This window comes from Micromonospora sp. WMMD882 (assembly GCF_027497255.1).
Classification (GTDB): Bacteria; Actinomycetota; Actinomycetes; order Mycobacteriales; family Micromonosporaceae; genus Micromonospora.
Window position 1 is genome coordinate 4,945,985 of sequence record NZ_CP114903.1, and the last position, 56,611, is coordinate 5,002,595.

Sequence of the window (56,611 nt, forward strand, 5' to 3'; positions counted from 1 at the left end):
GGGTCCGGGGCGCCTGGGGCAGCGGCGACGTGGACGCCATCGCGAACGTGTTCACCGACGACGGCAGCATGCTGATCGGTGACCGCCAGTTGCGGGGCCGCGAGGAGATCCGCTCGTACCTCGGTGAGCTGTTCCAGAGCGTCTACAAGGGCAGCCGGCTCGAAGAGGAGCCGGTCGAGATCAAGATGCTCACGCCCGACGTGGCGCTCGCCGTGATGCAGGGCGGCGTCGTCCGCGAGGGCGAGTCGAACTACGCGCCCGAGAACGAGGTCCGCAGCACCTGGGTGGTCACCCGGGCCGACGGCGACTGGCGGCTGGTCTCCTACCAGTCCAGCCCGCTGCGCGGCTGACGCTCCGCCCCCACCCCTGTCCCGTTCCACACCGCTCGTCACCTCACAAGGAGAGAATGCATGCGAGTGATGCTCGCCGTCTGGCCGGCGATCGCCCACCTGTACCCGTCGGTCGCGTTGGGCTGGGCCCTGAAGTCCGCCGGCCACGAGGTGCGCGTGGTCTCCGGCCCAGCGGTCGCGGACGCCGTCACCAGGGCCGGCCTGACGGCGGTGTCGCTCGGCGACGACCTGCCGCCCACCATCGGCGCCGGCAGCGCCGAGATGCGCGGCCTGGCCCAGGAACGGTACGGCGACAGCGCCGAGGCGATGGGGTTGACCGACCCGGACGAGCGGTACCCGTGGGACTTCTTCCGCAACTACATGCTGCCGTGCGTGTGGAACTTCCACCCGGAGGACCCGGAGACGGCCGTCGCCGACTCCGGGGTCGAGCAGTTGGTGAAGCTCGCCGAGGGCTGGCAGCCGGATCTGATCATCTGGGAGCCGTGCTGGCCCTCGGCGGCGGTGGCGGCGAAGGTGGTGGGGGCGGCGCACGCCCGGCTGCTGTGGGGGCACGACATGTTCGCCTGGTCCCACGACCGCTGGGTGGCCAGCCGGGCCCTGCCGGGCTCGCCGCTCGGTGAGGACCCGGTCAGCGCCTACGTGCGCCCGATCGCGGAGCGGTACGGGTTCGACGTCGACGACGAGCTGAAGTTCGGGCAGTGGACGATCGACCCGACGCCGACCCCGATGCGGCTGCCCACCAGGCGTTCGGTGGTCTCGATGCGGTGGGAGCCGTACAACGGCGCGGCGGTGCTGCCCGAGTGGCTGTACGACGCGCCGACCCGGCCCCGGGTGGCGCTCTGCCTCGGCGCGTCCATGCGGGAGTTCGGCAAGGGCGCGGAGGATCTCGCCGCCGCGATCCACTCCCTGATCAGCGACATGTTCGACATGCTGGGCGACCTCGACGTCGAGGTGGTCGCCACCCTCAACGAGGCGCAGTTGAGCGGGGTCCGCCGGGTGCCGGACAACGTGCGGGTCATCGAGTACATCCCGCTCGACGTGCTGCTGCCGACCTGTTCGGCGTTCATCCACCACGGTGGCGTGGGCACCTGGGCCGCGGCGGTGCCGTACCAGGTGCCGCAGGTCATCCCGGTGGAGATCTGGGGCATCGAGTCGCCGGTGACCGGGCCGTACATGGCGTCCCGGGGCGCCGGGATCGCGTTCAACCGGGCCGAGCAGTCGGTGGACGACATGCGCAAGCAGCTCCTCCAGGTGCTCCAGGACCCGTCGTACCGGGAGGGCGCGGCCCGGGTGCACCAGGACTGGCTGAGCATGCCCAGCCCGCACGACCTCGTGCCGATGCTGGAGCGGCTGACCGCGCACCACCGCAGCGGCTCCTGAGGGGCGTCCCGTCCGGTCGACGGCCGACGGGGGCCGGTCGGGGCACCGTCCGCGGCGTCGGGAATTTCCCGACGCCGCGGACTTCGTCGTGTCCGCTCCCGCCGGACGGCGTTTTCCTGGATTGTCGTCGCCGGTGCCCGCCCGCCTGTGCGCGCCCGTGAGCTGCGGCTCGGGCCGGCCGGTACGACTCGCCCGCCATTGCCGGCAATGGGCTGCGCCCCGGGGAAGCTGCGATAGAGTCGGATAACTGAACCGGCGCTTTTCGGAATTGCCGGGAGCGTCCGCGCGCTGATCGCGTGTCTACCCTGGAGGATCGCTGGCAATGGCAACGTACGCTCTTGTTCCGCCCGCAGGCAGTGGACCCTGGTATTGGCACCTGCTGAAAGAGGAGCTGACCGCCCGCGGGCACGAGGTCATCGCGGTGGACCTGCCGGTCGACGACGATTCGGCCGGGCTCGCCGAGTACACCGAGGCCGCCGTCCAGGCGATCGGCCAGGCCCGTGACCTGGTCGTGGTCGGTCAGTCGCTGGGCGCGTACACCGCCCCGCTGGTGTGCGACCGGCTCCCCGCCGACCTGCTGATCCTGCTCACGCCGATGCTGCCGAAGCCCGGCGAGTCGGCGGGCGAGTGGTGGGAGGCGACCGGCCACGCCGAGGCCCGCAAGGCCCAGGCCGAGCGCGAGGGCTGGACGGCCGAGCAGGACCAGGACCCGTCGGTCATCTTCTTCCACGAGCTGTCGCCGGCCCTGGTGGAGGAGGCCGCCAAGAACTCCCGCGACCAGTCCGGCCGCCCGTTCGGCGACCCGTGGCCGCTGTCGAAGTGGCCCGACGTGCCGACCCGGGCGCTGATCTGCACCGGGGACCGCTTCTTCCCGGTCGACTTCTCCCGCCGGCTGGTCCGCGAGCGGCTGGGCATCGAGGCCGACGAGATGGGCGGCAGCCACCCGGTGGCGCTGAGCCGGCCGAAGGAGCTGGCCGACAAGCTGGAGGAGATCCGCCTCGACGTGCTGGGCGCCGACGCCCGCTGACCGTCTCCCCACGGAGTGGACGGAAGGCGTGGCCCCCGGGCGGGGGCCACGCCTTCGTCGTCACCCGGGTCGGCGTCGGGTCAGCCGGCCAGGCCGGGCCCGGTGAACGCGACCGTGTCCACGGTGAACACCCCGGCGGGGCCGTCGAACACCAGGTAGAGCGGCTCGGTGCCGACCGAGGCGGCCAGCGGCGTCGCGGGAAGCTGGACGAACCGGTCCGTCCCGCCGGTGTCCGGCACCTCGATCACCGCCAGGGTCGGCCCGCCGACCTCGTGGTTCTGCACCACCACCCGGCCGCCCGGCCCGCTGGACGACACCCGCAGCGTGATCCCCTCGACCCCGGTCAACTCGGTCGGGTCGATCTTGACGAAGTCGGTCGGGTCCACGTCGCCGATCACCGCGCCGCCGCTGGCCGCCGCGTGCGGCACGACCCGGACGCCGAACGCCTCCCGCACGGACTCCGCCTCCCGCCGCGCCGGCTGGACGACCCGCTGGTCGACGCCGGTCAACCGGGGCGCGCCCGGCGCGCCCGAGTCGGTGTAGGAGGCGCTCACCGTGCCCGCGTCGGTCGCCGAGCCGCCGACCACCAGCGTGCCCGTGCAGCCGGTGGCCCTGGCCTGGGTCTGCCCGTCCGGCGCGGTGTACCGGACGGTCACCCGGGAGCAGTCCACCGTGGCGTCCTCGGGGTCGCTGACGGCCACCTCGAACCGGATCCGGGCGCCGGGCGCGGCGACCCCGCCCTGGGCGGGCGTGACCAGCCGTACGGTCGGCGCGGTGTTGCCGACCGTGACGGTCACCCGGGCGGTGTCGGAGCGCCCGGTCGGGTCGGTGACGGTCAACGTGGCCCGGTACGAGCCGGCCCGCTGGTACCGGTGCGTCACCGCGCCGGACGCCGTCGAGTCCGTCCGGCCGTCGCCGTCGAAGTCCCACGCGTACCGCAGCCGGTCGCCGTCCGGGTCGTACGTGCCGGCGGGGTGGAACGTCACCACCCGCCCGACCGGGCCGGACGGGTCCTCCGCGCGGACCGCCGCCCGGGGCGCGCCCCGGCCGGCGGCGTACTCGACCCGGTACAGCGCCCAGCCGTCGGCGGCGGGACCGTAGTCGTCCCGGTCCAGCACGTACAGCGCGCCGTCCGGGCCGAACTCCAGGTCGACCGGCTGACGCAGGTCGAGGGCCCGGCCGAACGGCCTGGTCTCGCCGTCCCGGATCTCCTTGATCCAGGCCCGGTCCCGCTCGTAGGCGAACGTGCTGCCGTCGTACCGGGCGGGGAACCGGCCCGCCGAACGCGACGCCGGGTCGTACCGGTAGGTGGGGCCGCCCATCGGCGCGGCGCCCCCGTTGCCGAACGGCGGCTGCGACCCGCCGGTGGTGAACGCCGCCTCCGACTCGCCCTGGTACGCGATCCACGCCGGCTGGGCGGGCGGGAGCGCGGTCAGGCCGGTGTTGCGGGGACTGGTGTTGCGCGGCGCGGCGCAGTCGAACGCCGGACCGGACCGGCCGGTGGCGAAGTCGTGGTCCCGGTACGCCTCGTTGCGCCCGACACAGTACGGCCAGCCGTAGTTGCCCGGCCCCTTGACCAGGTTGAACTCGGCCTTCCCGGCCGGCCCCCGCTGCGGGTCGGCCACCGCGGCCCCCGGCGCGTGGTCGCCGAGGTGGACCCAGCCGGTGGCCGGGTCGACGGAGAACCGGCGCGGGTCACGCAGCCCCATCGCGTAGATCTCCGGACGGGTACGGGGGGTGCCGGGGCGGAACAGGTTGCCGGCCGGGATCCGGTAGCCGCCGTTGCCGACCGGCGTGATCCGCAGCAGCTTGCCGCGCAGGTCGGCGGTGTTGGCCGAGGTGCGCTGCGCGTCGTACGTGGGGCTCACGTCGGGGCGCTCGTCCAGCGGCGCGTACCCGCCGGAACGCGACGGGTCGGTGTCGTCGGACGTCGACACCAGCAGGTTGCCCGCCGGGTCGAACCCGAGGTCGCCGCCGGCGTGGCAGCAGTGCCCCCGGTCGGTCGGGACGCGCAGCACCACCTGCTCGCGGGCCAGGTCGAGGGTGCCGTCGCGGCGCAGCGTGAACCGGGAGACCCGGTCGTGGCCCTGGTAGCGGGCCAGGGTGGCCCGGTCGGCGCGGGCCGGCGCGTCCCCGGACGGGGTGCCCAGCCGGGGCGAGTAGTAGACGTAGACCGCCCGGCTGCGCGCGAAGTCGGGGGCGACGGCGAGGGCGTACAACCCGCTGTCGCGGTGGTCGTACACCTTGAGGCGGGCCGCCCGGCTGGTCCGGCCGGCGGGGGTGGTCAGCCGGATCTCGCCGTCCCGGGACGCGTGCAGCACGCCCCGGTCGGGCAGCACGGCGAGCGCGGCCGGCGGACCGCCCGCGTCGGCGCCGTCGGCCAGGGGCACCCGGGCGAACGCGGCGTCCGGGTCGCGCGCGTCACCGGAGCAGTCACCGGCCTCCCAGCCGGCGACGTAGGAGACGCCGCCCAGCAGGTGCGCCCGGAAGTCCTCGTCGGCGTAGCTGCCCACGCTGTGCCCGAGGTTGGTGTACCAGGACCGGCCGCCGTCGACCGCCCGGCACCAGGTGACCGGGTGGTCGCCCATCGGCCCCGCGCCCGGGTCGTAACTGGACTCGTCGAGCGAGGCGAGCACGTGCACGTCGGCGCGCGGGCTGTGGTAGAAGTTCCACCACTCCTCGGCGAAGACCCACTCCCGGGGCAGCGTGCGGGTCGACGGGTGCCGGTCGTCCTCGACCCGGATCACGGCCCGCTGCGTCTCCGGGTGCTCCGGCTGCGCCGGGTGCGAGTGGTAGAAGCTGCCCATCAGGTCGTTGTAGAACCAGGGCCAGTTCGTCTCCATGCCGCCCGGACCGTGCACCCCGGCGTACCCGCCGCCGCCCCGGACGTACCGCTCGAAGGCGGCCTTCTGCGCGTCGTCGAGGACGACGCCGATCGCGTTCAGCCAGACCACCGCGTCGAAGCGGGCCAGGTTGGCGTCGGTGAACGCGTCGGACCGCTGGGTCTCCTCGACCGTGAAGCCGCGCTCCCGGCCCATCTCCTCCAGGGCGGCGATGCCGTACTCGATCGACGCGTGCCGCAGGAACGGCCCGGTCTGGTGGAAGATCAGGATGGACCGGGTGGGCTGGTCGGCCACCGTGGACGTGCCGGTCGGCGTCGGCGCGGCGGGCGCGCCGGCGGCCGGGGGGCCGCCCGCGCCGACGAGCGCCAGGCAGAGCGCTGTCCCGCCGGCCAAGAGTCGCCATCGGGTCCGCCGGCCGGGGCGTGTTCGCGTGGGACCGCTTTCTGCCACGACGTTCTCCTCACTGGACGTGCGATGTGGTCCTTCCTGTCTTAGTCGTGGTGTGGGCGGTTGTCTTATCCGAGAGTGCGGATTTCCGCGGATGGGAATTGCACGGCGGCTGCGCCGGTGGCCGCGGTGGCCGTGACGCCGCGGGCCGCCGGGGTCGGCGGGGCGTCGAGCCGGACCGCGTCCCCGGTCCGCGCGGACGCCAGCATCGCGTCCAGCACCCGCAGGGTGGGCACCTGGTCGGGCAGCCGGCAGGCCGGCTCCAGCGCCGTCCAGCGGCCGTCCAGCACCGCGTCGGCCAGCGCCCCGGCCAGGTGCACGAAGGACGTCTTGAACACCGACACCCGGTTGTGCAGCTCGTCGGGGGAGACCTCCGGCGGACGCACGTCCCGCCGCCCGGCCGACGTGCCGACCCGGAGCTTGCCGTCCAGGCTGAAGTGCGCCTCACCGGCGGTGCCCAGCACGTCCACGTCGAGAATGTTCTCGGTGGCCGCGGCGGCGCTGGCCGACAACGACACGGTCAGCGAGTCGCCGGCCAGCAGGGCGGCGAACGCCGAGTCGGCGGTTACCGTACGGGCCTGGCCGGCCGCGTCCCGCCGGACCGGGACCACCACGTCCTCGCCGCCCAGCACGGACCGCACCGGCACGTCGCCGAGCAGGAAGAACATCAGGTCCACCAGGTGCGAGCCCATCGCCAGCCGCACCCCGCCGCCGCGGTCGGCGTCGAACCGCCAGGAGTGGCCGACGTCGGGGGAGAGCAGCCCGACGCCCTGCTGGTGGATCCGCACCTGGTACGGCCGGCCGAGCTCACCGGAGCGGATCACCTCGCGCAGCGCCCGCAGGTACGGGTTGAACCTGAGCTGGTGGTCCACCAGGACGAGCTGCCCCGGCGCGGTGTCCACCGCGAGCAGCTCGGCCAGCTCCGCCCCGGTGTCCACCGGCGGCTTCTCGATCAGCACGTGCCGCCCGGAGGCGACCGCCGCCAGGTAGTGCTCGCGGTGGAACTCGTTGGGCGAGGCCACGCAGATCACGTCCAGCGTCGGGTCGGCGCACAGCTCCCGGTGGTCGGCGTAGGCCGTCGGGACCCCGGTGGCCGCCGCGACCTCCCGGGCCCGCTCCGGGCCGCTGCCGCTCAGCGCGACCACGGCGGCCCGCCCGGTGGCCGCGAACCCCGGGAGGTACGTCCGGACGCCCACCCCCGTGCCGATCAGACCGACCCGCAGGGTACGGCCGTGCGCGTTGCCCATCTCCCCGCCTCCACTTCGCGGTACGCGACCAGAGAAGCACGGTACGTCAGCGCGGCCCCCGACGCGGCCCCTGCGCCCCGACCTGCCCCGGGACCGGCGTCTCGGTGCGGCCCGGCCCGGGACCGGCGTCTCGGTCCGACCCGCGCCGGGACCGGCGTCAGTACGGGCCGATGAAGCCGGCGGCCAGCTCGTCCTCGTAGACGGCCACCTCGTCGGTCACGCCCAGCACCGCCAGGCAGGCCCGCACGATGTCGCCCGCGTCCGGGTTGAACGCCTGCTCCAACGGCCGGGACACCGGCGACGGGCAGTCCGGCGGGGTGACCCGCCGCACCGGCGCGCGCAGCACCTGCGGCATCCGCTCCGCGACCACCGCGGCGACCTCGGCGCTCACCCCGAACCGGGCCCAGCTCGTGTCGGCGACGACGAGGCGGCCGGTCTTCGCCACCGACGCGCAGATGATCTCCTCGTCGAGGGGGCGGATGGTGCGCAGGTCGACCACCTCGGCGGCGACGCCCCGGGCGGCCAGCGCCTCGGCGGCCCGTTCCGCCTCGCGCACCATCAGCGACGCCGCCACGATCGTCACGTCGTCGCCGGCCCGGACGATCCGGCCCCGACCGATCGGCACCGGCACCGGCTCCTCCGGCACCTCGCCCTCCACCTCGTACAGGCCGCGGTTCTCCAGCACCACCACCGGCGAGTCACCGGTCAACGCGCTGACCATCAGGCCCTTCGCGTCGGCCGGCGACGCCGGGGTGACCACGTGCAGCCCGGGGAAGTGGCCGAAGATCGACTGGAGGCTCTGCGAGTGGGTGGCCCCCTGGCCCCACCCGTGCCCCACGACGCCCCGGAAGACCACCGGCACGCCCTGGTCGCCGCCGTACATGTAACGCCACTTCGCGGCCAGGTTGAAGATCGCGTCCATGGCCAGGAACATGAAGTCGTCGCGGGCGTACACCACGAGCGGGCGCATCCCGCGCGAGGCCGCGCCGACCGCGATGCCGGCGAAGGCGGTCTCGCAGTTCGGCACGTCGATCACGCGGGACGCGCCGAAGCGGCGCATGGTGTCGACGGTGGTGCCGTAGATGCCCTTCCGGTCGTTCACCGCCTGCCCGGCGACGAAGATCCGCGGGTCGGCGGCCATGCACTGGAGGGTCGCCTCGTCGATCGCGCGGTGGTAGGTCAACGTCCGCATGGGACGGCTCCTCTCATCGACCGTGGGGGTCGGGGCGGTCTCATCGGCCGTAGGTGCCGTGGAGCAGGTCCTCGACCCGGGGGAACGGGCTGAGCTTGGCCTTCGCGATCACCTGCCGGATCTCGTCGACGGACTCCTGCGCCCACCGGGCGACGTCCTCGTCGATCGTCGGCAGCTCCGCCCGCAGCGCCGCCGTGGCGCGCTGGATCGGGCAGCGGGCGATCCAGGAGTCCACCTCGGCCTTCGTCCGGTGGTCGACGTCGTAGTCCCAGTGCGGGCCGACGTGCTCCCGCCACCGGTAGGTGCTCAGCTCCAGGAAGGCGGGCCCGTTGCCGGCCCGGGACCAGGCGACCGCCTGCTCGGCGGCGTGGTGCACGGCGGCGACGTCGTTGCCGTCCACCTGCCGGGCGGACACCCCGTACCCGCGCGCCCAGCCGGTGATGGTGGCGCCCTCCGGCTGTCGGGGCCCCATCGGCGAGGACAGCGAGTAGCCGTTGTTCTCGCAGACGAAGACGATCGGGAGGCGCTGCACGGCGGCGAAGTTCATCGCCTCGTGGAAGACGCCCTCCTCGGCGGCGCCGTCACCGAAGAACGTGACCACCACCCGCCGCTCGCCGTTCATCGCGGCGGCCCAGGCCGCGCCGGTGGCCACCGAGATCATCTCGCCGAGGATGGCGGACGAGGCGGCGAAGCCGGCGGCGTTGTCGACCAGGTGCACCGAGCCGCCCCGGCCCCGGCTGCACCCGTCCTCGCGCCCGTACAGCTCGGCCACCATGGCGAACAGGTCGCCGCCCTTGGCGAGGTACTGCGCGTGGCAGCGGTGACTGCTGTAGATCAGGTCCTCGCGTTCCAGCGCCGCGCACACCCCGACGGCGGACGCCTCCTGGCCGATCGAGAAGTGCACCGGGGTGCGCATCTCCTGCTCGTCGCGGTAGACGTCGGCGAGCACCTCCTCGACGTGCCGGATCCGCACCATCTCGCGCAGGAGTTCTCTCGTGTCGACTGTCACGGCTTGACCTCGATTCGGCTCGACCGGGCGGCAGGCAGGGTCGATACGGCGGAACCTGCCGTTCCGCGTTGAACCATATAAATGAAGACCCCTGTCGACAACCCCTACCGGAGCGGGAATCAGGGGCCGGAGGGCACTCCTGCGGTTGACGCCGTACGGGTGCCGAAGAAAGCATTTTTCCGTAGTCCCCGTCCGCTGGCGCAGGCGTACGTTCGGCGTGCGGCACCGACGTCGGAAACCGGGTATGGAAAGGCGCATCATGAAGGTACGGGAACTCGCCGTGGCGGGAGCCTTCGAATTCACCCCCAGTGTCCTGCCCGACAACCGGGGCGTCTTCGCGGAGCTGTCCAGGACCGGCTGGTGGCGCGAGGTGCTGGGCCGGGACATGCCGGTCGCCCAGGTCAACACGACGATCAACCACCGCAACGTGGTACGCGGGGTGCACTTCACCCGGCTCGTCGGCCAGGCGAAATTCGTCTGCTGCGTGTACGGCGCGATGAACGACGTCATCGTCGACACCCGGGTCGGCTCGCCGACCTTCGGCACCTTCGACTGCGTCCGTCTCGATTCGGAGGCGCTGCGTGTCGTGTATCTGCCGGAGGGGGTCGGCCACGGCATCGCCTCGCTCGCAGAGCAGACGACCGCTTTCTATCTCTGTTCGGACACGTACGACCCCGGAAACGAATACGGCATCCATCCTCTCGACCCGGAACTCGGCATCGACTGGCGGGGCATGCTCGACGGCGCCGAGCCGATTCTGTCGGTACGGGACCGGACCGCGCCGACGCTGCGGGCGGTCAGGGAACAGGGCCTGCTGCCGGCGTACGAGGAATGTCTGGAGGTGTACCGGACGGTCGGCGCGGCGGGTCGGCGTCCCGACGCAGCCGGCCCGGCAGGTCGCCCCGCCGCCTGACGCCCAGCTTGCGGTAGACCCGGGTCAGGTGCTGCTCCACGGTGCTCACCGTGACGTGCAGCCGCCGGCTGATCTCCCGGTTGCTGAGCCCTCCGGCGGCCAGCGCCCCCACCCGGCGTTCCGCCGCGCTCAACGCCGCCGCCCGGACCCCCGGCGCGTCCCCCGGCCCGGCGCCCGGCGCGTCCCCCGACCTGCCGCCCGCCCCGCCACCCGGTCCGCCGGTCGGCCCGTCGTCGGGCGCGCCGGGCGGCGTCAGCCCGGCGGCCCGGCGGCGCAGGTCCGCGCGCCCGGCGTGACCGAGATCGTCCAGGATCGCCGCCCGGGCCGCCGGATGCCGGAACCCGCCACCGTGGACCAGCCCCGTCTCGGCGAGCGCCCGCAGGGCGGCGGCCACCGCGTGCCCGTCGAGGCGGGACAGCGCGCCCACCGTCTGCGTCGGCGCGCCGTCCGGTAGGACGGCCAGCGCGCGGGCCACCGCCACCACCTCCGGGTCCGACCGGTGCAGGCAGTGCAGCAGCGCCTGACGGTACGTGGGCAGCGACCCGTCGCCGTCGTCCTGGGCCAGGTCGTCGGCGACGGCGGTGACCAGCGCCGGACTGCCCCCACCGAGCTGGTGGCAGCGGGTGACGAACCGTTCCGCGGTGGGCACGCCCCGGTCGGCGAGCAGCCGCCGCGCCGCGGCCGGTGACAGCGGCGCCAGGCGGAGCTGCGCCAGGTCCGGCCGGCGGCGCAGCTCGGCGTGGAACCGGGGATGCGGGGCGGGGGTGGGGGACCGGTCGGCCAGCACCAGCAGCACGCCGTGCGCGACCGCGCGCCGGGCCAGGAACAGCAGGCACCACGCCGACTCCGGGTCGGTCTCGTGCACGTCGTCCACCAGCACCACCAGGCCGCCCCGTCGGCTCAGGCCGAGCAGCAGCCCACCCAGCTCGTGCAGGACGACCGCGTCGACCCGGGCGTCCGGCGCGACGGAGGCCGCCAGCGCCGCTGCCCGCGCCCGGGCCGGCGCGGGCAGCGGCGCGGCGGCCAGCAGTTGACGGACCACCCCGAGGCGCACCGGGCGCTCCGCCCGGGACGCCGTCGCGGCGAGCAGCACGGCCGGGCCGCCGGGGAGCAACCCGGCCGGGCCGCCGCCGGGGAGCCGCTGACGGGCCGGGTGCGCGGCCGGTCCACCGGCGAGCCGCCGGGCGAACGCGTGCAGCAGGGCGCTCTTGCCGCTGGCCACCGGGCCGCTGACCAGGGCGACGCCGCCGACGCCCCGCCGGACGTCGGCGGCCATCCCGCACAGCCGGGCCAGCTCGCCGTCGCGTTCGAGAAGGTTCACCGCCGGCACCTCCCCGGGACCGGCCCTGGACTAGACGATGTGGACATCCGGGACGTACATGATCCAGCGGCCGCCGTGCTCCCGGAACCCCCGCTCCTTGGCCATGATCTCCTCGGCGTGGTTCCAGGCGAACAGCAGCGCGTAGTCCGGGTACGGCGCGGCGAACTCCTGCGGCGGCCGGACCGGGATGTGCGAGCCCGGCGTCAACCGGCCCTGCTTCTCCGGCGTCGAGTCGTACACCGCGTCGACCAGGTCCGGGCCGATGTCGCAGAAGTTCGCCACGGTCGCGCTCTTGGCGGTCGCGCCGTAGGCGACGATCCGGTGCCCCTTCGACCGCAGGTCACGCAGCAGCGCGGTCAGCTCGTCCCGGGTCCGCAGGATGTGCGAGGCGAACCGTTCGTACGTCACCGCCTCGCCGAGGCCCAGCTCCTGTTCCCGGGCGAGCAGCTCGGCCACCGCGGCGCTGGGCCGGCGGGCCCCGGTGCGCGCGACGGTGAACCGGACCGCGCCGCCGTGCACCGTCAGCCGCTCGGCGTCCACCAGCTCGAACCCGAACCGCTCGGCCATGCTGTGCACCGAGTGGATGGAGAACAGGTAGAAGTGCTCGTCGTAGATCTGGTCGAAGTAGTTGTGCTCGATGATGTCGGCCAGGTAGCGGTCCTCGAACACGAAGATGCCGGTGGGCGCCAGCAGCGCGTCCACGCCCCGGAAGATCGAGTCGATGTACGCGATGTGGCTGATGGTGTTGGCCGAGAAGATCACGTCGGCCGGGCCGTGCGCCGCGCGGATCCGCCGGGCGCTGGCCTCCTCGAAGAACTCCACCTGCACCTGGATGCCCTTGTCCCGGGCGGTCTCCGCGGCGTCCCGGGACGGGTCCACGCCCAGGTGGCGGATCCCCGCGTCGGCGACCGTCTGGAGCATGATGCCGTCGTTGCTGCCGACCTCGACGACGAACGGGTCCGGCCCGGTCAGCTCGCTCTCCAGCAGATGGCGGGCGGTCTGCTCGAAGTGCTTACGCATCAGCGCGGACTCCGACGAGCGGTACGGGTAGTCGACGCGGAACATCGCGTCGCGCGGCACCTCCTCGAGCTGCTGCACCAGCGTGCACGTGGTGCAGAAGCCCACCGCCAGCCGGTAGAACACCTCCGCGCCGCCCCCGTCCGGGTCGACGAACGCGCTGGAGACCGGTTGTCGGCCGAAGTCGAGACACTCTTGCACCTCGCCGTCACAGACGCGGCAACGGTTCACGGTCGGCGGTACACCTTCGCCAGACATGCAGGGCAACCCCTCGTTAACAGTGGCGAGCCGGTGGGCGGCAGGGCCTGACAGCCGCTCGCCGCCCGGTGTCGGAGCACCGGGTCTCGCCGTCGCCGCCCTTCGAGCGAAGCCTGCACGAATTGATGAGGGACTTCATCTCCGAGCGTGCGCGCCCGTTCCGCAATACAGGAGATGCGCAGGTCAGACGCGCGGGCCGACGATGTGGATCGGTCGTCGCCGATGTCGGGGGCGGCCCGAGCCTGCCGGACGCCCGTTTCCACCCCATCCCTGGTAGCGCCGTCGAGCGGAGCCGGAGCCGCGCGACGCCGCCCGTCGAGTCGGAGGACGACGATGATCAACATTTCCCAGCCCGACCTCGGGGCCGAGGAACTCGACGCGGTCCGCGAGGTGTTCGCGAGCAACTGGCTGGGATACGGGCCGCTGACCAGGGCGTTCGAGACGGAGTTCGGCGAGTTCCTGGACGTGCCGGCCGAGCACCTGATCTTCCTCAACTCCGCCACGTCCGGGCTGTTCCTCGCCACCGAGCTGCTCGGCCTCGGGCCGGGCGACGACGTGGTGCTGCCGTCGGTGAGCTTCGTCGCCGCGGCGAACGCCATCGCCGCGACCGGCGCCCGGCCGGTCTTCTGCGACGTCGACCCGCGCACCCTCAACCCGTCCGTGGGCGACGTCGAACGGGCCATCACCCCGCGCACCCGGGCCGTGCTGATCCTGCACTACGGCGGGCAGCCCGGCGACGTCAAGGCCATCGCCGCGCACTGCGCGGCCCGGGGGATCCCGCTGATCGAGGACGTGTCCGTCTCGATCGCCTCGGCGATCGACGACCGGCGGTGCGGCACGTTCGGCGACATCGCCACCTGGAGCTTCGACTCCCGCAAGGTGATCACCACCGGGGACGGCGGCATGCTCTACGTACGCGACGCCGCCCTCAGCCGGCGGGCCAAGCGGATGGCGTACCACGGGGTCGCCGACCGCAGCGCCTTCACCACCGCGTCCCGGGTGGCCCGCCGCTGGTGGGAGCTGGACGTCCAGGAGGTCGGCCGGCGGCTGATCGGCAACGACCTGACCGCCGCGATCGGCCGGGTGCAGCTACGTCGGCTGCCCGCGTTCGTCGAGCGGCGGCGCGTGATCACCGAGATGTACCACAGCCTGCTCGGCGGGATCGAGGGCATCCGGCTGTCCCCGCCGCTGCCGCGCGGCCACGCCACCACCCACTACTTCTACTACGTGCAGCTCGACCCCGGCATCCGCGACCAGGTGGCGGAGGACCTGCTGGCCCGGGGCATCTACACCACCTTCCGGTACGAGCCGCTGCACACCGTGCCGCTGTACCGGGCCGACGGCGTGTTCCCCGGCACGGCCCTGGCCGCCGCCACCACGCTGCTGCTCCCCATCCACCAGGGACTGGACGACACCGACGTGCACACGGTGGCCGAGGAACTGATCAAGGCCGTCGAGCACCGCAGCGCGCCCACACGTCCGTGACCGCCGGAGCCATCCGGCCGTGAGGAGTTCGTTGTCATGAAGGCGCTCGTGCTGTCGGGTGGAACGGGAAGCCGTCTGCGGCCCTTCAGCCACTCGATGCCCAAGCAGTTGATCCCGATCGCCAACAAGCCCGTGCTGGAGCACGTGCTGGGCAACATCCGCGACATCGGCGTCAGCGACATCGGCATCATCGTCGGCGACCGGGCGTCGTCGATCCAGGAGGCCATCGGCGACGGCAGCCGACTCGACGCCCGGATCACCTACCTGCGTCAGGAGACGCCCGGCGGCCTCGGTCACTGTGTCGCGCTGGCCCGGGACTTCCTCGGCGACGACGACTTCGTCATGTACCTCGGCGACAACTTCCTGGCCGACGGGATCGCCCCGGTGGCCCGTACGTTCGTCGAGCGCCGGCCGGCGGCGCACGTCATCGTGCACCGGGTGCCCGACCCGCGCCAGTTCGGCATCGCCGAGCTCGACGACGAGGGCAACGTGCTCCGCCTGGTCGAGAAACCGCGCCAACCCACCAGCGACCTCGCGCTGGTCGGCGTCTACTTCTTCACCCCCGCGATCCACGAGGCGGTGGCCTCGATCCGGCCCAGCGCCCGCGGCGAGCTGGAGATCACCGACGCGATCCAGTGGCTGCACGACGCCGGCGCGCGGGTCACCGCCACCGAGTACGACGGCTACTGGAAGGACGTCGGTCACACCGAGGACGTGCTCGCCTGCAACCGGTACCAGCTCAACGGGTTGCGCCGGACGATCGACGGCTGGGCCGACCCGAGCAGTGAGCTGGTCGGCCAGGTGGAGCTCGGCGTCGGCGCCCGGGTCATCCGGTCCCGCGTCGAGGGGCCGGTCGTCATCGGGCCGGGCACCCTGGTCGAGGACAGCCACGTCGGGCCGAACACCGCCATCGGCGCGGACTGCGTGATCCGGTCGACCCGGCTCGCCGACTCGGTGGTCATGGACCGCGCGGCCATCCTCGACATCCCCGGCCTGCGCGGCTCGCTGATCGGCCGGTCGGCCACCATCCGCCCGCGCGGCACCGAACACCGGCTCGTGGTGGGCGACGACGTCCGCATCGAACTGGCCGCCTGAGCGACCAGGCAGAGAGGGAGAGCGATGTTCGGTGAGGACCTAGCCGAGGTCTACGACATGGTCTACCGGGCGCGCGGCCAGGACTTCGACAAGGAGGCCGCGCTGGTGACGGAGATCGTCCGCAGCCGGCGCCCGGACGCCCGGTCCCTGCTCGACGTGGGCTGCGGCACGGGCGAGCACCTGGTGGCGTTCGCCCGGTCGTTCCCGTCCGTCACGGGCATCGACCTGGCCGCGCCGATGCTCGCCGTGGCGGAACGCAAGCTGCCCCCGGGCACCGTCCGCCGGGCCGACATGCGCGACGTCGACCTCGGCCGGACGTACGACGCGGTCGTCTCGCTGTCGACCGCGGTGGCCTACCTGCCGTCGCTCGCCGACTTCCGGGCCGCCCTGGCGCGGATGGTGGCCCACCTCGCGCCGGCCGGCGTGCTGGTGATCGAGCCGTGGTACTTCCCGGAGAACTACCTCGACGGGTACGTCGCCGGGGACCTCATCCGGCACGACGGGTACACCGTGTCGCGGGTGTCGCACAGCCGGGAGCAGGACGGCGTCACCGTGATCGAGAGCCACTGGGCGGTGGCGAACCGGGACGGGATCCGGCACTTCACCGAGACCCACCTGTTCCAGCTCTGGACCCGGGAGCAGTACGCGTCGGAGTTCGCCCACGCCGGGCTGGCGGCCGAGTATCTGAGCGGCGTCCAGGCCGGCCGTGGCCTGTTTGTCGCCCACCGCCGGGGAGAGCACGCCGCCGCCGGCCCGGTCGGGCACGCCGCCGGGCGGGCGGACGCCGGGACGGGGGAGCGGCGGTGAGCGCCGGCCCGCCGGTCACCGCCGGTCCGTCCGAGGTGCGGTTGCGTCCCCGCGAGGACGCCGACCTGCCCGCCCGGTTCGCCCGTTCCGCGGCCGTCCGCGACACCGGCGCCGGCCTGACCACCGGCCGTTTCCACGACTGGCTCGACGAGCGCCGCCGGGCCGGGCGCTTCTCGGTCACGCCGATCCCGTTCGACCAGCTCGACGGCTGGTCGTTCGCGCCGGACACCGGCAACCTGCGGCACCGCAGCGGCCGGTTCTTCACCGTGGAGGGGCTGCACGTCACGGTGGACAGCGGCCCGTACCGGGACTGGCAGCAACCGATCATCGTGCAACCGGAGGTCGGCATCCTCGGCATCCTCGCCAAGGAGTTCGACGGCGTCCTGCACTTCCTCATGCAGGCGAAGATGGAGCCGGGCAACCCGAACCTGTTGCAGCTCTCCCCGACCGTGCAGGCCACCCGGAGCAACTACACCCGGGTCCACCAGGGCGCCGAGGTGAAGTACCTGGAGTACTTCACCGACCGCAGCCGGGCCCGCGTCCTGGTCGACGTGCTCCAGTCCGAGCACGGCTCGTGGTTCTTCCACAAGGCCAACCGGAACATGATCGTCGAGACCGACCAGCCGGTCCCGCTGGACGACGACTTCTGCTGGCTCACCCTCGGCCAGCTCGGCGAGCTGCTCCGGCTCGACAACGTGGTCAACATGGACTCCCGTACCGTGCTGGCCTGCGCCCCGGCCGGGCATCCCGGGCACGACGGCCTGCTCACCGACACCGAGCTGCTGTCCTGGTTCACCGCCGAGCGGTCCCGGCACGACGTGACCTCCCGCCTGGTGCCGCTCGGCGGCATCCGCGACTGGATCCGCGGCCCGTCCTCCATCGACCACGTCCGCAACTGGTACTTCCGGGTCATGGCGGTGGCGGTGCAGGCCGGCAACCGGGAGGTGCCCGCCTGGACCCAGCCGCTGTTCCAGCCGATCGGCACCGGTGTCGTGGCGCTGGTGCTGCGGCGGTTCGCCGGGGTGCCGCACGTCCTGGTGCACGCCCGGGTCGAGGGCGGCTTCCTCGACACCGTCGAGCTGGGCCCCACCGTGCAGCTCACCCCCGCCCACCACGAACACCTGCGGGGACCGGACCGACCGGCCTTCCTCGACCTCGCCCTGCGCCCCGACCCGACCGCGATCCGGTACGACGCGGTGCACGCCGAGGAGGGCGGCCGGTTCCACCACGCGCAGAGCCGGTACCTGATCGTCGAGGCGGGGCCGGAACAGGCGCCCACCCGACCGCCGGCCGGGTTCGCCTGGGTCACCCCGGCGCAGCTCAACCTCCTCGTCCGCCACGGCCGGTACGTCAACGTGCAGGCCCGAACCCTGCTGTCGATCCTCAACACCCGGGCAGCCGAGCTGCTCTGAAACCCCGTAAGCGTCACACCCCATCCGGAGGCTCAACATGGTTGCGACCCCCCATCCTGACGGGAGGGCGGGACGGCGGGAGTGGCTGGGCCTCGCCGTGCTCGCTCTCCCCACCCTGCTCCTCTCCATCGACCTGAGCGTGCTGTTCCTGGCGTTCCCGGCGTTCAGCGCCGAGCTCGCCGCCACCGGCTCGCAGCAGCTCTGGATCGCCGACATCAGCGGGTTCATGACCGCCGGCTTCCTCATCACCATGGGCAAACTCGGTGACCGGGTCGGCCGGCGCCGACTGCTGCTGACCGGCGCGGGACTCTTCGGCGCGGCCTCGGTGCTCGCCGCGTACTCGACGTCGGCGGGCATGCTCATCGCCGCGCGTACCGGCATGGGCATCGCCGCCGCGACGCTGATGCCGTCGATCCTCGCCCTGATCGGCACCATGTTCCGCGACCCCCGGCAGCGTGGCGTCGCCATCGCCGCCTGGATGAGCTGCTTCATGGCCGGCACGGCGGTGGGCCCGCTGGTCGGCGGCGCGATGCTGGAGTTCTTCTGGTGGGGATCGGTGTTCCTGCTCGGCGTGCCGGTGATGCTCCTGCTGCTCGCCGTGGGGCCGTTCCTGCTGCCCGAGCAGCGGGCCACCGGCGCGCCCGCCCGCCTCGACGTGGTCAGCGTCGCGTTCTCCCTCGCCGCCATCCTGCCCGTCGTGTACGGGGTCACCGAGCTGCCCCGGCACGGACTGCAGATCACCCCGCTGCTGGCCATCGTGGTCGGCGTCGCGTTCGGTGTCGCCTTCGTGCTGCGGCAACGCCGGCTGGCGCACCCGCTGATGAACCTGCGCCTGTTCACCGACCGGACCTTCGCCGGCGCGCTGCTCCTGCTCACCATCGGCCCCGCCGCGATGGGCGGCTTCGGGCTCTACGTCAACCAGTACCTCCAGATGGTCGGGGGACTCTCCCCGATGCAGGCGGGCCTGGCCCTGGTGCCGTCGACGACCGTGACCATCATCGCGGCGATGTCCGCCCCCGGGCTGGCGCAGCGCCTCGGACCGGCGGTCGTCCTGGCCACCGCCGGCGTCAGCATCGCGCTCGGCGGTCTGGTGCTGACCGGGGTGCCGGCGGTCGACGGCCTGCCCGTCCTGGTCGGCGGGTTCATCCTGGTCGGCGCCGGCTTCGGGCCGATCGCCGCGCTCGGCACCGGCCTCGTCGTCGGCGCGGTGCCGCCGCACGAGACCGGCTCGGCGGCGTCGCTGTCGGAGACCGGCAGCCAGTTCGGCATGGCGCTGGGCGTGGCCGTCCTGGGCAGCGTCGGCACCGCCGTCTACCGCGCCCAGGTCGGGGACGCCGTCCCGGCGGCGCTGCCCCCGGCCGCCGCCGACGCCGTCCGCGAATCCTTGGCCGGGGCGCTGGTGGTCGCCGGGCAGCTCCCCGCCGAGATCGTTCCGGCGTTGATCGGGGCCGCCCGGGCCGCGTTCACCAGCGGGATGCACGCGGCCGGCTGGGTCGGCGTCCTGATCGGACTCCTCGCCGCCGTCACGGCCGGGACGACCCTGCGCGCCCGCCGCCGCGCCACCCCCACCCCCGACGGCCCGGAAACCGCCGACGCCAGGGAAACCGCGGACGCCAGGGAAACCGCCGACGCCAGGGAAACCGCGGAGACGAGGGGAACCGCCGGCGGCCCGGAAACCGCCGGCGCCAGGGAGAACACGGGAACCGGCGCGCCCGCGCCGGCCACCCCGGTCGCCCCGGGACAGGGCTGAGGCAGGAGCCCTGCCGGACGCCCCGGGCGTCCGGCAGGGCCCCGTACCGCGACCGCCCCCGACCCTGCCACGGCAGGAACGGGGGCGGTCGCGGTACGGGCAGCAGAGCCGCTCAGGCGGGGAGCATGGTGTTGGCGGCGAGCAGCAGCCGCCAGCGCCCCTGCTCGTAGGTGAACGTCTGCGCGGTGACGAAGTGCTGGTCGAGCCCGATGGCCGGGGCGGTGAACCGGGAGTCCAACACCAGCAGCGCGGTGTCGCAGCCGTCCACGATCCGCTTCTGCTCGGTGAAGACGGACTCGAACTCGAGCTGGAACAGCATGCCCAGGTGCTCGGTGATCGCTTCCCGGTCCTCGTGGTAGGCCCCGCTCGGGTCGATCTCCACGGCGTCCGGCCGGTAGTAGGTCATCAGCTTGTCGAGGTCGCGGGCGTCCCACGCGGCGTCCCGCTGCCGTACCGTGTCGGTGAACCGCTTCGCGCACACCCGGTCGCCGCCGTGACCAGCCGGTTTGCCGTGCGCGGCCACCGGCTCGGAGCGCAGCGGCCCGACCAGCATTCCACCGAGGGCGAGCATCGAAATGGCCGCCGCGACCTTCTTCATGGGGACCTCCCAGTCCTGACCTGACGAACCCGCCCTTGATCGACGGGGCGGGTGCCCCTACTGTGTCACGACGCCCTGATCCACTCTTCTCCGGAAATGCGCTTTCCGGTGCCGGCGACGCCTGCGGAGGAAGAAGGCAATTACGCCGTGGGTGCCGGCCGCCGGGACCCATAGCATGGGAATCATGACGCGGATGCTGGTTACCGGCGGCGCCGGTTTCATCGGGGCGAATTTCGTGCGCAGCACCCTGGCGAGCCGCCCGGAGTACGAGGTGACGGTGCTCGACGCCCTCACCTACGCCGGCGACCGGCGCAGCCTCGACTCGGTCCGGGACGACATCCGCTTCGTGCACGGTGACGTGTGCGACGAGGAGCTGGTGGACCGGCTGGTCCGGGAGAGCGACGTGGTGGTGCACTTCGCCGCCGAATCGCACGTCGACAATTCGTTGCACCACGCCGACCCGTTCATCCGGACCAACATCCTCGGCACGCACAGCATTCTCAAGGCGGTCCGTCGGCACGAGCGCCGACTGCACCACATCTCCACCGACGAGGTCTACGGTGACCTGCCGCTGGACTCCCCGGAGCGGTTCACCGAGGAGACCCCGTACCGGCCGTCCAGCCCGTACGCGGCCAGCAAGGCCAGCTCCGACCTGCTGGTACGCGCCTGGGCCCGCTCGTACGGGGTGGCCGCGACGCTGTCCAACTGCGCCAACAACTACGGGCCGTACCAGCACGTGGAGAAGTTCATCCCCCGGCAGATCGCCGCCGTGCTCAGCGACGAGCGGCCGAAGCTCTACGGCGCCGGGCTGAACGTGCGCGAGTGGACGCACGTCGACGACCACAACACGGCGGTGCACCTGATCGTGGACCGGGGCCGGCTCGGCGAGACGTACCTGATCGGCTCCGGCGACGAGCGCTCCAACCGCGAGGTCGTCGAGCTGCTGCTGCGGAGCATGGGCCTGCCGGCGGACGCGTACGACCTGGTGCCCGACCGCCCCGGCCACGACCTGCGGTACGCGTGCGACTCGACCCGGATCCGGCAGGAGCTGGGCTGGCGTCCGGTCTTCCCGGACCTGACCGCCGGCCTCCCGGCGGTCGTCGACTGGTACCGGGACAACCAGTGGTGGTGGGACGAGCGCCGGCAGCAGAGCGAGGCACGCTACCGGCTGCTCGGCCGCTAGCCCGGCGCCCGGCGGCGCCGGCGGGCCCAGGCGGCCGGACCACGGTCGGGCCCGGCCGTGACGAACGCCGCCGGCCCGGCCGTGACGGGCGGCAGCGACAGGTCGGGCCCGGAAACGACGGACGGCGGCGGGTGGTGCCCGCCGCCGTCCCGTGCCGCCCGCCGCCGTCCCGTGCCGCCCGCCGCCGCGGGCGTCGATCCGGTCAGACCGGTACGCCCACCTCGGCGAGCGCCCGCTTCCACGCCTCCTGGTCGCGCGGGTCCCGGGGCGAGTTCATCTCCGCGAAGCGGACGATGCCGTCCAGGTCGATGACGAAGGTGCCCCGGTTGGCGATACCCATGGCCTCGTTGAACACGCCGTACGACCGGGCCACCTCCCCGTGCGGCCAGAAGTCCGACAGCAGCGGGAAGTCGAAACCCTCCTGCTGCGCCCAGGCCAGGTGGGCCGGCGGCGAGTCCACGCTGACGGTGAGCAGTTGGGCCGCGTCGTTGCGGAACGCGCCCAGGTTGTCCCGCATCCCGCAGAACTCGCCGTGGCACACCCCGGTGAACGACAGCGGGTAGAACACCAGCAGCACCGCCCGCTCGCCCCGGAAGCGCGAGAGCGTGACCTCCTGGTTGTGCTGGTCGCGCAGGGTGAAGTCCGGCGCGGCGACGCCCGTCGCGATTGGCATGTGAGCCTCCTCGAAGTGTCGGCCGGTCGGCCCGGGGACCCTTCCCCACGCCTGGCGTACGGGAAGGGGCCCTTCCCCGCGCTCGTCGATGACGCGGACCGACGCTGGTCCCAACTATCGGCCAGCCCGGCGGGGGCGGGCACCTCTGCACGTGCGCTCCGCCCGCCGTCGCCGGTCACGACGTACCGGGGACGCCCCGGGTCCCGGGTTTACCTGGGCTTCGGGAGGAGAATCGGCCACGAGGGGAGGAACGCCGCAGCACGGACGAACGGAGATCGGTTGATGGGAACGACGCTCCCGGGTGGGCCGGAGACCGGCCCGGCGCCCGCCAGCCTTCGGCTGCCCGGCATCCTGCTGGGAGTGGGGCTGGGCGGGTTCGTCGACGGCATCCTGCTGCACCAGCTCCTCCAGTGGCACCACATGCTCACCAGCACCGACGAGGACAACATCGGCGTCCGGTACTACGACCCGCGCACCGTCGGAGGGCTGGAGATGAACACCCTCTGGGACGGCGTCTTCCACGTGGTGTGCTGGCTCGCCGTGCTGGTCGGCCTGGCGGTGCTGTACTCCCGGGTCACCCACCGCCGCCGCCGGGTGTGGACATCCCGGGTGCTGTGGGGCTGGGTGCTGGTCGGCTGGGGGTCGTTCAACCTGGTCGAAGGCGTGGTCGACCACCATCTGCTCGGCATCCACCACGTCCACGGCGGCCCGTACCAGCTCTGGTGGGACCTCGGCTTCCTCGCCCTGGGCGCGGCGCTGGTCGCCGGTGGCTGGCTGCTCCAGCGCGGCGGCCGGGCCGTCGACCCCGCGAGGCCCGCCGCCGACCAGGCCCGGGAACCCGTCTGATGGACCACCACCATCCGGGGGCGGCGGCCGGCGGTGGCCTGGTGGAGACGCTGCCGCCCGTCCTCGCCCTGCTGGTCTGCGCCGGGCTCTACCTCCACCTGGTCGGCCGGGCCCGACGGCGTAACCCGGCGCAGGGCTGGAACGGTTGGCGGACGGCCAGCTTCGGCCTGGGGCTGCTCCTGCTGGCCGTGGCGTTCCTGCCGCCGCTGGCGTCCCTGGCGCACACCGACTTCCGCGGCCACATGGCGCAACACCTGCTCGTCGGCATGTACGCGCCGCTCGCGCTGGTGCTGGGGGCGCCGGTCACGCTGCTGCTGCGGGCGCTGCCCACCGCCGCGGCCCGGGCGCTGACGGCCGTCCTGCGGGCCCGCGCGGTCCGGCTGGTCACCCATCCGGCGGTCGCGTCGGCGCTCTCCACGGGCAGCCTGGTGGCGCTGTACCTCACCCCGCTCCACCCCGTCGCCACCGGCCACCCGGCCGGGCACTGGCTGCTGCACGGCCACTTCCTGCTGTCGGGTTACCTGTTCGCGTACGTCATCGCCGGCCCGGATCCGGCGCCCGCCCGGCCCGGGGTACGGACCCGGCTGGTGTACCTGGGGCTGGCCATCGTCGGGCACGCGACCGTCTCGCAGCTCATGTACGGCGGCTGGGCGTACGTGCCCGCCCCGGTCGAGCAGGTGCGGGGCGGCGCGGAGCTGATGTACTACGGCGGTGACATCGCCGAGTTGCTCCTCGCCGCCGCCCTGGTGACCACCTGGCGACCGGTGCGCCGCCCTCGCGTCACCCGACTCGTCCCCACCCCGGCCCGGGTCTCGGCCGGGGCGGGGCGAGCCGGTCAGGAGACGAAGACGCAGAACGGGTGACCGGCGGGGTCGGCGTAGACCCGGTACGGCTCGTCGGAGTCGTCCTCGCGGTCGGGCAGCGGCCGGCCGCCGAGCGCCAGCACCCGGGCGTGCTGCCGGCGCAGCTCCTCGACCGACGACACGCTCAGGTCCAGGTGCGCCTGCTGCGGCACCGGGCCGTCCGGCCAGGTCGGCCGGGGCAGCCGCTCGACCCGCTGGAAGGCCAGTTGGGTGACCCCCTCGGGGGTCTGTAGGACCAGCCAGTCCGGCGCGCGTTCGTCGGCCCGGCCGTCCTGCGGTGGCTCGTCGCCGGGCCGGTAGACCAGGCCGAGCAGCGCCCGGTAGAACTCCGCCAGCTCCCTGGCGTCGGTGCAGTCGAGCACCACCTGACACAGCGTCGGCACGTTTTCCCGGTCGACCATGTCGATCACCTCCGGGCCGTCATCCTTCCCGCCGACGCGGGGCGGGAAACGGCCTTCACGCCAGATCGCCGATCCGGGGCTGCCCCGGTCGACCTGACCGCCGTTTCGGCGATACGGCGGCGCGACTGTTCGGATGCCGGGACGGGTGCGCCTAATTCGATGCATATCGATGGTTGGGGGCCTAGGCTGGGTACTGTCCCCAGCGGCCCAGCAGAATCCACCGCGCCCACCACCCGTCCACGCACGGCCGACGACGCGGGGCCGCCCGTCGATTGGAGTCGTCTCATGGCCGGCCTTCCGACCACCGCCGCGCTGACCGCGCTCTCCCTCGCCCTCCTCGCCGCCCCGATCGCGGCGTCGCCCTCGTCCCATGGCCTCGACCGGGACCGGGCCGCCGGCGCCGGGTCGGCCCGACCCGCCGGAGCGCTGGCCGGGGTGCCGGGCGCGCCGCCCGGGGTCTGCCCCACCGGCGCGAGCTATGGGCCGCCGCTGCCGGCGACCTCCGTCACCGCCCCGCGGATCCGGGGCGGATTCGCGTTCCTCGAAGGGCCGGTCTGGGTGGCCGACCGGGGTTACCTGCTCTTCTCCGACATGGCCCCGGGCGTCTGGCCGGACAACGTCCAGCCGTCGACGATCCGCCGGTACACCCCGTCGTCGTCCACCTTCGACACGTTCGTCGCCAGCGGCGGCAGCAACGGGTTGGCGCTCAGCCCCGACGGCCAGCAGGTCATCGCCGCCACCCACGACCAGCGCAGCGTCTCGTCGTACCGGATCAGTGACCTGACCCGTGGCGTGGTCGCCGCGAACTACCAGGGCCGGGCGTTCAACTCGCCGAACGACGTGGCGGTCCGCTCCGACGGCGTCGTCTACTTCACCGACCCGAACTTCCAGCGGGGCAACCGCCCCGACCAGATGAACGGGCGGACCAGCGTCTTCCGCGTCGCGGGCGGCCAGGTCCACCTGGTCGACGACACGCTGCGGCAGCCCAACGGCATCTCGCTCGCCCCGGACGGCGCGACGCTCTACGTGGCCGCCTACTCCGAGAACAGGATCTACAGGTACGTCGTCCAGGCCGACGGCAGCACCGGCGCGCGCAGCGTCTTCGTCAACTACATCGGCGGGCCGGACGGCGGCACGATCGACTGCGCGGGGAACGTGTACTGGACGTCCGGGTTCGACGGGTTGGTCCATGTCTACTCGCCGGCCGGGGTCGAGCTCGGCACGATCCGGTCCGGCGGCACCGGCACCACCAACGTGGCGTTCGGCGGCGCGGACCGGCGGACCCTCTTCGTCACCTCGGGCCCGCGTAACGACTCCGGTCTGTACGGCGTGCGGCTGAACGTGCCGGGCTACCCGTACTGATCGTCCGGGCGGGCCGGCGCGCCGGCCCGCCTACCAATCCATCATGGACTCGACACAGAGCGTAGTGGGGGGAGTTGCCTGTTACCCCCGTTTTCGTCTTCTAAACATTGGATCATTGCTTGATTGTTTCCGCAGGCAGGTGTTAGCGTCGGCGAAGTTAATTGACGTATGGCAATGAATGCTTCGCGCTCGGCAATTTCTGCCCGCCCTGGGGGAGGCGGCTGTGGTCCGGGGGACGCCGGCTTCCGGCACGTCCCCCGCGCCGGAGTGCCCGGTGGCAGGTCATTGCCCGTGGGGGGGCAGAATGGACGCTCGACAGTTCCAGGCATTCCTGACGACAGCGGATTTCGGCAGCTTCACGAGAGCGGCGGCGCGCCTGGGGGTGACCCAGCCGACCATCACCAACCGGATAAAGGCGCTGGAACAGGCGTTCGGCACGATGCTGCTGGAACGGTTGCCGGGCGGGGTCCGCCCGACCCGGAGCGGACAGGCCGTGCTGCCGTACGCCCGCGAGATCGTCCGGCTCACGTCCGAGGCGCAGCAGGTGTTGACCTCGTCCGGCGAGCCATGTGGACAGCTGGACGTGGGGTCGCTGGAGAGCCTGACCAACCACCGTCTGCTGCCGCTGATCGAGTACCTCCACATCCGCTATCCCGGCATCGACCTCTCGCTGCACGCCGCCGACCCCCGGGACGCGGTGCACCAGGTCCGGAGCGGGCAGTTGGACTGCGCCTTCCTGATCGGCGCGGCCCAGCACCACGAGGAGCTGGAGTTCTGCGTGCTGTGCCCGGAGCCGTTGGCGCTGGTGACGGGAACCCGTCCGGCGTCGACCAGGGCCGGCGGGGCCGGGGGCGTCGAGGAGTCCCTCACCACGATCTTCTTCTGCTCCGACGTGGACACGAGCTACTGCGAACAGGTCGCCGGCGCCACCCGGCGCCGCCGCACGCTGAAGTTGAACTCGATCGAAGCCGCCAAGCACAGCGCGGCCAACGGGATCGGCGTCGCGTTGCTGCCCGAGGTCGCGGTGACCCGGGAGCTGGCCGACGGCACCCTGCGAAAACTGGACTGGCAGCCCTCGGTGCCGACGTACACGCAGGCGGTCTGGCGGCGCAGCCGGGTCGCTCGTCCGGCGCTGGACGTGGTGCTGGCGGCGGCGGAGAAGGTCGTCCGGGAGGACTGACCCGCCGATCCCCCGGGACCCCGATCCACCGCCGCCGGCCGAGCCCGCCGGGACGCCACGCGCCGCGCCGGGTGGCTGCCCCTGCTAATCGCTGCCGAGCGCGGCGAGCAGCCGGCGGTGGTCGGTCTTGCCGTTCTGGTTGACCGGCAGCGCGTCCGTCACCCGCATCCGGCTCGGCGCCATGTAGGCCGGCATCGACTTCAGGCAGAACGCCAGGATGGCGCTCTCGTCGACCGGCGGCGCGTCGTCGGCGAGGACCACGAACGCGGCCAGCTCCGGCTCGCGGTCGGGCGGGGCCACCACGACCGCGGCGGCCTCGGCCACGCCCGGGAACTCCAGCAGGCGGCGCTGCACCTCGGCCAGCTCGACCCGGTTGCCCCGGATCTGCACCTGGGAGTCCACCCGCCCGCAGAACCGCAGCTCGCCGTCGGCTCCCCGGTACGCCAGGTCACCGGTGCGCAGCACCCGCTGGCCCGAGCGCGGCTCGACCGGGTCGGGGACCAGCGCGGCGGCGGTCGCCTCCGGGTCGCCCCAGTAGCCGGAGAACAGCGCCGGGCTGCGCAGGTGCATCTCGCCGACCGTGCCGGGCTCCTCGACGGTCCGGCCCCGCTCGTCGACCACCAGCAGCTCCGCGCCGACGTGCCCCCGGCCGATGGACAGCCGGTCCAGCTCCGCCGGCAGCGGGTTCGGCACGTCGGCGAAGCTGGCCGCCATGGACTCGGTCGCGCCGTAGCAGTTGACCAGCCGGGCCTGCGGGCGCAGCCGTTGCAGGTGGCGCAGTTCCGGCAACGGGAAGTCCTCGCCGCAGAACAGCACCCCGCGCAGGTCGGTGAGGGCGGCGACCTGGTCCGGGATGTGCCGCAGCGCCTGCCGCCAGATCGACGGAACCCCGTTGACGTGGGTGGCCCGGGTGGCGCGCAGGACCTTGACGAAGCGGGTCGGCCAGCGCAGCAGCGCCCGGGGCACCGGCGTGACGGCCGCGCCGCTGCCCAGGGCCAGACCGATGTCCAGCAGCGAGAAGTCGAACTGGAGCGGGGACGTCGACGCCACCCGGTCGCCTGGTCCGACGATGTTCTCGGCCAGCATGCCCCGGTAGAACGACACCACGGCCCGGTGACTCATCACCACGCCCTTGGGCCGCCCGGTCGTCCCCGAGGTGAAGATGATGTACGCGGTGTCGGTGGGGGTGACCGCCCACCGCCGTCGGGCCCGGGGCGCGGGCGGCGTCGGCACGTCGACTCCGCCGGGGCCGAACCAGCCGTGCCCGGGGGCGGCAGCGGGACCGGGCTCGGCGGCCGGCGCTCCGCCGGCGGTCAGGCACAGCGCCGGCTCCGCGAGCTCCGCGATCGCCGCCCGCCGCTCGGCCGGCATCTCCGGGCTGACCGGCACGAACGGCAGGCCCCGCGACGAGCAGGCCAGCAGCAGTGCGATCGCGTCCCGGGTGTTGTCGGAGACGACCATGACCCGGTCGCCGACATCGAGGCCGTACCGGTCCAGGTCGGCGGCGTACCGGTCGGCGGCGGCGCGCAGCTCCCGGAAGGTCGTGGCGCGGACCCGGCCGTCGACGTACTCCACCACCGCCGGGTGGTCCGGCAGGTGCTCCGCCGCCGCCAGCAGGAACTCGTCGAACCGCTCGTCGGGCCGGTGCGGGACGGGGGATGGGTCAGCAGACATCGGGGCTCCAGTTCAGCAGTTCGGGTCGGCGGGGATTGGAGCGGAGAGGGTGGGCACCGTGGTGTGGGGCTGACCGGTGACGAGCACCAGCGGCGGGGTGGGGGCGACCCGCAGGTCGCAGACGGTGCCCACGACCAGCGTGTGGTCGATGGCGGTGAGGGTTTCCCGTACCTGGCAGGTCATCCGCACCGCGACGTCGGCGAGCACCGGGACACCGTCGTCCACGGTGTACGGCACGCCGTGGAACCGGTCGGCCGGCGGACCGGTGGCGAACCGGCGGACCAGGGCTTCCTGCCCGCTGGCCAGCACGTTCACGGCGAACCGGCCGGCGGAGAGGAGGTCGGCCAGGGTCCGGCCGCCGGTGTGGAAGGCCACCAGCACGGCCGGCGGGGCGACGGACAACGACATCAGCGAGGTGGTGGTGCAGCCGACCGGGCCGGCGGGACCGAGCGCGGTGGTCACCGCGACGCACTTGGCCAGGCGGGCCATCGCCTGACGGAACACGCGTTCGTCGACGGCCGCGTCAAGGCTGATCATGGCGTACCTCTGTCCTGGTCGTGGCCGGCGGCGGCGCTCGCGCCTGCCGACCGTCCGGCGCTGGCGGTCGCGGTAGCGCGCTCCCGCTCGGTCAGTTCGATGAGCCGGTCGAACGCCTCGGCGACCACGCCGACCCGGCGACGCCCCCGGCGGGCGGAGTCGGCGGCGAACCGCAACGCCTTCGGCGCCTGGGCCCACTGCGCGGCCAGCTCGGGGTCACCGTGCCGGGCGAGCCGGTGGCCGTGGTGCCGCGCCGCGGCCCACAGGTCGTCGACGTGCCAGCTCAGGGCCCGCTCGTCGACGACGAACCGGTCACGCAGCGCCGCCAGCACCGCCGACGGGTCGGTCGACCACTCACCCGGCCAGCGCGCGTCGTCCCCGCCGCCGTCGGACGACCGTCCCCGGTCGCCGCCGGCCGGTCCGGGGCCGCCGCCGGTGGGGCGTAGCCACCGGTACCGGTCCGGGTCGTCCACGTCGGCGGGCGTGCCCAGGGCGTACGTGTCCCGGTTGGTCCCGGGCGGGTCGAGCCGGCCGAGCGGAGTCAGCGCGGCCCGCAGCTCGGCGTCGGAGAGCCAGCCCTCGAACGGCCGCTGCTCCCCGGCCGGCATCAGCGCGGTGAACCGGTCGCTGACCCGCCACCCCTCGTCGTGCCGCTCGCGCAGCACGAACCAGTGGGTGACCGGCTGCGACCGGTGGTGCGGCGACCAGGGCAGGTGGAAGGCGTTGCCGACGACGATCACCGAGCCCTCCTCGGCGAGCTGGTCGGCGAGCTCCGCCCGGGCGGTCGCCCAGTCGGCCACGCCGTGCCAGGCCAGGGACCCGTCGTCGATCCGGTCGTGGTGGGAGAAGGCCAACGCCCCGTCCGGGGCGTCGAACCGGACCCACAGCCGTACGGCGTCGGCGAGCCGGTCGGCGGCGGCCGGGCCGAGGTGGTCCACCAGGGCGGTGGTGTAGCAGGAGAGTGGGGGTGTCATCGGCGCTCCTCGTCCCACGCGCACGCCACGGGCACGTCCGCCAGGTCACGTACCTTGTGCCACCGCCGCCCGTGCCAGCGGCCCGTGTCCGCGTCCGGCGGCACGTCGATCGTCCAGGGCAGCCCGCCGATCCCGGCGCCGTCGACCTTGACGCAGGCCTCCTGGACGGTCCAGATCTCGGCGAACGCCCGAGCCCGCTGCCGTTCGGGCAGCCGGGCCAGCCCGGTCAGGTGCCGGGCGGCGCACCGGCGCAGCAGTGGCTCGCTGACCGGTTCCGGTGGGGTCTGTACGTCCACCCCGACCCGGCGGTCCGTGGCCACGCACACCGCCACGTGCCCGCCGTCGTGCGAGAGGTTGACGCCGAGCCGGGGCCAGCCGGCGAGGACGGGTTTCCCGTTCCCGGCGGCGACCAGCGGCGCGTCGGCAGCCGCCGGGGCGACCCGGGCCAGCAGCGCCCGCAGCAGCGCCCGGCCGCCGAGGAGCTGCCGGGTCCGCCAGGGCGGCGTGCCCCGGGCGGCGAGCCGGTCGGCCGGGGTCACCGGTTCGTCGACGGTCTCGGCTCCGACCGCCACCCACACCTGCGGGTGGACCTCCCGCGCCCTCACCGGCCCGGCTCCACGGGTGGCTCCGGGGCCGGAGACCGGTCCAGGTCGGCCAGGACGTCGGCGGTCGCGCCGGCCACCACGGACAGCACCACCTCGGTGGTGCCGCCGCCGATGCCGAACAGCGCGGCCTGGGCGCGTAGCCGCTGCGGCCCGTCGCTGCGGAAGCCGTACGCGCCCTGGAGGTGGGCGCACTCGTCGAGCACCCGCTCCACGGTGCCGGCGGCGCTGGCCTTCAACATCGCCGCCGCCGTGGCGTCCCGCCGGGTGGCGACCGCGTCGGCGAGGCTCTCGGTGAGCGCCTGGTGCTGCCGGGCGCGCAGCAGCGCGGCGGCGTACCGCTGGCGGATGCCCTCCAGGTGCCAGAGCGTGCCGTCGCCGTACCGACGGTCCTGGAGGTGCCGCCAGGTCTCGGTCAGCACCCGCCGGCACAGCCCGACCGCCCACAACGCCCCGGCCAGCCGTTCCACCGCGATGTGCGCGGCGAACCCGCTCAGCCCCCGGCCGACGCCGCCGACCACGTGCTCCCGGCCCAGCCGGACCCGGTCGAAGAACAGGTGACCGGCGCCGGCGCCGTCGAACAGGTCGGTGTCGGCCGGCTCGGCACGCACCCCGGGCGCGTCGGCCGGCACCAGCACCCAGGTGAAGTTGGTGAAGTGCGGGCCGGGTCGGTGCCGGGCGAGGACCAGGACCGCGTCGCACGCGGTGGCGTTGGTGATCCACCGTTTGACGCCGCTGACCTCCACGTGGTCGTCGCGCAGGGTGACCTCGGTGGTCAGCGAGGTCAGGTCGCAGCCGGCCCCGTCGTCGGTGGCGGCGAGCGCCACCACGGCGTCCCCGCGCAGCGCCGCCGCCAGCGTCCGGGCGGCCGGCCCGTCACCCCCGGCCAGCAACGGCAGGCAGGTCGCCAGCGGCACGCACACCGCCAGGGTGGTCCCCAGCGGGCAGCGCCGGTCGACGGCGGTGAGCAGCGCGCCCAGCCCGGCCGGGTCGACGCCGCGACGCGGGTCGCCGTCCCGGTACACCCGGGCGAGCCGGCCCGCCGCGCCCAGCGTCCGCCACACGTCCGGGCCGGTCGCGTCGGACGCGAGGTCGTCGAGCATCGGGTACGCGTCCCGCGTGACCCGGTCGCCCAGCAGGGCGGGCGCGGTCATGCCGGGACCCTCCGGTCCTCGTGGGCGGCCTCCCCGGCGTGCTCCCGGTCGCCGCCACCGGCCCGCGTCACGGCCTGCCACAGGCTGCCCGCGGTGGCGAAGGTGGCGTCGTTCAGGTCCTCGTCGGGCAGCGAGACACCCAGCTCGTCCTCGATGGTGAAGAGCAGGTCGATGGCCTTCATCGAGTTCAGTCCGAGGTCGTGCAGCCGGGACTCCTCGGTGATCGGGCGGCCGTTGAGGTAGGGCAGGAACGGCACGAGCAGGTTCTGGAACGTCTGGTTCACGGGGTCTCCAACAGTTCGGGCCGGGTCGCGAAGACGTCCCGGTCGGCGGTGAGGGCTGCGGCCAGGTCGGGCAGCAGCGCGCCGGGGGCGGGACGGCCCCGCTCCACCCGGCGCAGGGCGATGAAGGCGGCGGCGGTGAGCTGGTCCCAGCGGCGCAGGTGGGCGTCCGCGTCCAGCGGCTCACCCCGGTGGACGCGGTACGCCGCGTGCAGCCGCCGGGCCCGGGTCATCAGCCATGTCTCGGCGGTGAGCTGCCGCAACGCCGCCAACCGGTCGGCGTGCCGGGCGTACGCCTCGACGTAGTCGTCGGGATCGTCGAGCAGCGCCGACGGCGCGGGCGGCCGGTACGACCCGGCGACCCGGCAGACCGCGGCGACGGAGACGGCGGGCAGCTCGGCCCAGGGCAGCCGCCACTGGCCGGGGCGGGCCGGCCCCCACGCGGTCTCGTTGTCGTAGGCGTCGCCGACCAGCGCCTCCCCGTCGTCGCTGGCCACCAGGAAGCTGTGCTCCATGTGGGCGTGGCCCCGGTACGGCAGCCATGGCATGTGGTACGTGTCGGCGACGGCGTACAGCACCGAGGAGCGTTCGGCGAGCGCCCGCAACGCGTCCGGTCCCAGGTCGTGTCGGCTCTCGACGACCAGGCCGACCTGCCGGGCGCTCCCGGTCAGGTGGGCGTCCACCGGCGGGTCCACCGTGGGCAGCCCGTCCGGGCCGGGGCGGGGCCGGAACCGCAGGGCCGCGCCGAGGGCCAGGTGCCGTCCCGGCTCGCCCCACCGGTCGGCCAGCACGGCCAGGTTGACCTGGATGCAGTCGAGCAGGTCGGTCCGGATGCCGGCCGCCCCGGTCCCCGCGCCGGCCGGCGCGCTGGCGACGGCGGTGGTCATCGGGGCGCTCCCACCGGGTTCAGGCCGGCGACCGCGCGGGCCAGCGCCTCGTCGGACGGGGCGACGTCCTCCACGCCGCCGGCGAGGAAGTGCTCGTACGCGCCGAGGTCGAGGTAGCCGTGCCCGCTGACACAGACCAGCACGCCGTGCCGGGCCTGGTCGGAGGCGGCGATCTTCGCGGCGGCGGCCAGCGCGTGCCCCGACTCGGGGGCGGGCAGGACGCTCTCGTGCCGGGTGAGCAGCCGCCCGGCGTCGAGCGCGTCGGCCTGGCTGACCGCCATCGCGTCCACGTCCCCGGTGTGCCGCAGCGCCGAGACGAGTTTCGCCGCGCCGTGGAACCGCAGGCCGGCGGTGTGCGCGTCGGGGATCTGGTAGTCGCTGCCGATGGTGTACATGGCCTCCATCGGGCCACTGCCGGTGGCGTCGGTCTTGTCGTACGCGTAGACGCCCCGGGTGAGTTTCGGGGTGCTGCTGGACTCGGCGGCGACCAGCCGGGGCCCCTCGACACCGGTGGACCGCGCCTCGGCATGGAACGGCAGCGCGATGCCGCCGAAGTTGGAGCCCGCGCCGACGCAACCGACCACCGTGTCGATCCGGGCGTCGAGGTCGGCGAGCTGGTCGGCCGCCTCCAGGCCGATCACCGACTGGTGCAGGATGCTGTACGTCTCCCCGCTGCCGATGCAGAACGCCACCCCGTCGTGGCTGGCGGCGTACTCGACGGCCTCGCCGATGGCCAGCGAGAGGCTGTTGCCGGCGGCCAGGTCCTCCCGGGTGGAGACCTTCGTCATGCCGCTGGGGCTGGTGTGCACCTCGGCGCCGAGCATCCGCATCAGCACCCCCCGGTACGGCTTGCGGCGCAGGCTCGACTCGACCATGAACACCCGGCAGCGCAGCCCGAACAGCGCGCACGCCGCCGCCATGGCGGTGCCCCACTGGCCGGCGCCGGTGCCGGTGACCAGCTCGCGAACGCCGGCCCGCTGGTAGTAGTACGCCTGGGCGAGGGCGGTGTTGAGCTTGTGGCTGCCGGAGATGTTGACGCCCTCGTTCTTGACGTAGATGGGCACCCGCGCGCCGACCGCCTCCTCGAAGCCCCTGGCCCGCCACAGCGGGGTGGGCCGGTACTGCCGGTACCGCTCGACCACCGGCTCGGGGATGTCCCAGTACTCGCGTTGGGAGACGCTCTGCCGGACCAGCTCCACCGGCAGGTTGATCTTCACTTCGCCGTCGGCGCTGACCGGGGTGACGTCCGGCGGCAGCGGCTCGGCCAGGTACGGCAGGACGCTGCGCCAGCGGGTGGGCGCCGGGCCGGTCATCACCGCACCTCCGCCGTGGTCACCACGTCGACGAGGTCGCCGACGGTGCGGAAGCTGCGGCCGACGAACAGGTCGTCGGGGAGCGTGGTGTCCAGCTCGTCCTCGATCCGCACGAGCATGCCGACGAAGCCGAGCGAGTTGACGTTGAGCAGGTCGCCGACGAGCGGCTCGTCGTCGGAGATGCGCTCCGGCGGGATGGACAGCCGGGACTCGGCGACGACTACCTTCTTGACCACGGCGGCCACGGCCGACCGGTCGAGTTGCAGGTTCGCGGGCATGGTCTCCCTTTCCAGGGGTGGGTGGGGGCGGACGGACGCAGGTCAGCCGCGCAGCGCTCCCGCCGCGTCGGTGACGTAGCTGTAGGTGACGAGGTCGGCGAGGGTCACCGGGCCCCGGACGTGCAGCCGTCCGGTGGCGATGGCGATCTCGGCGCCCAGGCCGAGCGTGGGGCCGTCGTGCAGACGCAGCGAGCCGTTGACGACGACCATGGCCGCGTCGACCCGGCGGCGGAACGCCTCGGCGACGGCCGGGTCCCCGGTGAGGACGCCTTCGGTGTGGCCGGAGCCGTACCGGCGGATGTGCTCCAGGGCGGCCGTCGCGTCGTCGACCGGGGCGACCGCGATCACCGGGCCGAGGAACTCCCGGCCCAGGTCGTGCGGGGCGAGTGGCTCGACCCGCAGCCCCGACCCGGTGGGCGCGGCGATCCCGTCGGCGAGCCGGACGGTGAGCGCCGGCCCGGGCCGGTCCGCGTCCTGCTGCTTGAGCTGCCTGGCCAGGGACTCCAGGTACGCCTCGGCGACGCCCCGGTCCACCAGGACCGTTTCGACCGAGGTGCAGCCGGCGGGTTCGGGCAGTTTGCTGTCCAGGGTGGCCCGGGCCGCCAGGTCCAGGTCGGCGCTGCGGTGCACGTACAGGTGGTTGACCCCGCCGCCGCTGGCGATCAGCGGGATGGCGCTGGTCCGGCAGTAGTCGACGAGCGCCGGACTGCCCCGGGGGATCAGCACGTCCACCTGGTCGGGCCGCTTCAGCAGGGCGCGCAGCAGCCGCCGGTGCGGGTCGTCCAGCACGGTCACCAGCCCGGTCGGCAGGCCGGCGTCGGCGAGGGCGGCGTGCGCGACGGTCTCCAGCGCCGCGTTGGTGGCCGCGTTCTCCTTGCCGCCGCGCAGCAGCACGGCGTTGCCGACGGCGACGGGCAGCAGCGCGCCGTCCACGGTGACCGTGGGCCGGGCCTCGTAGACCATCATCACCACGCCGAGCGGGCGAGGCACCCGGTGCACGGCGCGGGCCGCGCCCCGGGCCGGCACCTCGACCTCGACCACCGCGTCGAGCTCCCGGGCGATCTGCCCGGTGAGCGCGACCAGCCGGTCGCGGTGCTCTTCGGTGAGCCGCAGCCGGTTCACCAGGGTCGCCGACATGCCGGCGCGTTCGGCCTGTGCCACGTCTGTCGCGTTCGCGGCGGCGAGGCTGGGCCAGCGCGTCACGAGCTGCCGGGCGAGCGCCGCGCAGTAGCGCCGGTAGGCCGGGTCGCCGACCGGCGGCGCGGCGGTGTACGCGGCCCGGGCGCGGGCCAGCAGCTCGTCAGGCATGACTCGGCTCCCGGCTCGGCCCGGTGGGGATCGGCTCGGGGCCCGGCCGGGTGGCCGTCGGCTCGGGGCTCGGCCCGGTGGCGGTCAGGAACTCGTCGAGGTGGCCGAGGAGCAGCGGCAGACGTTCCCGGTCGAAGGCGGTGAAGTGGTCACCGGGCAGCGGCCGGACGGTGAGCCGGGGCGTCGCCTCCGCCCAGGCCGCGAGGTGGGCCGCGTTGTCCTCGTCAGCGCAGGGCATCAGCAGGGTCGGGCAGTCGTGCCGGCCCCGCGCCCGGTAGGCGGTGACCGCGTCCAGGTGCGCCTCGGCGGTGCGGGAGACCAGGTCGCCGTCGAGGCCGCCGTCGGTGGTCAGCGACGCCCGGACCCGCTCGCGCCAGCGCAGCGCCGCCGCCGGGTCGCGGTCGATGCCGGCCGCCGGGCTGTCCACCATCACCACCCGGGGCCGGTGGCCGTCGGCGGCCAGGCGGGCGGCCAGCTCCCAGGCGACCACCCCGCCGAGGGACCAGCCGAACAGCAGGTCCGGCGGCTGTGGGAGGGCGGTGAACAGGTCCAGGTAGCGGTCCGTCATCGCGGCGACCGTGTGGTCCGGGGTCTCCCCGTCGGCGAGCCCGTGGCCGCGTACGCCGAACGCCGGGCCGCGCCGGCCCAGTTTCAGCACCACTCCCGCGTAGACGCCGAGTCCGCCACCGGCGGGGTGGATCAGGACGCTGCACCTGCCGGGCCGTGGCCGACCCATCGGCACCAGCATCGGCGGCGCGACGTCGGCGCCCTTCACAGCGCTGCTCCGCACGGCGTGGCGTGGTTCATGGCCGACCCTCTCCTCCATTGACAACCGGGGACGTCGGTCTATTTCCGTGCTTTCGGCGTTGATAAACAAAAAGCTGCTCCGCGGTCATGTGGAATGCTTATCGCCATCATCGGAACGGCTATTCGACCTGCTCCTGGATGGCTGATCAGCAAATCTAATGACGACATTACCGGTGTCGATGGATAAAAGGTTTCTGCGTGATTGGGGAACCGGTGTGCGGGTAGTTGGCCGGAGACGTCATCACCACCCGACGCGAACCGGTCCATCCGTTGCCGACGCGATTCCGCCGCGCCCTACTCGAAGGAATTCGTATGACACTGATGCTCGATCACCCCGCGGGGACCACCGCCCCCCGCTTCCGGGCCTTCGGTCCGCGTCAGATCGACGACATCGCCCGCCGCTACGGGCTGGACCCCGCCCTGCGCGACGGGGTCGCCCTGTTGGCGCAGGTCCTGCCGTTCCGGACCAACGAGTACGTCCTCGACGAGCTGGTCGACTGGACCCGACCGGCGGAGGACCCGATGTTCCGACTGGTCTTCCCGCAGCGCGGCATGCTGGCCGCCGAGGACGAACGGGCGCTGGAGGAGCTGGTCCGCTCGGGCGCGGGTCGGGCCGAGATAAACGGTCTGGTGCAGCGCATCCGGGCCGGCCTCAACCCGCACCCGTCCGGGCAGCGGGAGTACAACGTGCCGGTGCACCAGGGCGAACGCCTGCCCGGTCTGCAGCACAAGTACCGGGAGACGGTGCTGTACTTCCCGACCCAGGGCCAGTCCTGCCACTCGTACTGCACGTACTGCTTCCGGTGGGCGCAGTTCGTCGGCGACCCCGCGCTCCGGTTCGCCGCGCCGAACCCGCGGCAGCTCGTGTCGTACCTGCACGACCACCCCGAGGTCAGCGACGTGCTGGTCACCGGCGGCGACCCGATGGTGATGAGCACCGAACGCCTGCGCGGCCACCTCGAGCCGCTGCTCGACGTGGGAAGCGTCGACACCATCCGGATCGGCACCAAGTCCCTGGCGTACTGGCCGCACCGCTACGTCGGCGACGCCGACGCCGACGAGCTGCTGCGGCTGTTCGAGCGGATCGTCGCCACCGGCAAGCAGGTCGCGGTGATGGCCCACTTCACCCACCCCCGGGAGCTCCAGACCCCGGTGGTGACGGCCGCGCTGCGCCGCATCCGGGCCACCGGCGCGGTGGTCTACTGCCAGGCGCCGATGGTCGCGCACGTCAACGACCAGGCCGACACCTGGGCCCGGTTGTGGCGGGCCGAGCTGGCCGCCGGGGCGGTGCCGTACTACATGTTCGTCGAACGCGACACCGGCCCGTACGACTACTTCAAGGTGCCGCTGGCCCGGGCGGTGGAGATCTTCCACGCCGCGTACCGGACCCTGCCCGGCCTGGCCCGCACCGTACGCGGACCGGTCATGTCCACCACCCCCGGCAAGGTGGTGGTGGACGGGGTGGAGAGCGGACCGAACGGCCGCTACTTCCTGCTGCGCCTGCTCCAGGCCCGCAACCCGGCGCTGGTCGGCCGGCCGTTCCGGGCCCACTACGACACCTCGGCCGCCTGGCTGAGCGACCTGGAGCTGGCCCCGGACGTGCCGCAGGACATCCGGCAGGCGGTGCGGCCGTGACCACGATGTCGCCGAACCTGGCTCTCAACGAGCGGGTCGCCCGGCTGCGCGCCGAGGGACGCTCCATCGTCCACCTGGGATTCGGCGAGTCCCGGCTGCCCGCGTTCGGGCCGATGATCGAGCAACTGTGCCGGGGCGCCCGCCGCAACGGGTACGGCCCGGTCGCCGGCGCGCCCGACGCCCGGGACGCCGTCGCCGGCTACTTCGACCGGCGTCGCCTGCCCACCGACCCGGACCAGGTGCTGCTGGGGCCGGGCAGCAAGCCCCTGCTGATGGCGCTGAACCTGGCTGTCTCCGGTGACGTGCTGCTGCCGAAGCCGTGCTGGAACTCGTACGCGCCGCAGGCCCGGTTGGCCGGCAAGCGGGCCTGGGGGGTGCCCATCCCGGACACCTGCGGCGGCATCCCCGAGCCGGCCGCCCTGCGCGCGACGATCGCGGCTGCCCGCCGGGCCGGCAGCGACCCCCGGATCGTGGTGCTGACCCTGCCGGACAACCCGACCGGCACGCTCGCCGGTCCGGAGCTGATCCGCGAGGTGTGCGCGATCGCCGAGGCGGAGGACCTGACGATCGTCTCCGACGAGATCTACCGCGACGTGCTGCACGACCCGGGGACGCCGTTCCTCAGCCCCGCCGAGGTCGCCCCGGGCCGCACCGTGGTCACCACCGGCCTGTCCAAGTCGCTGGCAGTCGGCGGCTGGCGGATCGGGGCGCTGCGGGTCCCGGCCGACCCGGGCGGGCGGCGACTGCTGGACCGGCTGGTCAGCATCGCCAGCGACCTGTGGTCCACGCTGCCGGGGCCGATGCAGCAGGTGTCGGCGTACGCGTTCGCCGAGCCGCCGGAGATCCGCGAGCGGCTGGCCGTGAGCGCCCGGCTGCACGGCGCGGTGGCCCGGGCCGTGCACCGGGCGGCGGTGTCCGCCGGCGCGACCTGCCGCCCGCCGACCGGCGCGTTCTACGTCTACCCGGACTTCACGCCGCTGCGTGAGCCGCTGGCGCTGCGCGGCGTGACCGACTCAGCGTCACTGGCCCGGCACCTGCTGGACGAGCTCGGCCTGGCCGTGCTCGCCGGGCACCTGCTCGGCGACGATCCGGCCGCCCTGCGCTTCAAGGCCGCCACCAGCATGCTCTACGGCGACACCGACGAGGAGCAGGAGGCCGCGCTGGCCGCCGCCGACCCGCTCGCCCTGCCGCACGTCGCCGACAACCTCACCCGCGTCGAAGAGGGCTTCGCCAAGCTCACCGCCTGACCGCACCCCCCGGGAGCAGACATGGACAGTTCCGCCGTCCGCGACACCGTCGTCGACATCGCCGCCGACGTGCTCGGTGTCGACCCGACCACCCTGCACGCCACGCCCACCCTGACCGACCTGCCCACCTTCAACTCGTTCCGGATCGTGGAGATCGTCGAACGCGTCGAGGAACGGCTCGACGTCGAGGTGGACCCGGCCGATCTCACGCCGGACAACCTGACCCGGCTGGACACCCTGACCGCCCTGTTCGAGCGGACCGCCCAGGGAGCGCCGGCATGACCGTCACCGACCTCCGGTCCACCCGTTGGGGGCCGACCGAGCTGGACCGCGCCGTGGCCGAGGTGGAGGCCGTCGCCGCCCGGCACGCCGCCGAGTGCGACCGGGACGCGCGCTTCCCCGGGGAGGCGCTGGCCGCGCTGCGCGAAACCGGGCTGCTGGGCCTGATGGTCCCCACCGGGTACGGCGGGCCGGGCGGTGACCTGGCCGACCTGGTCCGGGTCAGCAACCGGCTCTCCCGTACCTGCATGTCGGTCGGGATGATCTTCACGATGCACTGCCAGCAGGTGGCGGCGATCGTCGGCGACGGCGGGGCGCTGCGGGACCGGCTGCTGCCCCGGATCGCCCGGGGGGAGCTGTACCTGGCGTCGGTGACCACCGAGGCGGCCACCGGTGGGCACCTGCTCTCCTCGGGCACCGCGTCCACCGGCGACGGGACGGTGCTGCACGTGGACCGGTTCGCCCCGGTGGTCACCGGCGGCCAGCACGCCGACGGGTACCTGATCACCATGCAGGCCCCGGACGCCGCCTCGCCCACCCAACTCTCCCTGGTCTACGCCGGACGGGACCAGTTGGAGATCACCGTCCGGGGCGGGTGGAACCCGCTGGGCATGCGGGCCACCCACAGCGCGCCGCTGCACCTCGCCGGGGACGTGCCGATGGACCAGGTCGTCGGCGCGCACGGCGCGTTCCGGGAGATCGCCGTCCGCACCTTCGCGCCCCTGGCCCACCTGGGCTGGGCGGCCTGCTGGCTGGGCACGGCCGACGGCGCGTTGAGCCGTACCGTGACGCTGCTGCGGACCGAGCGGCGGCGGCGCGACCTCGACTCGGAGCTGCTGCTGCGCCGGCTGTCCCGGGTCCGGCAGCGGCTGGACACCGTGCACGCCCTGATCAGCCACACCGTCGACGTGCTGGGACGCAGCGCCGACCCGACCGCCGTACCGGTCCAGTTGCTGGTCAACGCGGTGAAGCTGACCGCCTCGGAGCAGTGCCCGGCGGCGGTGGACGAGCTGGTCGAGCTGCTCGGCATGCGGCACGGCTACCTGCGCGACTCGGAGCTGGCGCTGGAACGGGCGCTGCGCGACCTGCGGTCCGCGCCGCTGAACTACAGCAACGACCGGTTGCACGCCGCCGACGGCGCGCTGGTGCTGATGGACCGGGAGGTGCGCCATGTCTGACACCCTGCACGGCTGGTTCGCCGACAGCGTCCGCCGGCACCCGGACCAGCCGGCGCTGCGGGTCGCCGGCGCCACCCTCAGCTACCGGGAGCTCTCGGCGGCGGCCGACCGGCTGGCCCGCGACCTCGGCCCGGTGCCGCCCGGCGCGCGGATCGGGCTGCTGGCCGCCCGCAGCCCGCTGGCGTACGCCGGTTACCTGGCGATCCTGCGGGCCGGGGCGACGGTGGTGCCGCTGAACCCGATCTTCCCGCCGGAGCGCAACGCGACGATCGCCACCCGGGCCGGACTCTGGTCCGCGCTGGTCGACACCGGTCTGCGGGCTGCGCTGGCCGAGGTGCCGATCCCGCTGGTCCACGCCGGGTCGGACGGGACGGTGGTCGGCCGGAGCGGCCCGTCGTCCGCGCCGGACCCTCCGACCGGTACGGGCGAGCCGCCCGCGTACATCCTGTTCACGTCCGGCTCGACCGGGGTGCCGAAGGGGCTGCCGATCCGGCACGACAACGTCATGCCGTACCTGGCGTACAACGTGGACCGGTACGGCTTCGCGCCGGGCACGCGGGCCAGCCAGACCTTCGACCTGACCTTCGACCCGTCGGTGTTCGACATGTTCGTCACCTGGGGCGGTGGCGGCCTGCTCGTGGTGCCGCAACGGGACGACCTGGCCGACCCGGCCGGCTTCGCCGACCGGCACGAGCTGACCCACTGGTTCTCCGTGCCGTCGGTGGTGTCGCTGGCCAAGCGGATGCGGCGGCTGCCGGCCGGCCGGCTGCCCGGCCTGCGCTGGGGGCTGTTCGCCGGGGAGCAGTTGACGCTGGACCAGGCGGCGGCCTGGCAGCGGGCCGCGCCGAACGCGACGATCGAGAACCTGTACGGGCCGACCGAGCTGACCGTCACCTGCACCGTGCACCGGCTGCCGGCCGACCCGACCGAGTGGCCGGCCACCCGGAACGCGACCGTCCCCATCGGCCGGTGCCTGCCGCACCTGGAGTACGTCGTCCTCGACGAGCACGGTCGTTCCGCCGACGAGGGCGAGCTGTGCGTACGCGGGCCGCAGCGGTTCGCCGGCTACCTCGACCCGGCCAACAACCCCGGCCGGTTCCTCGACTGGTCACCGGGCGCCCTGGCGACCGTCCACACCGGTGTGGACGCGCCACCGCCGGACCTGTGGTACCGCACCGGCGACCGGGTTGTCGACGACGACGGCGTGTTGACCCACCTGGGCCGGCTGGACGCGCAGGTGCAGGTGCGCGGCTACCGCGTCGAGCTGGGCGAGGTGGAGGCCGCGCTGCGGGCCCACCCGGCCGTCACCGACGCCGCCGTGCTCTTCGACGGCGCCGACCTGCGGGCCCTGTACGTCGGCGGCAGCCTGTCCCCTGAGGAGCTCTCCGGATGGGTGGCCGGGCGGCTGCCGGGGTACATGGTGCCGGCCCGGTTCACCCGCATGGAGCTGTTCCCCCTGAACGACAACGGCAAGCTCGACCGGAGGAAGCTGGAGGCCCTGGCGTGTTGAGAGACCCCCATGACGCGCTCTGGTACAACTCGATCACCGCCGAGGCGGTCGCCGACGGCCGGATCGCCCGGACCGCCGTCACCCAGGGCAAGGGCTGCTGGGTCCAGGACGCCGCCGGCACGTGGTACCTGGACGCGCGGGCCGGGATGTGGAACACCACTCTCGGCTACCAGGCGGAACGGGTGGTCGAGGCGATGGCCGCCCAGCTGCGCCGGCTTCCCGTCGCCCAGGTGATCCGGTACGAGGAGCCGCCCGAGATCGGCCTGGAGTACGCCCGCAGGCTCGTCGCCACCCTGCCCGACCCGTTGAACCACGTCCGGTTCGGCAGCACCGGCTCGCAGATGACCAGCGCGGCCGTGCTGCTGTCCCGGTTCGTGCGCAAGGTGCGCGGTGAGACCGGCCGGACGAAGGTGCTCGCGTTCACCAACGGCTACCACGGCACCGGCGGCATCGCCAGCGCGCTGACCGGCGAACGGCAGGCGCACGCCCTCCAGGCCCCGCTCGCCCCGGACGTGCACCACGTCAAGCCGTGGAACGTCGACGCGCTGGAGACGATGGTGGCCCGGCACGGGCCGGAGAAGATCACCGCGATCATCGTCGAGCCGATCATGGGCACCGACGTGCTGGCCGCCCCCGACGGCGCGCTGCGCCGACTGCGCGACCTGTGCGACCGGCACGACATCCACCTGATCGCCGACGAGGTGACCACCGGATTCGGGCGCACCGGCGCGATGTCGGTGATGGCCGCCCAGGGCGTCCTGCCGGACCTGCTGATCCTCGGCAAGGGCATCACCGCCGGCTACTTCCCGCTGGCCGCGCTGGTCGCCACCGACGCGATCTTCGACGAGGCGATCTCCCGACCGGAGTACGTCTTCCCGCACGGCTGCACCGCCGACGGTCACCCGGTCGGGATGGCCGCCGGGCTGGCCGTCCTCGACGAGCTGACCGACGGGTCGGTCTTCGCGAACGTCCGGGAGCTCGGCGAGCGTATCCGGGGGCGGCTGCGGGACCACGCCGCCACCGTTCCGCTGATCCACGACGTACGCGGCACGGGGTTGATGATCGGCGTCGAGCTGCGCGACGGCGACGAACGGCTGGGCGCGCAGACCATGACGGCGGTCCGGCGGGCCTGCCAGGACGCCGGTCTGCTGCTCACCACCACCAACAACACGGTGGTGCTGATGCCGCCGCTGGTGCTGACCGGGGCCGAGGCCGACGAGCTGGTCGACCGGCTGGTCCAGGGGTTGACCGGGGGCCCGTCCCGGCCGACCGGGGCGAGCGGATCGGATCCGGCGTGACCGGGCGCGGGACGGTCGCCGTCGTCGACGGGTTCGCCTCGGCGAACCGGCTCACCGAGGCGTTCCGGGCGGCCGGGTACGACAGCGTACGGGTGCAGAGCACCCGGGAGATCCCCGAGCACTACCGGGCCGATCTCGACCTGGACCGGTACGTGGCGAACGTTCTGCACCGCGGGGACCTGGCCGCGACCCTGGCCGCGTTGGCCCGGTACCGGCCGGTGGCCGTGATCCCCGGCGCCGAGCAGGGCGTCGAGCTGGCCGACGCGCTGGGCGAGGCGGCCGGGCTCCCCGGCAACGGCACCGCCCTCAGCTACGCCCGGCGGACCAAGGACGCCCAGGTGGCGGCGGTGGCGGCGGCCGGGCTGCCGACCGCCCGGCAACTGCCCGTGAAGGACGCCGACGAGCTGGCGGCCTGGCACCGGGAGGTCGGCGGCCGGGTGGTGGTGAAACCGATCCGCAGCGCCCGTAACGACGGGGTGTCGTTCTGCGACACCCCGGAGCAGTCGGTCGCCGCGTACGAGCGGCTCCGCTCGGCGGTCAACAACTTCGGCCACCGCAACGAGGGCGTCGTGGCGCAGGAGTACCTGACCGGCGTCGAGTACGTGGTCAACACGGTGAGCTGGCGCGGCGGGCACCGGGTGACCGACATGTGGCGGTACACGAAGATCAACGTCAACGGGCTGCGGGACCGGATCAACGGCATCCGCTCGCTGCCCCCGGCCGACGACCGCTGGGCCGGGCTGCGCCGGTACGCGGTCGCCGTGCTGGACGCGCTGGACGTCCGGTACGGCCCGGCCCACCTGGAGATCGTGCTCACCCCGGCCGGTCCCCGGCTGGTCGAGGTGGGCGCCCGGCTGTGCGGAGAGGACGTGGCCCGGTACGCCGCGCTGGCCACCGGCGAGTCCCAGGTGGACCGGACGGTCCAGGCGTACACCGACGGCGACGCCTTTCTGGCCGAGCTGGACGCCCCCTACCGGCGCGACGACCACGCCGCCATGGCGTTCCTCGCCTCGCCGGTCGAGGGCCGGCTCCGGGCGTACCCGCTGCTCGACCAGATCACCCGGCTGGACAGCTACCGGGGGCACTCGGTCAAGGTGGCCCCCGGCCAGTGGCTGCGCCGCACCGTCGACGACAGCTCCGAGCCGCTCTCCGTCGGGCTGGCGCACCCGGACGCGGCGACCGTGGAGAAGGACCTGCTGACCATCTGCCACCTCGACGGACACGGCTTCTACGAACTGGAGGACGCACGTGGCTGACCGGCGCGTGATCGCACTCGTCGACCCGTACGGCGCGGTGAACAAGCTGGGCGTCGCGTTGCGGGAGGCGGGCCTGGACTGCGTACGGGTGCAGTCCACCCCCGAGCCGCCCCCGTCGTACGGCCCCGCCGACCTGACCGGGTACACCGACAACCTGGTCCACGACGGCGACTTCGACCGGATGGTGGCCCGGCTGGCGGCGCTGCGACCGGTCGCCGTGGTGGTCGGCAGCGAGCTGGGCGTGGAGTTCACCGACCGGCTCAACGAGACGCTCGGCCTGCCCGGCAACGGCACCGCGTTGAGCGAGGCCCGCCGGGACAAGTTCGTCCAGATCGAGGCGTTGCGGGCGGCCGGGCTGCCCACCACCCGTCAACTGCGGGTCACCGACCCGGACGAGTTGGCGGCCTGGCACCGGGAGATCGGCGGCCGGATCGTGGTCAAGCCGGTCCGCAGCGCCCGCAACGACGGGGTGTCGTTCTGCGACACCCCGGAGCAGTCGGTCGCCGCGTACCACCGCGTGCTGTCCCGGCACAGCGTCTTCGACGTGCCCAACGAGGGCGTCGTCGCGCAGGAGTACCTGCGGGGCGTCGAGTACGTGGTGAACACCGTCAGTTGCCAGGGGCGCCACCGGATCACCGACATGTGGCAGTACCAGAAGATCACCGTCAACGGCATGCGGGACCGGATCAACGGCATGACCTCCGTCCCGCCGGACGCCCCGGAGTACGCGACCCTCGCCGGGTACTCGTACGCGGCGCTCGACGCGCTGGGCATCCGGATCGGCCCGGTGCACCTGGAGGTGATGCTGACCCGGGACGGCCCACGGCTGGTCGAGGCCGGCGCCCGACTCTGCGGGGCCGACGTCGCCCGGTACGCGGTGCTGCTGACCGGCGAGTCCCAGATCGACCGGACCGCCCAGGCGTACGCCGACCCGGAGCGGTTCGTGGCCGAGCACCGCAAGCCGTACGCGCTGGACAACCACGGCGCGATGGCGTTCCTCGCCTCCCCGTTCGAGGGCGTGCTGCGCGGCTACCCGTACCTGCGTCTGATCGAGGAGCTGGAGAGCTGCCAGGGCGTGACGCAGCGGTTCCGTCCCGGCGAGCGGCTGGTGCGGACGATCGACGACGAGGGCGAGCCGGTGACGGTCGGGCTGATCCATCCGGACCTCTCCGTCGTACGGCACGATTTCGCGACGGTGTGCTACCTGGACGGTCCCGGTTTCTACGACGTCGAACCTGGGCAGTGAGCCGCTACGCGCCGCGCCCGCCCGGTCACCGGGGCGGGGGCCGGGCGAGGGGTCGGCGTGACCCAGGGAGCATGAGGGAGCACCGTGGCACAGGGTTGGCGTAGGGATTTCCGGTTCGTCTGGGCGGGGGAGACCGCCTCGCTCGTCGGCACCCAGGTGTTCCAGTTGGCCATGCCGCTGACCGCGGTGCTGACCCTGGACGCCACGCCGGGGCAGCTCGGCCTGATCGGGGCGGCCACCTTCGCCCCGTACCTCTTCTTCGGGCTGGCCGCCGGGGTGCTGGTGGACCGGTGGCAGCGACGCGGCGTGCTGATCATGTCCAGCATCGGGCAGGCGGTGGCGATCGGCGGCATCCCGGTCCTGGCCGCCCTCGACCGGCTGACCTTCACCTGGCTGTTCACCCTGGCGCTGCTCGCCGGGGTGGGCCGGGTGTTCTTCAACATCGCCTACCGGTCCTACCTGCCGGCGATCGTGCCGCCGGAGCGGCTCACCGGGGCCAACTCCCGGCTGACCGCCAGCGAGTCGGTGGCGGAGATCGGCGGCCCGGGGCTGGGCGGTCTGCTCGTGCAGATCGCCGGGGCGCCGTTCGCGTTGATCGTCGACGCGGTCTCCTACGTGGCGTCGGCGTTCGGTTTCTCGGCGGTACGCCAGCGGGAGAAGCCGGTCAGGGCCGACCCGACCCCGCTGCGCGCCCAGGTAGCCGAGGGGTTCCGGTTCACCTTCGCCAACCCGTACCTGCGGGCCTTCCTCGGTGAGGCGGCCAGCTACAACCTCTGCTGGCAGGTGGTGCAGACCATCCTGGTGCTGTTCGCCGTCCGGGAGCTGGGCATGAGCCCGGGCACCCTCGGCCTGGTCATGTCGATCGGCGCGATCGGCGCGCTGCTGGGCGCGGCGGTCACCGGGCGGGTCGCGCACCGGGTCGGCCTCGGTCGTACCCTGCTGGCCGCCGCGGTGATCGGCGACGTCGCCCCGCTGCTGCTGCCGGTCACCGAGCGCGGGACCTGGGCCGCCCCGATCTTCGCCGTCGCGTTCTTCATCCAGGGCTTCGGGATCACCGCCTGCAACGTGCACACCATGACGGTCCGGCAGACCATCACCCCGGACTCGCTGCTCGGCCGCACCAACGCCGCGTACCTGTTCGTGGCGCAGGGCGTCAAGCCGGTCGGCGCGCTGCTCGGCGGCTGGCTCGGCAACGTCGCCGGGCCCCGGACCACGCTGGTCATCGGGACCATCGGGCTGCTGAGCACCAGCCTGTTCCTGATCCTCTCGCCACTGCGGAAGGTCCGGACGCTGAGCAGCATCATCCCCGCCGACCGCAGACCGGAGCCGGAGCCGCTCCCCACCCGCTGACCGGGCCGCCGGCCCGCCGTCATCTCGCGCGCGGGCCGACCCGGCGGCGTCCCGGGCCGGGCCGCCGCCCGCCGTCACCCGGCGCGGACCCGGAGCGCCCGGCCGGCCGCCGCCAACGCCGCCCGGCATTCGTCGACCCGGTCACCGACCGCGATCGCGTACGCGATCCGGCCGTCCATCAGCATCCGGGGCGGCGGCGACTTCACCTCGCCCGGCCCGGCCAGCGGCCCGTACGCCACGATCTGCGGCGGCAGGCCGGCGGGATCGAAGGTGATCTCCTCGACGACGGTGTCGTCCCGGGCGGGGTGGTAGAAGCGGATCGCCGCCGGCCGCCGCCGGCTGGCCGCCTGCGCCGGCGGACGGCGCCCGCACGCCACCGCCGCCGCGGCCAGGCCCAGGTCCGCGCCCCCGCCCAGCAGGTTCAGGTACGGGATCAGCCCGCCCCCGATCCGGGCGTTGACCTCGATGATCTTCGGCCCCTGCCGGGTCAGCCGGATCTCGGTGTGCGTCACGCCGTCGGTGAAGCCCAGCGCGGCGTGGGTGTCCCCGACCGCCTTGCGCAGGGTCGGGTCGTGCCAGAGCGGGTCGGCGGGATCGACCACGTGCCCCATCTCCTCGAAGTACGGGGGGTAGCCGAGTTCCTTGCGGGCCAGGCACACCGGGGTCACCTCACCCTGGAACACCACCGAGTCGACGCTGATCTCCGGCCCCTCGGCGTACTCCTCGACCAGGATGTTGCGGTCGTGCCGGGGCAGCTCCGGGGCCATCCGCCAGCTCTCCTCGGTGAAGTTCACGAACCGCCGTACCTCGGCCTCGTCGGTCGCCCGGACCACCCCGAAGCTGCCCGCCATCGCCCGGGGCTTGAGCACCACCGGGAAACCGATCGCGCGCGCCGCGGCCAGCGCCGTCGCGCCGTCGGACGCCAGCCGGGAGGCCGGCTGCGGGACCTGGTACGTGTCCAGGGCGGCGCGGGTGAGGTGTTTGTCCCGGCATCGCTCGATCACGGTCGGGTCGGCGGGGAGGCCGAGCGCCACCGCCACCCGCGCCGCCTGGACGATCCACGTCTCGTCCCAGCAGATCACCCCGTCGACCGGGGCGCGGTCGGCCAGCCCGGTGGCGGCCCGGACGAGGTCCCCGGTGTCGGCGAGGTCGGGCACGACGGTCCACCCGTCCAGGTACGGCAGCTCCCAGGTCGGTGGTTCGGTCAGGACCAGGTGGACCCGGTACGCGGGAGCGATCGAGCGGAGCAGGTACTCCCGGTAGGCGCGCAGACCGGGAGTCAGGACGAGCAGGTGCGGCTTGATCATGCCCTGCAAGCTACCCAAAGGTGGGCGTCTATGCCCGGTGAGCAGGTGGACGGTCCTCAAATACCTTGACATGCATCGATGTGAGCGTGAACATCGGAGGGTCGGCGAGGGCGGGACGACGACCCCGTGGACGCCCCGGACGTCGGCCGCCGCCCAGCCCAGTGGAGGACAGATGTCATTGCCACCAACCGCGTCCGCCGGCCGCCCCACCCGCCGTGGCCGGCGGCTGCTGGCGGTCCTGGCCGTCGGGATCGCGGCGCTCGTCGGGACGCCGACCCCGCCGGCCGTCGCCGCGCCCGCGGTGAGCTACGCCAACCCGCTGGTCGACCAGCGGGCCGATCCGCACATCGTCCGGCACACCGACGGCTACTACTACCTGACCGCGACCGTGCCGCAGTACGACCGGATCGTGCTGCGCCGGGCCACCACCCTGGCCGGGCTGGCCACCGCCCCGGAGACGACGATCTGGCGGCGGCACGCCAGCGGCGAGATGGGCGCGCACATCTGGGCGCCCGAGATCCACTTCATCGGCAACCGGTGGTACGTCTACTTCGCCGCCGGCCGCGCCGACGACGTGTGGCGGATCCGGATGTACGTGCTGGAGAGCGCCGCCGCCAACCCGCTCACCGGCTCGTGGACCGAACGCGGCCGGATCAGCACCCCGTGGGACACGTTCAGCCTGGACGCCTCGACCTTCGTGGTGAACGGCGTGCGCTACCTGACCTGGGCGCAGCAGGAGCCCGGCATCTCCACCAACTCCAACGTCTACCTGGCCCGGATGGGCGCGAACCCGTGGCAGATCACCGGCCCGGTGGCCCGCCTCGTGGTGCCCACGTACGACTGGGAGACCCGCGGTTACCGGGTGGCCGAGGGGCCGGCGGTGATCCAGCGCAACGGCCGGGTCTTCCTGACCTACTCGGCCAGCGCCACCGACGCGAACTACTGCCTCGGCCTGCTGACCGCCTCCGCCTCGGCGAACCTGCTCGACCCCGCCGCCTGGACGAAGAGCCCCACCCCGGTCTTCGCCAGCTCCGCCGCCACCGGCCAGTACGGCCCCGGCCACAACTCGTTCACCGTCTCCGAGGACGGGCAGAGCGACATCCTGGTCTACCACGACCGCAACTACCGGGACATCAACGGCGACCCGCTGAACGACCCGAACCGCCGGACCCGGATCCAGAAGCTGTACTGGAACGCCGACGGCACCCCCAACTTCGGCATCCCGGTGCCGGACGGGGCCACGCCCGTACGGCTGCGCTCGCACGACCTGACCACCAGCTACGTCCGGCACTACGACTACCGGGCCCGGGTCGAGCCGAACGTGACGAACCTGGCCGACTCGCAGTTCCGCATCGTCCCCGGGCTCGCCGGCGCCGGCACGGTCTCCCTGGAGTCGACCAACTTCCCCGGCTACCACCTGCGCCACCGGGGCTTCGCCCTGTACGTCGAGCGGGACGACGGCTCGACGGTCTTCGACGCCGACGCCAGCTTCCAGCGACGGGCCGGCCTGGCCGACAGCGCCGGACTCTCCCTGGAGTCGCAGAACTACCCCGGCCGGTACGTCCGCCACCGCGACGGCCTGCTCCACCTGGAGGCGCCGGCCGCGACCGCAGCCGACCGCGCCTCCGCCACCTTCCACCTGGAGTAGCGCGAGGACAGGGCGCCTTCCTGACGCCTCGTGCACAGGAAGGCGCCCTTCCTGACGTCCAGGCGGCGGCTCAGCGCAGCCAGTCGAGCAGCTTCCCGCCCTGCTGCCAGATGGTGAGGACGGAGAAGACGCCGAACAGCAGCACCGCCCACACCAGGGCCGCCACCCGGTAGCCCCGGGGGCGGATCTGCTCCGGCAGCACCCGGCGGTTCACCACCAGCAGCAGGATGGCGTAGATGAACATCATCAGCCCGCCGACGCAGGCCGAGATGACCAGCAGCAGCAACGGCTGGTCCAGGCCGGCGAGCAGGATCGCGCAGCCCAGCCCGACCAGACCCCAGACCAGGAAGAAGTAGATCCGGCTCTCCGAGGCCCGTCGCAGGTACGAGGTGGCGAGCACGTCGGCGGCGAGCCGGCTGGTGTAGTCCACGATGCCCATCGCGGCGGCGAACAGCGAGAGCGCCCCGATCAGCCAGAACAGGTTGCCGAACCAGCCGCCGACCAGCTCCTTGAGCCGTTCCCCCTGCACACCCAGGAAGTCCACGCTGTTGGCCAGCCCCGGCTCCCCGTACACGGTGGAGTAGGCCAGCATCGACATCAGCGTGATGGTGACGAAGGAGATCAGCACGAAGGTGATCAGTTGCTCCCGGTTGGCCAGCCGCCACCACCGGCGCCACCGGCGCAGGTTCTCCTCGGTCGGCTCGAACACGAAACCGGCCCCGTCCGGGGCGGCCTCCTGGCGACCGGTGATCGGGCTGACCAGGCGGGGGACGTACGCGCCCATGCCGAAGCCCTTGTCCCTGATCCAGTTGCTCTGCACCAGGTTCTGCCCGCCGCCCGCCCCGGCGAAGACCAGCGCGGAGAGCATCAGCGCGAAGCCCAGCTCGACGGGGAAGTCCGGCGCGGTGACCGTACGCGGCAGTTCGCCCCAGGTGTCGGCGGAGATCGCGAAGAAGACCGCCACCAGCACGAAGAGCACCACCAGGCCGACCTTCAGGAACTCCACCCGTTCCAGCGCGGTGTAGACCACCGGGGCCAGGGTGAGGGTCAGCCCGATCACCAGCAGCATGCCGACGGCGATCCAGGTGACGTCGCCGCCACCGACCAGGTACGTGATCATGGTCGCCGAGCTGGACGCCCAGCCGGGCCAGAGGTTGGCGAAGTACGTCATGACCGCGAAGACCAGACCCCAGTGCCGCCAGAAGCGGGAGAAGCCGGTCAACGCGGTCTCGCCGGTCGCCAGCGTGTACCGCTCGATCTCCATGTTCAGGAACCACTGGGTGACCAGCCCGACGGCGGCTGCCCAGAGAAAGACCAGCCCGACCTGCGAGGCGATGTACGGGTACAGGATGAACTCGCCCGACGCGAGGCCGACCCCGGCGGCGATCACCCCCGGCCCGATGATCCGCCAGGTCGACGTGGGCGGCGGTGGCAGGTCCCGGACGGTGACCTTGGGTAGGTGTCGGGTGGGGAATCGATCGGCGGCAGTCTGCGTCATCGGAGCCTCCAGGGGTGGTGCGGCCCGGGTACCCAGGCCGTCGACGCGTCGAAACCCGCCGCGCCCGGAACGTCCCTCGACAGCCGGGCAGCCAGCCGACCGGGATGGACCCGCGGTGCTCCACCCGCCGCCGGGCTCCGGCGTCCGGCGTTGTGCCGGCCCGGTCCGGCTGAAACCATGGATCCGTTGCGATCGATGGGCCGGTGACCTCTCCCGGCCCACCCGCCGAGGGCACCCGGCCGACGTCCGGGCGGCGTCCGCAGCTCCCCGCCGGGCCGGTCCACTGCCGTCGATCAGCCACCCGTGGAGGAGAGCCGCCCGCATGCATCCCCGTCGTCAGCATCTCCGTCGCCCGCCGGCCCCGTTCCACCAGCCGGACCAACGCTGCGTCCCGCACCGCCGACCACCCCGCCGGCCCGGTCGCCGGCTGCTCGCGTCGGCCACCGCCGCCGTCCTCGCCGCCGGGATGATGACCTCCACCGCGTACGCCGACGACCGGCCGTCGGCGGCGACGTCGGTCCGGGTGACGAACCCCTACCGGGGCGCCCAGCAGTACGTGAACGACGACTGGTCGCGGCAGGTCCGCGCGCAGGCCGCCCAGACGCCGGGCGACCTGGGCCGGCGGATGGCCACGGTCGCCGGCTACCCCACCGCGGTCTGGCTGGACGGCGTCGACGCCGTCACCGGCGGTCGGGGGCTCGTCGGCCACCTGGACCGGGCGCTGGCCCAGCAGGCCACCGCCGCCCGTCCGGTGGTGGCGCAACTGGTGCTCTACAACCTGCCCGGCCGGGACTGCGCCGAGGACGGCGCGAGCGGTGAGCTGCCGGGCACCCCCGAGGGCCTGGCCCGGTACCGGACCGGGTTCGTCGACCCGATCGTCGAGATCCTCCGCCGCCGCGCGTACGCCGACCTGCGGATCGCGGTCGTGGTCGAGCCGGGCGCGCTGCCCACCCTGTTCACCGAGACCCGACCGGGGTACGACGACCCCGACTGCGTCGCGGCCCGCGACTCCGGCGTCTACGTCGACGGCGTCCGGTACGCGCTCAGCCGGTTGAAGACGGTGCGCAACGCCTACCCGTACCTCGACCTCGCCCACGCCGGTCAGCTCGGCTGGGCCGAGAACGCCGGCCCGGTGCTGGACCTCTACCGGCAGGTGGTCGCCGCGCCGGCCGGGCCGGGCGTGGAGAGCGTGACCGGTTTCGTCACCAACACCGCCAACCACGTGCCGCTCGTCGAGCCGTTCCTGCCCGACCCGAACCTGACGGTGGGCGGCATGCCGATCTTCATCAGCCGCTTCTACGACTGGAACCTCGTCCTCGATGAGTCGGACCACGTCGCGTCGTTGCGTCAGGGGCTCGTGCAGCGGGGCTTCCCGGCGTCGATCGGCATGCTCGTCGACACCGGCCGCAACGGGTGGGGCGGGCCGGGCCGGCCGACCCGGGCCAGCACCTCGACCATCGTCGACAGGTTCGTGGACGAGAGCCGGATCGACCGCCGGCTGGCCCGCTACAACTGGTGCAACCAGACCGGTACGGGCCTCGGTGAGCGCCCGGTGGCCGACCCCGCCCCGGGCGTGCACGCGTACGTGTGGGTGAAGCCGCCGGGTGAGTCCGACGGCGTCACCTACCGGACCGCGCCACCGGACCCGGACCGCCCCTACCTGCGGCACCGGGGCCAGTGCGACCCGGCCGGGGACTGGGTCGGTGGGTCGAACCGGCCGACGAACGCGCTGACCGGCGCCCCGCACCACGGCCACTGGTTCCCGCAGCTCTTCGCCCAGCTCGTCGACAACGCCCACCCCCCGGTCCCGCTCCCCCCGCCCACGCTCCCCCCGGTCCCTTTTCCTTGATGTGGCGGCTACCGCCCGCCGCGACACCGCCATATCAAGGAAACGCCCCGCCCTGCCCCGCCCCCGGCGCGCGCCGGGGGCGGGGATCAGAGGTCACGGCGTTGGAAGGCCAGGGCGGTGAGGCCGAGCACGACGGTCACCCAGAGCGCGGCCCAGCCGAGATAGACCGGGGTGAGCGGGGCGGCGCTGGCGAACGGGGACTGGGCGACCTGGGGGTCGAGCGCCAACAGGCCCGGATCCTGGAACGCGTTCATGGCCCCCCGCCACAGGCCGTCGGTGGGTAGCAGCATCCGGGACACCGTGCCGACCCGGGCCACGCTGTCGTTGCCCAGCGTCTCGCCGACCAGACCGACCACGCCGGCGATCCAGGTCGACCCGAACAGGCCGACGGCCACGATCCCCGACGCCATCGGGGACAGCACCGTGGCCAGCAGCAGACCGAGGGTGAGCAGCACGGTGGCCTGCGCGGCGAGCAGCGCCAGCCCGGCCAGCGGCTGCGGTGACCAGTAGCCCACGGTGACCCGGACGACGAGGAGCTGGGCGAGCCCGGCCACGGCCACGAAGCCGCTGCCGAAGACCACCAGCCCCAGCCACTTGCCGAGCAGCACCGACGCGCGGCGGACCGGGCGGGCCAGGACGGCCAGCGCCACCCCCGACTCGGTCTCGCCGGAGAGGGTGGGCCCGGCCAGGAACGCCGTGCCGAGCGCGGCGATCAGACTCAGGCCGAACATCACCAGGTTGAGCACCATGGACGCGGCTATCCGGGCTTCGCCGCTGGTGAGCCCGCCGAACTCGGCGTCGATCCGGGAGAAGCCCCAGGCGCTCAGCGCGAGCAGCAGCAGGGTGAGCGCGGCGAGCGAGCGCAGCACCCGACGGCGGGCCGCCTCCCGCAGGGTGAGGGCGGCGATGGTGAGGACGATCATCGGTGCGGCTCCTCGTCGGCTCCGGTACGCAGGATGTCGAGCAACCGTTCCTCCAGGCTGACCCGTCCGGGTTCCACCGTCTGCACCCGTACCCCGAGACCGACCAGGTCGGCCACCAGGTCCGGCACGACGGCGTCCGGCTCGGTCCCGCCGGACAGGGCGACGGTGAAGACGTTCCCGACGCGGGTCGACCGGCCCACGGCGGCCAGCCGGGCCTCGGCGGCGGCGGTCACGCCGTCCAGCCGCAGCCGCAGCTCACGCTGACCGAGCAGTTCCGGGAGGGTGCCGGCGGCGGCGACCCGCCCCCGGTCGAGGATGACGACCCGGTCGCAGACCCGCTCGACCTCGCCGATGAGGTGCGAGTTCAGCAGGACGGCCACCCGGCGGTCCTTCAGGGAGAGCAGCAGGTCCCGGACGTCGGCCCGGCCGAGCGGGTCCAGCGCGCTCGTCGGCTCGTCCAGCACGACCAGGTCGGGGCCGGCCACCAGGGCGACGGCGAGCCCGAGGCGTTGCTGCATGCCCTTGGAGAAGCCGCCCACCCGGTCGGCGGCCCGGTCGGCGAGCCCCACCAGGCCCAGGCACTCACGTCGTCGCGCCGGTGGCACCGGCACGCCGGCCAGCCGTACGTGCAGGTCCAGCACCTCGGCGGCGGTGAGCCACGGTTGGTACCGGAACAGCTCCGGCAGGTAGCCGACCCGGGCGCGGGCCCGCGGGTCGGCGGCCGGTCGCCCGAGCAGCAGCACCTCACCCGCGTCGGGGCGGACCAGCCCGAGCAGCATCTTGATGACCGTGGTCTTGCCGGCCCCGTTGGGGCCGAGCAGACCGACCACCTCGCCCCGGTCGACGGCGAAGGACACCCCGTCGACGGCGGTCCGCCGCCGGTACCGTTTGCGCAGGCCGGAGCACCACACCGCCGGGGCGGGCGGCAGTTCGGCGAGCAGCCGCGCCGCCGTGTCGACAGCGCCGCCACCGCCGACCCGTCCGCCGTCGCCCACCCCGGGGCCGGCGTCGGTTCCGCCGTCCCCGCCCGCCCGGAGGCCGGGTTCGGCGGACCGGCCCGGCCCGAGGCCGGGGTCGGCCGCTTCGACGCCGGTCATGACGTGCCCAGGGCGCGGGCCACCGACAGCACCTCGTCGGCGCTCAGCGAGCCGGCGACGGCGGTGACGACGCCGTCGTCCACCCAGACCACCGCGGCGAGCAGGCCGTTGCGGGCGGTGAGCACCGTGGCGGGGCGCCCGTCCACCTCGGCGGCGACGCTGGTCAGGCGCTCGGTGGCGACCGGCAGCGGCAGGGTCGTCCCGTCCCCGGAGAAACCGCGTAGTTGGGTCGCCACGGTCTCCGGCAGGCCGGGCAGGGACAGCAGGTAGTCGCGGGCGGTCGCGAACGGCACGCCCGAGGAGTGCGCGGTGGGCGCGACCGCGCGGGCCACGATCATTGCCGGTACGCCCCGGGCCTCCGACCAGACCAGGGCGAGTCCCGGGCCGGCGTTCAGCCGGAACCGGCTGCCGTCCAGGCCGGCGGGGGGTGGCGGCAGCGGCTCGCCGGCCGCCGCGGCGGTCCGCTCCGCCTGCGCGACGGAGAAGGTGAACGTCGCGCTCACCTGGTCGGTGACCTGGAACGTCGGCGTCCCGGTGACGCCCCGGGGCAGGTCCCGCACCCGGGGGACGGGCAGCCCGGTGGCCTGCGCGGCGTCGGCGGCGTCGGCCACCTCGCGTACGTCGACCTCGTCGGTGACGGTGAGCTCCCCGTAACCGGAGAGGTCGGGCAGCGCGACCAGGTCGGCCCGGGTGAGGGTGAGCGGGGCGATCCGCTCGGTCCGGAAGATCGGCAACCAGTCGGCGGCGGCCACCGCGCTGGCCCCGGTCAGCAGGGCGACGGCGGCGGCCACCGCGACGACCGGGCTGCGCAGCGCC

Annotated in this window: 50 protein-coding genes (2 of these 50 cut by a window edge); 25 read left to right on the plus strand and 25 right to left on the minus strand. The window is 73.7% G+C overall.

Annotated features, from left to right (window positions below):
* From O7606_RS21165 to O7606_RS21175, 3 genes are all read left to right on the plus strand, one after another.
* Nucleotides 1-350: the 3' portion of an SgcJ/EcaC family oxidoreductase gene (locus tag O7606_RS21165; RefSeq protein ID WP_281595767.1), read on the plus strand. Its footprint begins 106 nt before the window's first position; 350 of the gene's 456 nt are visible here — the last part of the coding sequence; the start codon falls outside the window, past its left edge; it ends in the stop codon at nt 348-350.
* A gap of 60 nt (nt 351-410) precedes the next feature.
* Nucleotides 411-1,730, plus strand: coding sequence for a nucleotide disphospho-sugar-binding domain-containing protein (locus O7606_RS21170; protein ID WP_281595768.1), 1,320 nt, complete (start codon nt 411-413; stop codon nt 1,728-1,730).
* 322 nt (nt 1,731-2,052) lie between these two features.
* Nucleotides 2,053-2,757: an alpha/beta hydrolase gene (locus tag O7606_RS21175; protein WP_281595769.1), complete on the plus strand. Its 705-nt coding sequence runs from the start codon at nt 2,053-2,055 to the stop codon at nt 2,755-2,757.
* Between the two features lie 80 nt (nt 2,758-2,837).
* Here O7606_RS21175 and O7606_RS21180 read toward each other — a convergent pair whose 3' ends face one another.
* From O7606_RS21180 to O7606_RS21195, 4 genes are all read right to left on the minus strand, one after another.
* A complete protein-coding gene (locus tag O7606_RS21180; protein WP_281595770.1) occupies nt 2,838-5,993 on the minus strand; it encodes a ThuA domain-containing protein in 3,156 nt (1,051 codons plus the stop codon).
* Between the two features lie 122 nt (nt 5,994-6,115).
* Nucleotides 6,116-7,294 (minus strand): Gfo/Idh/MocA family oxidoreductase, encoded by a 1,179-nt coding sequence (locus O7606_RS21185; protein ID WP_281595771.1) that lies wholly within the window; start codon nt 7,292-7,294, stop codon nt 6,116-6,118.
* Nucleotides 7,295-7,451: 157 nt separating this feature from the next.
* Nucleotides 7,452-8,486, minus strand: a complete 1,035-nt coding sequence (locus O7606_RS21190) for a transketolase C-terminal domain-containing protein (RefSeq protein ID WP_281595772.1) — start codon at nt 8,484-8,486, stop codon at nt 7,452-7,454.
* Between the two features lie 40 nt (nt 8,487-8,526).
* Complete coding sequence (locus tag O7606_RS21195; RefSeq protein ID WP_281595773.1) at nt 8,527-9,495, minus strand: thiamine pyrophosphate-dependent dehydrogenase E1 component subunit alpha; 969 nt, start codon at nt 9,493-9,495, stop codon at nt 8,527-8,529.
* A gap of 259 nt (nt 9,496-9,754) precedes the next feature.
* Between O7606_RS21195 and rfbC the strand changes: the two genes are divergently transcribed.
* Nucleotides 9,755-10,408, plus strand: a complete 654-nt coding sequence (gene rfbC, locus O7606_RS21200; protein WP_281595774.1) for a dTDP-4-dehydrorhamnose 3,5-epimerase — start codon at nt 9,755-9,757, stop codon at nt 10,406-10,408.
* Here rfbC and O7606_RS21205 read toward each other — a convergent pair.
* Nucleotides 10,293-11,729, minus strand: a complete 1,437-nt coding sequence (locus tag O7606_RS21205) for a LuxR family transcriptional regulator (RefSeq protein WP_281595775.1) — start codon at nt 11,727-11,729, stop codon at nt 10,293-10,295. The genes rfbC and O7606_RS21205 overlap by 116 nt on opposite strands.
* A gap of 30 nt (nt 11,730-11,759) precedes the next feature.
* On the minus strand, nt 11,760-13,004 hold the full coding sequence (locus O7606_RS21210) for a class I SAM-dependent methyltransferase (RefSeq protein ID WP_281595776.1): 1,245 nt from the start codon (nt 13,002-13,004) through the stop codon (nt 11,760-11,762).
* 333 nt (nt 13,005-13,337) lie between these two features.
* Here O7606_RS21210 and O7606_RS21215 point away from each other — a divergent pair, with 333 nt between their 5' ends.
* From O7606_RS21215 to O7606_RS21235, 5 genes are read left to right on the plus strand one after another with little or no spacing between them, the layout of a single operon-like run.
* Complete coding sequence (locus O7606_RS21215) at nt 13,338-14,489, plus strand: DegT/DnrJ/EryC1/StrS family aminotransferase (protein WP_281595777.1); 1,152 nt, start codon at nt 13,338-13,340, stop codon at nt 14,487-14,489.
* Between the two features lie 36 nt (nt 14,490-14,525).
* The gene (locus O7606_RS21220; protein WP_281595778.1) at nt 14,526-15,584 is read left to right on the plus strand and encodes a glucose-1-phosphate thymidylyltransferase; all 1,059 of its coding nucleotides are present in this window, start codon (nt 14,526-14,528) and stop codon (nt 15,582-15,584) included.
* 24 nt (nt 15,585-15,608) lie between these two features.
* On the plus strand, nt 15,609-16,391 hold the full coding sequence (locus O7606_RS21225; protein ID WP_281595779.1) for a class I SAM-dependent methyltransferase: 783 nt from the start codon (nt 15,609-15,611) through the stop codon (nt 16,389-16,391).
* A complete protein-coding gene (locus O7606_RS21230; protein WP_281595780.1) occupies nt 16,388-17,803 on the plus strand; it encodes an NDP-hexose 2,3-dehydratase family protein in 1,416 nt (471 codons plus the stop codon). The genes O7606_RS21225 and O7606_RS21230 overlap by 4 nt, the downstream gene beginning before the upstream one ends.
* Before the next feature lie 37 nt (nt 17,804-17,840).
* Nucleotides 17,841-19,553 (plus strand): MFS transporter, encoded by a 1,713-nt coding sequence (locus O7606_RS21235; RefSeq protein WP_281595781.1) that lies wholly within the window; start codon nt 17,841-17,843, stop codon nt 19,551-19,553.
* Nucleotides 19,554-19,665: 112 nt separating this feature from the next.
* Here the strand turns inward: O7606_RS21235 and O7606_RS21240 are convergent, their stop codons facing one another.
* Nucleotides 19,666-20,151, minus strand: coding sequence for a nuclear transport factor 2 family protein (locus O7606_RS21240; protein WP_281595782.1), 486 nt, complete (start codon nt 20,149-20,151; stop codon nt 19,666-19,668).
* Between the two features lie 184 nt (nt 20,152-20,335).
* Here O7606_RS21240 and rfbB point away from each other — a divergent pair, with 184 nt between their 5' ends.
* A complete protein-coding gene (rfbB, locus tag O7606_RS21245) occupies nt 20,336-21,334 on the plus strand; it encodes a dTDP-glucose 4,6-dehydratase (protein ID WP_281595783.1) in 999 nt (332 codons plus the stop codon).
* 202 nt (nt 21,335-21,536) lie between these two features.
* On the opposite strand, the gene O7606_RS21250 is transcribed toward rfbB, so the two are convergent.
* Nucleotides 21,537-22,007: a peroxiredoxin gene (locus O7606_RS21250; protein ID WP_281595784.1), complete on the minus strand. Its 471-nt coding sequence runs from the start codon at nt 22,005-22,007 to the stop codon at nt 21,537-21,539.
* A gap of 282 nt (nt 22,008-22,289) precedes the next feature.
* Here O7606_RS21250 and O7606_RS21255 point away from each other — a divergent pair, with 282 nt between their 5' ends.
* Together O7606_RS21255 and O7606_RS21260 are read left to right on the plus strand one after the other, a co-directional pair.
* A complete protein-coding gene (locus O7606_RS21255) occupies nt 22,290-22,853 on the plus strand; it encodes a DUF2243 domain-containing protein (RefSeq protein ID WP_281595785.1) in 564 nt (187 codons plus the stop codon).
* Nucleotides 22,853-23,716 carry a cytochrome c oxidase assembly protein gene (locus O7606_RS21260; RefSeq protein WP_281595786.1) on the plus strand — a complete coding sequence of 288 codons (864 nt, stop codon included), beginning with the start codon at nt 22,853-22,855 and terminating at the stop codon, nt 23,714-23,716. Before O7606_RS21255 ends, O7606_RS21260 begins: the two co-directional genes overlap by 1 nt.
* On the opposite strand, the gene O7606_RS21265 is transcribed toward O7606_RS21260, so the two are convergent.
* Nucleotides 23,689-24,117: a VOC family protein gene (locus tag O7606_RS21265; protein ID WP_281595787.1), complete on the minus strand. Its 429-nt coding sequence runs from the start codon at nt 24,115-24,117 to the stop codon at nt 23,689-23,691. The genes O7606_RS21260 and O7606_RS21265 overlap by 28 nt on opposite strands.
* Nucleotides 24,118-24,402: 285 nt before the next feature.
* Between O7606_RS21265 and O7606_RS21270 the strand changes: the two genes are divergently transcribed.
* Nucleotides 24,403-25,479 (plus strand): SMP-30/gluconolactonase/LRE family protein, encoded by a 1,077-nt coding sequence (locus O7606_RS21270; RefSeq protein WP_281595788.1) that lies wholly within the window; start codon nt 24,403-24,405, stop codon nt 25,477-25,479.
* Between the two features lie 304 nt (nt 25,480-25,783).
* On the plus strand, nt 25,784-26,659 hold the full coding sequence (locus O7606_RS21275; RefSeq protein WP_281595789.1) for a LysR family transcriptional regulator: 876 nt from the start codon (nt 25,784-25,786) through the stop codon (nt 26,657-26,659).
* Between the two features lie 84 nt (nt 26,660-26,743).
* Here O7606_RS21275 and O7606_RS21280 read toward each other — a convergent pair whose 3' ends face one another.
* From O7606_RS21280 to O7606_RS21330, 11 genes are read right to left on the minus strand one after another with little or no spacing between them, the layout of a single operon-like run.
* On the minus strand, nt 26,744-28,333 hold the full coding sequence (locus O7606_RS21280) for an amino acid adenylation domain-containing protein (protein WP_281595790.1): 1,590 nt from the start codon (nt 28,331-28,333) through the stop codon (nt 26,744-26,746).
* Nucleotides 28,334-28,345: 12 nt separating this feature from the next.
* A complete protein-coding gene (locus O7606_RS21285) occupies nt 28,346-28,870 on the minus strand; it encodes a flavin reductase family protein (RefSeq protein WP_281595791.1) in 525 nt (174 codons plus the stop codon).
* On the minus strand, nt 28,867-29,844 hold the full coding sequence (locus O7606_RS21290) for a hypothetical protein (protein ID WP_281595792.1): 978 nt from the start codon (nt 29,842-29,844) through the stop codon (nt 28,867-28,869). Before O7606_RS21290 ends, O7606_RS21285 begins: the two co-directional genes overlap by 4 nt.
* Nucleotides 29,841-30,449 (minus strand): 4'-phosphopantetheinyl transferase superfamily protein, encoded by a 609-nt coding sequence (locus O7606_RS21295; protein ID WP_281595793.1) that lies wholly within the window; start codon nt 30,447-30,449, stop codon nt 29,841-29,843. The genes O7606_RS21290 and O7606_RS21295 overlap by 4 nt, the downstream gene beginning before the upstream one ends.
* Nucleotides 30,446-31,600: an acyl-CoA dehydrogenase gene (locus tag O7606_RS21300; protein ID WP_281595794.1), complete on the minus strand. Its 1,155-nt coding sequence runs from the start codon at nt 31,598-31,600 to the stop codon at nt 30,446-30,448. Before O7606_RS21300 ends, O7606_RS21295 begins: the two co-directional genes overlap by 4 nt.
* Nucleotides 31,597-31,884 carry an acyl carrier protein gene (locus O7606_RS21305; protein ID WP_281595795.1) on the minus strand — a complete coding sequence of 96 codons (288 nt, stop codon included), beginning with the start codon at nt 31,882-31,884 and terminating at the stop codon, nt 31,597-31,599. The genes O7606_RS21300 and O7606_RS21305 overlap by 4 nt, the downstream gene beginning before the upstream one ends.
* Nucleotides 31,881-32,768 carry a hypothetical protein gene (locus O7606_RS21310; RefSeq protein ID WP_281595796.1) on the minus strand — a complete coding sequence of 296 codons (888 nt, stop codon included), beginning with the start codon at nt 32,766-32,768 and terminating at the stop codon, nt 31,881-31,883. The genes O7606_RS21305 and O7606_RS21310 overlap by 4 nt, the downstream gene beginning before the upstream one ends.
* Entirely contained in the window at nt 32,765-34,081 is a 1,317-nt protein-coding gene (locus O7606_RS21315) for a TrpB-like pyridoxal phosphate-dependent enzyme (protein ID WP_281595797.1), read from the minus strand. The genes O7606_RS21310 and O7606_RS21315 overlap by 4 nt, the downstream gene beginning before the upstream one ends.
* Nucleotides 34,081-34,359 carry an acyl carrier protein gene (locus tag O7606_RS21320; protein WP_281595798.1) on the minus strand — a complete coding sequence of 93 codons (279 nt, stop codon included), beginning with the start codon at nt 34,357-34,359 and terminating at the stop codon, nt 34,081-34,083. Before O7606_RS21320 ends, O7606_RS21315 begins: the two co-directional genes overlap by 1 nt.
* Before the next feature lie 42 nt (nt 34,360-34,401).
* Complete coding sequence (locus O7606_RS21325; protein WP_281595799.1) at nt 34,402-35,667, minus strand: glutamate-5-semialdehyde dehydrogenase; 1,266 nt, start codon at nt 35,665-35,667, stop codon at nt 34,402-34,404.
* Nucleotides 35,660-36,457 (minus strand): thioesterase domain-containing protein, encoded by a 798-nt coding sequence (locus tag O7606_RS21330; protein WP_281595801.1) that lies wholly within the window; start codon nt 36,455-36,457, stop codon nt 35,660-35,662. The genes O7606_RS21325 and O7606_RS21330 overlap by 8 nt, the downstream gene beginning before the upstream one ends.
* A gap of 329 nt (nt 36,458-36,786) precedes the next feature.
* On the opposite strand from O7606_RS21330, the gene O7606_RS21335 reads away from it, so the two are divergent.
* From O7606_RS21335 to O7606_RS21375, 9 genes are all read left to right on the plus strand, one after another.
* Nucleotides 36,787-38,109 carry a lysine 2,3-aminomutase gene (locus tag O7606_RS21335; protein ID WP_281595802.1) on the plus strand — a complete coding sequence of 441 codons (1,323 nt, stop codon included), beginning with the start codon at nt 36,787-36,789 and terminating at the stop codon, nt 38,107-38,109.
* 5 nt (nt 38,110-38,114) lie between these two features.
* Nucleotides 38,115-39,356, plus strand: a complete 1,242-nt coding sequence (locus tag O7606_RS21340) for a pyridoxal phosphate-dependent aminotransferase (protein ID WP_281599790.1) — start codon at nt 38,115-38,117, stop codon at nt 39,354-39,356.
* Between the two features lie 21 nt (nt 39,357-39,377).
* Nucleotides 39,378-39,638 carry an acyl carrier protein gene (locus tag O7606_RS21345; RefSeq protein ID WP_281595803.1) on the plus strand — a complete coding sequence of 87 codons (261 nt, stop codon included), beginning with the start codon at nt 39,378-39,380 and terminating at the stop codon, nt 39,636-39,638.
* Nucleotides 39,635-40,813 (plus strand): acyl-CoA dehydrogenase family protein, encoded by a 1,179-nt coding sequence (locus tag O7606_RS21350; RefSeq protein ID WP_281595804.1) that lies wholly within the window; start codon nt 39,635-39,637, stop codon nt 40,811-40,813. Before O7606_RS21345 ends, O7606_RS21350 begins: the two co-directional genes overlap by 4 nt.
* On the plus strand, nt 40,806-42,323 hold the full coding sequence (locus tag O7606_RS21355; RefSeq protein ID WP_281595805.1) for an amino acid adenylation domain-containing protein: 1,518 nt from the start codon (nt 40,806-40,808) through the stop codon (nt 42,321-42,323). Before O7606_RS21350 ends, O7606_RS21355 begins: the two co-directional genes overlap by 8 nt.
* A complete protein-coding gene (locus tag O7606_RS21360) occupies nt 42,320-43,621 on the plus strand; it encodes an aminotransferase class III-fold pyridoxal phosphate-dependent enzyme (protein WP_281595806.1) in 1,302 nt (433 codons plus the stop codon). Before O7606_RS21355 ends, O7606_RS21360 begins: the two co-directional genes overlap by 4 nt.
* Nucleotides 43,618-44,877, plus strand: a complete 1,260-nt coding sequence (locus tag O7606_RS21365; protein WP_281595807.1) for a biotin carboxylase — start codon at nt 43,618-43,620, stop codon at nt 44,875-44,877. Before O7606_RS21360 ends, O7606_RS21365 begins: the two co-directional genes overlap by 4 nt.
* A complete protein-coding gene (locus O7606_RS21370) occupies nt 44,870-46,123 on the plus strand; it encodes an ATP-grasp domain-containing protein (protein ID WP_281595808.1) in 1,254 nt (417 codons plus the stop codon). Before O7606_RS21365 ends, O7606_RS21370 begins: the two co-directional genes overlap by 8 nt.
* A gap of 84 nt (nt 46,124-46,207) precedes the next feature.
* Nucleotides 46,208-47,473, plus strand: coding sequence for an MFS transporter (locus O7606_RS21375; protein ID WP_281595810.1), 1,266 nt, complete (start codon nt 46,208-46,210; stop codon nt 47,471-47,473).
* A 74-nt stretch (nt 47,474-47,547) separates the two neighbouring features.
* On the opposite strand, the gene O7606_RS21380 is transcribed toward O7606_RS21375, so the two are convergent.
* The gene (locus tag O7606_RS21380) at nt 47,548-48,780 is read right to left on the minus strand and encodes an ATP-grasp domain-containing protein (RefSeq protein WP_281595811.1); all 1,233 of its coding nucleotides are present in this window, start codon (nt 48,778-48,780) and stop codon (nt 47,548-47,550) included.
* 172 nt (nt 48,781-48,952) lie between these two features.
* Between O7606_RS21380 and O7606_RS21385 the strand changes: the two genes are divergently transcribed.
* Nucleotides 48,953-50,428, plus strand: a complete 1,476-nt coding sequence (locus O7606_RS21385; protein WP_281595812.1) for a family 43 glycosylhydrolase — start codon at nt 48,953-48,955, stop codon at nt 50,426-50,428.
* Nucleotides 50,429-50,498: 70 nt separating this feature from the next.
* On the opposite strand, the gene O7606_RS21390 is transcribed toward O7606_RS21385, so the two are convergent.
* Nucleotides 50,499-51,926 carry an Nramp family divalent metal transporter gene (locus tag O7606_RS21390; protein WP_281595813.1) on the minus strand — a complete coding sequence of 476 codons (1,428 nt, stop codon included), beginning with the start codon at nt 51,924-51,926 and terminating at the stop codon, nt 50,499-50,501.
* Nucleotides 51,927-52,248: 322 nt separating this feature from the next.
* Between O7606_RS21390 and O7606_RS21395 the strand changes: the two genes are divergently transcribed.
* On the plus strand, nt 52,249-53,775 hold the full coding sequence (locus O7606_RS21395) for a glycoside hydrolase family 6 protein (protein WP_281595814.1): 1,527 nt from the start codon (nt 52,249-52,251) through the stop codon (nt 53,773-53,775).
* 86 nt (nt 53,776-53,861) lie between these two features.
* Here the strand turns inward: O7606_RS21395 and O7606_RS21400 are convergent, their stop codons facing one another.
* The 3 genes in view from O7606_RS21400 to O7606_RS21410 are tightly spaced (each overlapping or abutting the next) and all read right to left on the minus strand, a layout consistent with a single transcriptional unit that may run on beyond the window.
* Nucleotides 53,862-54,698: an ABC transporter permease subunit gene (locus O7606_RS21400; RefSeq protein WP_281595815.1), complete on the minus strand. Its 837-nt coding sequence runs from the start codon at nt 54,696-54,698 to the stop codon at nt 53,862-53,864.
* Nucleotides 54,695-55,795 (minus strand): ABC transporter ATP-binding protein, encoded by a 1,101-nt coding sequence (locus tag O7606_RS21405; protein ID WP_281595816.1) that lies wholly within the window; start codon nt 55,793-55,795, stop codon nt 54,695-54,697. Before O7606_RS21405 ends, O7606_RS21400 begins: the two co-directional genes overlap by 4 nt.
* Nucleotides 55,792-56,611 carry the 3' portion of a hypothetical protein gene (locus tag O7606_RS21410; RefSeq protein WP_281595817.1) on the minus strand. 272 nt of this gene lie beyond the right edge of the window, so 820 of the gene's 1,092 nt are visible here — the last part of the coding sequence; its start codon lies off the right edge, out of view — the gene reads right to left on this strand; the stop codon is at nt 55,792-55,794. Before O7606_RS21410 ends, O7606_RS21405 begins: the two co-directional genes overlap by 4 nt.

Bases quoted from the DNA above. Each gene is read 5' to 3' on its own strand.
- O7606_RS21170 (WP_281595768.1), top strand. From the start codon at position 411: ATGCGAGTGATGCTCGCCGTCTGGCCGGCGATCGCCCACCTGTACCCG.
- O7606_RS21175 (WP_281595769.1), top strand. From the start codon at position 2,053: ATGGCAACGTACGCTCTTGTTCCGCCCGCAGGCAGTGGACCCTGGTAT.
- O7606_RS21185 (WP_281595771.1), bottom strand. From the start codon at position 7,294: ATGGGCAACGCGCACGGCCGTACCCTGCGGGTCGGTCTGATCGGCACG.
- O7606_RS21190 (WP_281595772.1), bottom strand. From the start codon at position 8,486: ATGCGGACGTTGACCTACCACCGCGCGATCGACGAGGCGACCCTCCAG.
- rfbC (WP_281595774.1), top strand. From the start codon at position 9,755: ATGAAGGTACGGGAACTCGCCGTGGCGGGAGCCTTCGAATTCACCCCC.
- O7606_RS21210 (WP_281595776.1), bottom strand. From the start codon at position 13,004: ATGTCTGGCGAAGGTGTACCGCCGACCGTGAACCGTTGCCGCGTCTGT.
- O7606_RS21215 (WP_281595777.1), top strand. From the start codon at position 13,338: ATGATCAACATTTCCCAGCCCGACCTCGGGGCCGAGGAACTCGACGCG.
- O7606_RS21220 (WP_281595778.1), top strand. From the start codon at position 14,526: ATGAAGGCGCTCGTGCTGTCGGGTGGAACGGGAAGCCGTCTGCGGCCC.
- O7606_RS21225 (WP_281595779.1), top strand. From the start codon at position 15,609: ATGTTCGGTGAGGACCTAGCCGAGGTCTACGACATGGTCTACCGGGCG.
- O7606_RS21235 (WP_281595781.1), top strand. From the start codon at position 17,841: ATGGTTGCGACCCCCCATCCTGACGGGAGGGCGGGACGGCGGGAGTGG.
- O7606_RS21240 (WP_281595782.1), bottom strand. From the start codon at position 20,151: ATGAAGAAGGTCGCGGCGGCCATTTCGATGCTCGCCCTCGGTGGAATG.
- rfbB (WP_281595783.1), top strand. From the start codon at position 20,336: ATGACGCGGATGCTGGTTACCGGCGGCGCCGGTTTCATCGGGGCGAAT.
- O7606_RS21250 (WP_281595784.1), bottom strand. From the start codon at position 22,007: ATGCCAATCGCGACGGGCGTCGCCGCGCCGGACTTCACCCTGCGCGAC.
- O7606_RS21255 (WP_281595785.1), top strand. From the start codon at position 22,290: ATGGGAACGACGCTCCCGGGTGGGCCGGAGACCGGCCCGGCGCCCGCC.
- O7606_RS21260 (WP_281595786.1), top strand. From the start codon at position 22,853: ATGGACCACCACCATCCGGGGGCGGCGGCCGGCGGTGGCCTGGTGGAG.
- O7606_RS21265 (WP_281595787.1), bottom strand. From the start codon at position 24,117: ATGGTCGACCGGGAAAACGTGCCGACGCTGTGTCAGGTGGTGCTCGAC.
- O7606_RS21270 (WP_281595788.1), top strand. From the start codon at position 24,403: ATGGCCGGCCTTCCGACCACCGCCGCGCTGACCGCGCTCTCCCTCGCC.
- O7606_RS21275 (WP_281595789.1), top strand. From the start codon at position 25,784: ATGGACGCTCGACAGTTCCAGGCATTCCTGACGACAGCGGATTTCGGC.
- O7606_RS21280 (WP_281595790.1), bottom strand. From the start codon at position 28,333: ATGTCTGCTGACCCATCCCCCGTCCCGCACCGGCCCGACGAGCGGTTC.
- O7606_RS21285 (WP_281595791.1), bottom strand. From the start codon at position 28,870: ATGATCAGCCTTGACGCGGCCGTCGACGAACGCGTGTTCCGTCAGGCG.
- O7606_RS21290 (WP_281595792.1), bottom strand. From the start codon at position 29,844: ATGACACCCCCACTCTCCTGCTACACCACCGCCCTGGTGGACCACCTC.
- O7606_RS21300 (WP_281595794.1), bottom strand. From the start codon at position 31,600: ATGACCGCGCCCGCCCTGCTGGGCGACCGGGTCACGCGGGACGCGTAC.
- O7606_RS21310 (WP_281595796.1), bottom strand. From the start codon at position 32,768: ATGACCACCGCCGTCGCCAGCGCGCCGGCCGGCGCGGGGACCGGGGCG.
- O7606_RS21315 (WP_281595797.1), bottom strand. From the start codon at position 34,081: ATGACCGGCCCGGCGCCCACCCGCTGGCGCAGCGTCCTGCCGTACCTG.
- O7606_RS21320 (WP_281595798.1), bottom strand. From the start codon at position 34,359: ATGCCCGCGAACCTGCAACTCGACCGGTCGGCCGTGGCCGCCGTGGTC.
- O7606_RS21325 (WP_281595799.1), bottom strand. From the start codon at position 35,667: ATGCCTGACGAGCTGCTGGCCCGCGCCCGGGCCGCGTACACCGCCGCG.
- O7606_RS21335 (WP_281595802.1), top strand. From the start codon at position 36,787: ATGACACTGATGCTCGATCACCCCGCGGGGACCACCGCCCCCCGCTTC.
- O7606_RS21340 (WP_281599790.1), top strand. From the start codon at position 38,115: ATGTCGCCGAACCTGGCTCTCAACGAGCGGGTCGCCCGGCTGCGCGCC.
- O7606_RS21345 (WP_281595803.1), top strand. From the start codon at position 39,378: ATGGACAGTTCCGCCGTCCGCGACACCGTCGTCGACATCGCCGCCGAC.
- O7606_RS21350 (WP_281595804.1), top strand. From the start codon at position 39,635: ATGACCGTCACCGACCTCCGGTCCACCCGTTGGGGGCCGACCGAGCTG.
- O7606_RS21355 (WP_281595805.1), top strand. From the start codon at position 40,806: ATGTCTGACACCCTGCACGGCTGGTTCGCCGACAGCGTCCGCCGGCAC.
- O7606_RS21380 (WP_281595811.1), bottom strand. From the start codon at position 48,780: ATGATCAAGCCGCACCTGCTCGTCCTGACTCCCGGTCTGCGCGCCTAC.
- O7606_RS21385 (WP_281595812.1), top strand. From the start codon at position 48,953: ATGTCATTGCCACCAACCGCGTCCGCCGGCCGCCCCACCCGCCGTGGC.
- O7606_RS21390 (WP_281595813.1), bottom strand. From the start codon at position 51,926: ATGACGCAGACTGCCGCCGATCGATTCCCCACCCGACACCTACCCAAG.
- O7606_RS21395 (WP_281595814.1), top strand. From the start codon at position 52,249: ATGCATCCCCGTCGTCAGCATCTCCGTCGCCCGCCGGCCCCGTTCCAC.
- O7606_RS21400 (WP_281595815.1), bottom strand. From the start codon at position 54,698: ATGATCGTCCTCACCATCGCCGCCCTCACCCTGCGGGAGGCGGCCCGC.
- O7606_RS21405 (WP_281595816.1), bottom strand. From the start codon at position 55,795: ATGACCGGCGTCGAAGCGGCCGACCCCGGCCTCGGGCCGGGCCGGTCC.